43 protein-coding genes and 1 pseudogene (2 of these 44 cut by a window edge) are annotated in these 57,671 nt (G+C 68.3%); 18 read left to right on the top strand and 26 right to left on the bottom strand.

Features of this window, described 5'->3' with window-relative positions; genetic code table 11:
- The 3 genes in view from Amac_RS26325 to Amac_RS55315 are tightly spaced (each overlapping or abutting the next) and all read left to right on the top strand, a layout consistent with a single transcriptional unit that may run on beyond the window.
- A protein-coding gene (locus Amac_RS26325; RefSeq protein ID WP_155357085.1) for a carbohydrate ABC transporter permease crosses the window boundary here: on the top strand, positions 1-542 show its 3' portion. It extends 283 nt beyond the left edge of the window; the window shows 542 of its 825 coding nt (coding positions 284-825); its start codon lies beyond the left edge, outside the window; the stop codon is at positions 540-542.
- On the top strand, positions 539-3,109 hold the full coding sequence (locus Amac_RS26330) for a glycosyl hydrolase 2 galactose-binding domain-containing protein (protein WP_155357086.1): 2,571 nt from the start codon (positions 539-541) through the stop codon (positions 3,107-3,109). Before Amac_RS26325 ends, Amac_RS26330 begins: the two co-directional genes overlap by 4 nt.
- Positions 3,106-9,741, top strand: coding sequence for a discoidin domain-containing protein (locus Amac_RS55315; protein ID WP_218041288.1), 6,636 nt, complete (start codon positions 3,106-3,108; stop codon positions 9,739-9,741). Before Amac_RS26330 ends, Amac_RS55315 begins: the two co-directional genes overlap by 4 nt.
- 86 nt (positions 9,742-9,827) lie before the next feature.
- Here Amac_RS55315 and Amac_RS26350 read toward each other — a convergent pair whose 3' ends face one another.
- The gene (locus Amac_RS26350) at positions 9,828-10,784 is read right to left on the bottom strand and encodes a helix-turn-helix domain-containing protein (RefSeq protein ID WP_425544305.1); all 957 of its coding nucleotides are present in this window, start codon (positions 10,782-10,784) and stop codon (positions 9,828-9,830) included.
- A gap of 84 nt (positions 10,785-10,868) precedes the next feature.
- On the opposite strand from Amac_RS26350, the gene Amac_RS26355 reads away from it, so the two are divergent.
- Positions 10,869-11,774: a glycoside hydrolase family protein gene (locus Amac_RS26355; RefSeq protein WP_155357088.1), complete on the top strand. Its 906-nt coding sequence runs from the start codon at positions 10,869-10,871 to the stop codon at positions 11,772-11,774.
- A gap of 71 nt (positions 11,775-11,845) precedes the next feature.
- Here Amac_RS26355 and Amac_RS26360 read toward each other — a convergent pair whose 3' ends face one another.
- From Amac_RS26360 to Amac_RS26385, 6 genes are all read right to left on the bottom strand, one after another.
- Positions 11,846-12,712, bottom strand: a complete 867-nt coding sequence (locus Amac_RS26360) for a sugar phosphate isomerase/epimerase family protein (protein ID WP_155357089.1) — start codon at positions 12,710-12,712, stop codon at positions 11,846-11,848.
- Between the two features lie 105 nt (positions 12,713-12,817).
- Positions 12,818-13,630: an ATP-binding cassette domain-containing protein gene (locus Amac_RS26365; RefSeq protein WP_155357090.1), complete on the bottom strand. Its 813-nt coding sequence runs from the start codon at positions 13,628-13,630 to the stop codon at positions 12,818-12,820.
- Positions 13,627-14,607, bottom strand: coding sequence for an ABC transporter permease (locus Amac_RS26370; RefSeq protein ID WP_170322651.1), 981 nt, complete (start codon positions 14,605-14,607; stop codon positions 13,627-13,629). The genes Amac_RS26365 and Amac_RS26370 overlap by 4 nt, the downstream gene beginning before the upstream one ends.
- 177 nt (positions 14,608-14,784) lie before the next feature.
- Positions 14,785-15,873: a sugar ABC transporter substrate-binding protein gene (locus Amac_RS26375; protein ID WP_155357092.1), complete on the bottom strand. Its 1,089-nt coding sequence runs from the start codon at positions 15,871-15,873 to the stop codon at positions 14,785-14,787.
- Between the two features lie 179 nt (positions 15,874-16,052).
- Positions 16,053-17,045 (bottom strand): sugar phosphate isomerase/epimerase family protein, encoded by a 993-nt coding sequence (locus Amac_RS26380; protein ID WP_155357093.1) that lies wholly within the window; start codon positions 17,043-17,045, stop codon positions 16,053-16,055.
- Positions 17,045-18,277, bottom strand: coding sequence for a Gfo/Idh/MocA family protein (locus Amac_RS26385; protein ID WP_155357094.1), 1,233 nt, complete (start codon positions 18,275-18,277; stop codon positions 17,045-17,047). Before Amac_RS26385 ends, Amac_RS26380 begins: the two co-directional genes overlap by 1 nt.
- Before the next feature lie 167 nt (positions 18,278-18,444).
- Here Amac_RS26385 and Amac_RS26390 point away from each other — a divergent pair, with 167 nt between their 5' ends.
- Positions 18,445-19,470 (top strand): LacI family DNA-binding transcriptional regulator, encoded by a 1,026-nt coding sequence (locus Amac_RS26390; protein WP_155357095.1) that lies wholly within the window; start codon positions 18,445-18,447, stop codon positions 19,468-19,470.
- 90 nt (positions 19,471-19,560) lie between these two features.
- Here the strand turns inward: Amac_RS26390 and Amac_RS26395 are convergent, their stop codons facing one another.
- Positions 19,561-23,244, bottom strand: coding sequence for an nSTAND1 domain-containing NTPase (locus Amac_RS26395; protein ID WP_155357096.1), 3,684 nt, complete (start codon positions 23,242-23,244; stop codon positions 19,561-19,563).
- 222 nt (positions 23,245-23,466) lie between these two features.
- Between Amac_RS26395 and Amac_RS26400 the strand changes: the two genes are divergently transcribed.
- Positions 23,467-23,946, top strand: a complete 480-nt coding sequence (locus Amac_RS26400) for a peptidoglycan-binding domain-containing protein (protein WP_170322652.1) — start codon at positions 23,467-23,469, stop codon at positions 23,944-23,946.
- Positions 23,947-24,015: 69 nt separating this feature from the next.
- Positions 24,016-24,384 carry a hypothetical protein gene (locus Amac_RS26405; protein WP_155357098.1) on the top strand — a complete coding sequence of 123 codons (369 nt, stop codon included), beginning with the start codon at positions 24,016-24,018 and terminating at the stop codon, positions 24,382-24,384.
- Between the two features lie 598 nt (positions 24,385-24,982).
- On the opposite strand, the gene Amac_RS26410 is transcribed toward Amac_RS26405, so the two are convergent.
- On the bottom strand, positions 24,983-25,912 hold the full coding sequence (locus Amac_RS26410; RefSeq protein WP_155357099.1) for a hypothetical protein: 930 nt from the start codon (positions 25,910-25,912) through the stop codon (positions 24,983-24,985).
- A gap of 593 nt (positions 25,913-26,505) precedes the next feature.
- On the opposite strand from Amac_RS26410, the gene Amac_RS26415 reads away from it, so the two are divergent.
- A complete protein-coding gene (locus Amac_RS26415) occupies positions 26,506-27,759 on the top strand; it encodes an SGNH/GDSL hydrolase family protein (RefSeq protein ID WP_155357100.1) in 1,254 nt (417 codons plus the stop codon).
- Positions 27,760-27,799: 40 nt separating this feature from the next.
- On the opposite strand, the gene Amac_RS26420 is transcribed toward Amac_RS26415, so the two are convergent.
- The 3 genes from Amac_RS26420 to metX are packed head-to-tail and all read right to left on the bottom strand — an operon-like array spanning position 27,800 to position 30,835.
- A complete protein-coding gene (locus tag Amac_RS26420; RefSeq protein ID WP_155357101.1) occupies positions 27,800-28,282 on the bottom strand; it encodes a CoA-binding protein in 483 nt (160 codons plus the stop codon).
- Entirely contained in the window at positions 28,279-29,604 is a 1,326-nt protein-coding gene (locus Amac_RS26425; protein ID WP_155357102.1) for an O-acetylhomoserine aminocarboxypropyltransferase/cysteine synthase family protein, read from the bottom strand. Before Amac_RS26425 ends, Amac_RS26420 begins: the two co-directional genes overlap by 4 nt.
- 19 nt (positions 29,605-29,623) lie before the next feature.
- On the bottom strand, positions 29,624-30,835 hold the full coding sequence (metX, locus tag Amac_RS26430; RefSeq protein WP_155357103.1) for a homoserine O-acetyltransferase MetX: 1,212 nt from the start codon (positions 30,833-30,835) through the stop codon (positions 29,624-29,626).
- Positions 30,836-30,991: 156 nt separating this feature from the next.
- Here metX and Amac_RS26435 point away from each other — a divergent pair, with 156 nt between their 5' ends.
- The 3 genes from Amac_RS26435 (at position 30,992) to pstB (ending at position 33,963) form a co-directional block, all read left to right on the top strand.
- Complete coding sequence (locus tag Amac_RS26435) at positions 30,992-31,540, top strand: OsmC family protein (RefSeq protein WP_155357104.1); 549 nt, start codon at positions 30,992-30,994, stop codon at positions 31,538-31,540.
- Between the two features lie 37 nt (positions 31,541-31,577).
- Entirely contained in the window at positions 31,578-32,789 is a 1,212-nt protein-coding gene (locus tag Amac_RS26440; protein ID WP_218041293.1) for an NAD(P)-binding domain-containing protein, read from the top strand.
- Positions 32,790-33,195: 406 nt separating this feature from the next.
- Complete coding sequence (pstB, locus tag Amac_RS26445; protein ID WP_218041294.1) at positions 33,196-33,963, top strand: phosphate ABC transporter ATP-binding protein PstB; 768 nt, start codon at positions 33,196-33,198, stop codon at positions 33,961-33,963.
- 72 nt (positions 33,964-34,035) lie between these two features.
- Here the strand turns inward: pstB and Amac_RS26450 are convergent, their stop codons facing one another.
- On the bottom strand, positions 34,036-34,467 hold the full coding sequence (locus Amac_RS26450) for a hypothetical protein (RefSeq protein ID WP_155357106.1): 432 nt from the start codon (positions 34,465-34,467) through the stop codon (positions 34,036-34,038).
- A 155-nt stretch (positions 34,468-34,622) separates the two neighbouring features.
- Here Amac_RS26450 and Amac_RS26455 point away from each other — a divergent pair, with 155 nt between their 5' ends.
- The 4 genes from Amac_RS26455 (at position 34,623) to Amac_RS26470 (ending at position 40,957) form a co-directional block, all read left to right on the top strand.
- Positions 34,623-36,446, top strand: a complete 1,824-nt coding sequence (locus Amac_RS26455; RefSeq protein ID WP_155357107.1) for a multicopper oxidase family protein — start codon at positions 34,623-34,625, stop codon at positions 36,444-36,446.
- A gap of 25 nt (positions 36,447-36,471) precedes the next feature.
- The gene (locus Amac_RS26460) at positions 36,472-39,165 is read left to right on the top strand and encodes an ATP-binding protein (protein WP_155357108.1); all 2,694 of its coding nucleotides are present in this window, start codon (positions 36,472-36,474) and stop codon (positions 39,163-39,165) included.
- Positions 39,166-39,251: 86 nt separating this feature from the next.
- Positions 39,252-40,223 carry an SPFH domain-containing protein gene (locus tag Amac_RS26465; RefSeq protein WP_155357109.1) on the top strand — a complete coding sequence of 324 codons (972 nt, stop codon included), beginning with the start codon at positions 39,252-39,254 and terminating at the stop codon, positions 40,221-40,223.
- Positions 40,224-40,264: 41 nt separating this feature from the next.
- A complete protein-coding gene (locus tag Amac_RS26470; RefSeq protein ID WP_155357110.1) occupies positions 40,265-40,957 on the top strand; it encodes a GntR family transcriptional regulator in 693 nt (230 codons plus the stop codon).
- Here Amac_RS26470 and Amac_RS26475 read toward each other — a convergent pair.
- The 7 genes from Amac_RS26475 to Amac_RS26505 form a co-directional block, all read right to left on the bottom strand.
- Positions 40,919-41,896, bottom strand: coding sequence for an alpha/beta hydrolase (locus Amac_RS26475; protein ID WP_155357111.1), 978 nt, complete (start codon positions 41,894-41,896; stop codon positions 40,919-40,921). The two genes, Amac_RS26470 and Amac_RS26475, sit on opposite strands and share 39 nt — an antisense overlap.
- An 18-nt stretch (positions 41,897-41,914) precedes the next feature.
- Positions 41,915-43,150 carry an MFS transporter gene (locus Amac_RS26480; protein WP_170322653.1) on the bottom strand — a complete coding sequence of 412 codons (1,236 nt, stop codon included), beginning with the start codon at positions 43,148-43,150 and terminating at the stop codon, positions 41,915-41,917.
- Complete coding sequence (locus tag Amac_RS26485) at positions 43,147-44,694, bottom strand: sulfatase family protein (RefSeq protein ID WP_155357113.1); 1,548 nt, start codon at positions 44,692-44,694, stop codon at positions 43,147-43,149. Before Amac_RS26485 ends, Amac_RS26480 begins: the two co-directional genes overlap by 4 nt.
- Before the next feature lies 1 nt (position 44,695).
- Positions 44,696-45,280: a PadR family transcriptional regulator gene (locus Amac_RS26490; protein WP_155357114.1), complete on the bottom strand. Its 585-nt coding sequence runs from the start codon at positions 45,278-45,280 to the stop codon at positions 44,696-44,698.
- A gap of 75 nt (positions 45,281-45,355) precedes the next feature.
- The gene (locus tag Amac_RS26495; protein ID WP_155357115.1) at positions 45,356-46,315 is read right to left on the bottom strand and encodes a formylglycine-generating enzyme family protein; all 960 of its coding nucleotides are present in this window, start codon (positions 46,313-46,315) and stop codon (positions 45,356-45,358) included.
- Positions 46,312-47,505 carry a family 1 glycosylhydrolase gene (locus tag Amac_RS26500; protein ID WP_155357116.1) on the bottom strand — a complete coding sequence of 398 codons (1,194 nt, stop codon included), beginning with the start codon at positions 47,503-47,505 and terminating at the stop codon, positions 46,312-46,314. The genes Amac_RS26495 and Amac_RS26500 overlap by 4 nt, the downstream gene beginning before the upstream one ends.
- 512 nt (positions 47,506-48,017) lie before the next feature.
- Positions 48,018-48,920 (bottom strand): T3SS effector HopA1 family protein, encoded by a 903-nt coding sequence (locus Amac_RS26505; protein WP_155357117.1) that lies wholly within the window; start codon positions 48,918-48,920, stop codon positions 48,018-48,020.
- A gap of 184 nt (positions 48,921-49,104) precedes the next feature.
- Between Amac_RS26505 and Amac_RS26510 the strand changes: the two genes are divergently transcribed.
- Both Amac_RS26510 and Amac_RS26515 read left to right on the top strand, forming a co-directional pair.
- Positions 49,105-49,428 carry a hypothetical protein gene (locus Amac_RS26510; RefSeq protein ID WP_155357118.1) on the top strand — a complete coding sequence of 108 codons (324 nt, stop codon included), beginning with the start codon at positions 49,105-49,107 and terminating at the stop codon, positions 49,426-49,428.
- A gap of 395 nt (positions 49,429-49,823) precedes the next feature.
- Complete coding sequence (locus tag Amac_RS26515) at positions 49,824-51,017, top strand: low temperature requirement protein A (protein WP_170322654.1); 1,194 nt, start codon at positions 49,824-49,826, stop codon at positions 51,015-51,017.
- 12 nt (positions 51,018-51,029) lie between these two features.
- On the opposite strand, the gene Amac_RS26520 is transcribed toward Amac_RS26515, so the two are convergent.
- Positions 51,030-51,578 (bottom strand): GNAT family N-acetyltransferase, encoded by a 549-nt coding sequence (locus Amac_RS26520; protein ID WP_155357120.1) that lies wholly within the window; start codon positions 51,576-51,578, stop codon positions 51,030-51,032.
- Positions 51,579-51,805: 227 nt separating this feature from the next.
- On the opposite strand from Amac_RS26520, the pseudogene Amac_RS58030 reads away from it, so the two are divergent.
- A pseudogene (locus Amac_RS58030) lies at positions 51,806-52,153 on the top strand (DUF2637 domain-containing protein); the annotation flags it as partial.
- 123 nt (positions 52,154-52,276) lie between these two features.
- On the opposite strand, the gene Amac_RS26530 reads toward Amac_RS58030, so the two are convergent.
- The 5 genes from Amac_RS26530 to Amac_RS26550 form a co-directional block, all read right to left on the bottom strand.
- Positions 52,277-53,437 carry an NtaA/DmoA family FMN-dependent monooxygenase gene (locus tag Amac_RS26530; protein ID WP_155357121.1) on the bottom strand — a complete coding sequence of 387 codons (1,161 nt, stop codon included), beginning with the start codon at positions 53,435-53,437 and terminating at the stop codon, positions 52,277-52,279.
- The gene (locus Amac_RS26535) at positions 53,434-54,603 is read right to left on the bottom strand and encodes an NtaA/DmoA family FMN-dependent monooxygenase (RefSeq protein ID WP_155357122.1); all 1,170 of its coding nucleotides are present in this window, start codon (positions 54,601-54,603) and stop codon (positions 53,434-53,436) included. The genes Amac_RS26530 and Amac_RS26535 overlap by 4 nt, the downstream gene beginning before the upstream one ends.
- Before the next feature lie 79 nt (positions 54,604-54,682).
- Positions 54,683-56,446, bottom strand: coding sequence for a dipeptide ABC transporter ATP-binding protein (locus Amac_RS26540; protein ID WP_155357123.1), 1,764 nt, complete (start codon positions 56,444-56,446; stop codon positions 54,683-54,685).
- Positions 56,443-57,333 carry an ABC transporter permease gene (locus Amac_RS26545; RefSeq protein WP_155357124.1) on the bottom strand — a complete coding sequence of 297 codons (891 nt, stop codon included), beginning with the start codon at positions 57,331-57,333 and terminating at the stop codon, positions 56,443-56,445. Before Amac_RS26545 ends, Amac_RS26540 begins: the two co-directional genes overlap by 4 nt.
- Positions 57,330-57,671: the final stretch of an ABC transporter permease gene (locus Amac_RS26550; RefSeq protein WP_246268707.1), read on the bottom strand. 612 nt of this gene lie beyond the right edge of the window; only the last 342 of its 954 coding nucleotides appear in the window; its start codon lies beyond the right edge, outside the window; its stop codon occupies positions 57,330-57,332. Before Amac_RS26550 ends, Amac_RS26545 begins: the two co-directional genes overlap by 4 nt.

The following is a 57,671-nucleotide window of genomic DNA, read 5'->3' on the forward strand; positions in this document are numbered from 1 at the left end:
GGACGGACAACCGGCTCGCCCGCATGATCACGGGCACGTTCTCCGCGGGCTTCCTCATCCCGCCGTTCGCCGCGCTGATCCCCACGGTCGTGCTGGCGATCGAGCTGGGGCTCTTCGGCACGCGCGAGTTCCAGATGCTCTTCCTGCCCGCGAGCGCGCTGCCGCTGTCCGTGCTCCTCCTCACGCAGTTCATGCGGACCGTGCCGCCGGCCCTGGTGGAGTCGGCCGCGCTGGACGGCGCCGGGCACTGGCGGCTGCTGACCCGCGTCTTCGTGCCCATCGCGAGGCCGGGCGTGGTCAGCGTGACGATCCTCCAGCTGCTCACCTTCTGGAACGAATACCTCTTCTCGCTGACCATCACCGGGACCGCGCCGGACGTGCGGACGGTCCAGGTCGCGCTGCCGACGATCGTCGCCGACGCGACCAACCTCGGCGTTCTCGCCGCCGGCACCGTGCTCGCGGTCCTGCCGGTGTACGTCGCCTACTCGATCATGAACCGTCGTATGCAGGAAGCACTCACCGCAGGAGCAGTCAAGGGATGACGCAGATCACGCAGGTAAACGCCGCCGCCGCCACCCGGCTCGACCTCGGTGGCGAGTGGGAGCTGATCTGGTCGGCGGGTCCGGACGACGTCCCCGATGCCGTCCGTACGGCGGCCATCCCCGCCCAGGTGCCCGGCGAGGTGCACACGGCCTTGCTCGCGGCCGGTCTCCTCGCCGATCCCGACGTCGGGTGGGGCGAGCTGGCGCAGCGGTGGGTCGGCCACTCCCAGTGGGTCTACCGGCGCCACGTCCAGTGGTCGCCGGCGCCCGGGGCCCGCACCGACTTGGTGGCCGAAGGACTCGACACGATCGCCGACGTCTACGTCAACGGCCAGCTGGTCGGAGCCGCGCGGGACCAGCACTTGGCGTACCGGTGGCGGGTGGACGACGTCCTGCTGCCGGGCGACAATCTCGTCGAGGTGCGCTTCGCCTCGGCCTGGGACGCCGCCCGCGAGCACGAACGCGCGCACGGCCCGCTGCCGAGCCCGTACGACGAGCCCTACCCGCACGTGCGCAAGGCCGCGGCCAACTTCGGCTGGGACTGGGGACCGCACTACGTCACCGCCGGCATCTGGCGGGACATCCGGCTGGAGACCTATGCCGGCCGGATCGACCACGTGCGGCCGCTCGTCCAGCTCGAGCACGGCGTGGCCTATGTGACGGCGCACGTGCGCGTGGACGCGCCGGCGGGCTCGGACGTGCGCGTCGAGCTGACCGACCCGGCCGGTCGGCGGTCCAGGTCGGCCGTCGGCACGGTGGCCGGCGACGAGGTGGCCATCGTCCTGCGGGTCGACGACCCCGACCTGTGGTGGCCGGTCGGTCTCGGCGCGCAGCCGCTGTACCGCCTCCGGGTGGAGCTCGAGCATCTCGGCGTGGTGCTCGACTCCACCACCGTCCGGGTGGGCCTGCGCAGCGTCGCGGTCGACGAGACCCCGGACCGGCTCGGGACGCGCTGGACGCTCGTCGTCAACGGCCGGCCCGTACGGGTGCGTGGCTACAACTGGATCCCCGACGACACCTTCGCCAGCCGCGCCACGCCCGAACGGGTGGCGCACCGGATCGACCAGGCCGTCGCCGGGAACGCCAACCTCCTGCGGGTCTGGGGCGGCGGTCACTTTGTGACAGAAGAGTTCCTCGACGCCTGTGATGAGCGCGGTGTCATGGTATGGCACGATTTCCTCTTCGCATGTGCCGCTTACAGCGAGGACGACGAGATGGTCGAGCTGGTGACCGCCGAGGCGGAGCAGGCCGTCGCGCGGATGTCGGCCCACCCGAGCCTGGTGCTCTGGTGCGGCGGCAACGAGACCGTCCTCGGCTGGCACCACTGGGGGTGGGCCGACCAGGTCGGGGTCCGCGGGTGGGGCGCGCGCTACTACCTCGACGTGCTGCCCGGTGTCCTGGCCCGCCTCGATCCGACCCGGCCCTACGTGCCCAACTCGCCCTGGTCGGGCACCGTCGACCGCGATCCGGCGATCGACACCCACGGCCTGAGCCACCTGTGGGACGCCTGGAACGAGCGCGACTACGCCCACTACCGCTACCACGACCCGGCGTTCGTCGCGGAGATGGGCTGGTGCGGTCCCCCCGCGTGGACCACGCTCGGGCGCGTCGTCGAGGGCGAGACACCCGGACCCGACTCGCCGCAGACGCGCCACCACCTGCGCGCGATCGACGGCGTGCACAAGCTGACCCGCGGCCTCCAACCGCACGTGCCCATACCCCGCAGCGAGGCCGACTGGCACTTCGCGACCCAGGTGGTCCAGGCCCGCGCCGTCTCGGCCGGCGTCGAGTGGCTGCGCTCCCGCGAGCGCTGCGGCGGGGTCGTCGTCTGGCAGCTCAACGACTGCTGGCCGGTGATCAGCTGGTCGGCCGTCGACAGCACGGGCATCGAGAAGCCCCTCTGGCACGCCCTCCGCCACTCGTTCGCCCCCCGGCTGGTCACGGTCCAGCCGGTCAGCCCAGGGCCGACCCACGACCCCACCGGCGACGCGGGTCTGGAGCTCGTGCTCGTGAACGACTCCGACGCCCCCTGGCAGTCCGACGTCCTCATCCGGCGGGTCGGGCTGGACGGCCACGAGCACGCGCGAACCCGCGTGCGGGCCGACTGCCCGGCCGGTGGCCTCGTCCGGCTGCCCGTCGATCCCGAGGTCGGGCACCCCGCCGACCCGCGGGCGGAGATGCTCGTCGTCGACGCCGGGGGAGTGCGGACCACCTGGATCTACCGGCCGGAGCGGGAGCTGACCGCCCCGCGGCCCGACCGGGCCGTCGACGTCACCGTCGTCGACGGCGAGCTGCACGTCACGGTTACCGCCGTGACCCTGCTGCGCGATGTGTGCGTGGCCGCCGACCGGCTGGCCGCGTCGCTCGACCTGGAGCCGTCCCGGCTCGCCGTGGACGGCGCTCTCGTCACGCTCCTGCCGGGCGAGAGAGAGGTTTTTCGAATCACCCGTCGAGACGGCGGCGCGATCCGCGCCGTCGCTCTCCCCAGCACGCTGCTTGACATGTCGGTCCGGTCCTTCGGCGAGGTCACGGGCTCCACAGGGAATCGCAACGAAGGAACCCCATGAAACACCGCCTCAGGATCGCGCTCGGCGCGATATTAAGCGCCCTCATGGTCACCACGACGGCAGCGCCGTCGATGGCGGCGGCTCAGGCCGGGCGCCAGATCCACGTGGCCAAAACCGGAAAAGACACCAATGCCGGTACGGCGGCCGAGCCGTACCTGACGATCAACCACGCGGCGCAGGAAGCGCAGCCCGGCGACACGGTGGTCGTCCACGCCGGGCTGTATCGCGAGACCGTCAAGCCGGCGCGCGGCGGCGCCGACGAGACGCAGCGCATCACCTACACCAACGCCGGTGACGGCGAGGTGGTCATCAAGGGCTCGGAGGAGATCGACACCTGGGTCCAGCACAGCGGTGACGTATGGAAGGTCACGCTGCCGGCCAGCTTCTTCGGCACCTACAACCCGTACGCCACCGGCCAGCCGCAAGGCGGCGGAGACGGCGTCTTCCCTGGCTACACCGCAGGTGACGTCTACCTGAACGAGCAGGCCTACTACGAGAAGGCGTCGCTGGCCAACGTGCAGTCCGCGGCCGGCACCTGGTTCACCGAGGTGTCCGGCGGCACCACCACCATCTACGCCAACTTCGACGGCGCCGACCCGAACGCCAAGCTGGCGGAGATCAACGTGCGCCGCCAGGTGTTCGCGCCGGACGTGTGGGGTCTGGGCTACATCACCGTCCACGGTTTCACCGTCAAGCACGCGGCCGGCACCTACTCCGACTTCCCGAGCAGCCCCTCCCGGCGGCAGGCGGGCGCCATCAGCGTCAACGGCGGCCTGAAGTGGATCATCGAGAACAACACCGTCGTCAACGCGCGCACGATCGCCATCGACATCGGCCTCGGCTGTGACGAATGGGCCGGCAACCGGCCCGGCGAGACCCGGACGAACTTCCGCGACACCGACAAGTACGGATCCCACATCGTCCGCAACAACTACATCGCCAAGTCCGGCCAGTCCGGGATCGCGGGCGTCTTCTCCTGGAACTCCGACATTCTGTACAACCTCATCGAGGACACGAACTACCGCGGCGAGTTCAGCGGCGCGGAGACGGCCCCGATCAAGGTTCACTACATGAACGAGGGGCTCATTAAGGGTAATTACCTCAAGAACTCCAAGGGCGGCAACTCCGCTGGCATCTGGACGGACTGGGGCAACCAGAACGTCCGCGTCACCGGCAACATCGTCATGAACAGCCCGTGGGGCTACTACGCGGAGGCCATCCACGGCCCGATCCTCGTGGACAACAACGTCTTCATCGGCAACAGCGACATCCGCATGCTGGACGCCACCGGCGTCGTGTACGCCAACAACATGTTCATCGACAACGGCCGCTTCGCCGTGGACGGCGGCGGCCGGGACGCCTACTACTTCCAGCCGGGCACGATGAACGAGACCACCGCGCCCACCTCGGTCCAGAAGTTCTTCTGGTACAACAACCTGGTCCAGGGCTCGACCCTGCCGAACGACGCGACCGGCAAGACGCACGTCAAGGAGGGCAACTCCACCGGCGTGCTGTCCGGCGTCCAGGTCGCCGCGACCAACCGTGAGGTGAAGCTCGACTTCACCCTCGACGCCGCCGGCATCAGCGGCCTGACGCCGGTGACGAAGGCCAGGGTCGGGGTCATCCCCCTCGCCGACGAGAGCATCGCCGCCGACGTCACCACCGACTTCTTCGGCAAGCCGTTCAGCGGGATGGCCGGACCCTTCGCCGAGGCGAAGAACGGCGCCAACTCCGTCACGCTGTGGCCCCCGGCGGGCCAGACCGTGCCAGAGCCCCCGGCTCCGCCGACCGACGTGCCGGTCAACCTGTCGCTGAACCCCGCCGCGAAGGCCCTGGCCTCCTACGAGGACGGCAACCTGCTCGCCAAGAACGCGATCGACGGCAACGGCTCCTCGCGCTGGTCCAGCGACCACAGCAACGACCCGAACGCCTGGATCCACGTCGACCTCGGGGACGAGTACGACGTGTCCAAGGCCGTCCTGTCGTGGGAAGCGGCCTACGGCAAGGCGTACAAGATCCAGATCTCGGGCGACGGCCAGCAGTGGGAAGACGTCTTCTCCACCACGACGGGCGGTGGCGGCGTCGAGACGGTGCAGATCCGCAAGAAGGCACGCTATGTCCGCATGCAGGGCGTCCTTCCGCAGACGCAGTACGGGTACTCCCTGTACGAGTTCGAGATCTACGGCACCCCGGTGCAGCCAGAGGTGCCGGTCAATGTCGCGCTGAACCTGCCGCCGTCGGCGTACACGGCGTCGTCGCAGTCCAACGACGGCAGCGGCGAGACCAACAGCCAGCCGCAGAACGACCGCTCGGCGTTCCGCGCGTTCGACGGCAACACCGCCACGCGCTGGGGCTCGAACGGCGGCGACACCCAGTGGATCCAGGTCGACCTGGGCAAGGCCCACGTCCTGGACAAGGTCGTGCTCAACTGGGAGGCCGCGTACTCCTCGACGTACAAGATCCAGACGTCGGCGGACGGCAGCGCCTGGACCGACGTCCACTCCCACAATGACCCCACGCCGACCGGCGACCACATCGACGAAATCGTGCTCGATCCGCCGGTGGAAGGACGTTACGTCCGCATGCAGGGCACCAAGGCGGCGACCCAGTGGGGCCTGTCGCTCTGGGAGTTCGAGGTGTACGGCAAGGTCAAGCCGGCCGACACCGCCCCGACCTGGCCGGCGACGGCGCAGATCCAGGTGAGCGAGGTGACGGCCACGGGGGCGAAGGTCACCTGGCCCGCCGCGACCGACAACCAGGCGGTCACCGGTTACAAGGTCTACCTCGGCCAGGCGCTGAAGGACACGCTGGCAGCGGACGCGCGCACCTACGCCGTGACGGGACTGGCCACCGGCCGGACCTACACCGTGAAGGTGACGGCGCTCGACGCCAACGGCAACGAGAGCCAGGGCCTGACGAAGACCTTCACGACGCCCGGCAACCCGGCGACGAAGGCGCTGTCCACCACCTACCCGACCACCTACAACGACTGGGAGGAGGGCCTGCTCGCCGGTGACGGAAAGCAGGGCGTCATCGTCTTCGGCAACCCGCGGGACGAGACGGTCGTCTTCAACGACCGGGACTTCTTCATGGCGCGGTCGGAGAACCGCCCCCACCGGACGTTCAACACCGTCAGCCAGGAGAACATCAAGAGGATCCGGGACCTGCTGATCGCCGGCAAGTACCAGGAGGCCAACCAGCTCGCCGCCGACGTGCAGGGATACCAGGGCGGCGGCGAGGGCAGCAAGCACCCGGGCTTCAAGATGACCCTCCAGCTGCCGGCCAGCGGCGAGGTCACCAACTACGTCCGGTCCACCGACTACTCGGCCGGCGTCGTCTCGGTGAACTGGACCGACGACAAGGGCGACTGGAAGCGCGACGCCTTCGTGTCGCAGACCGACGGCGTCACCGTCCAGCACCTGCCGGCCCCGGCCGGGCAGAAGCTCGACGTCAAGCTAGGCCTGTCCATCGACCCCGGCATGAACCTGCTCAACAAGGGCATGACGGCCGTCAACAACTCCACCACCGACTACCTCAACCTGCGGGTGAAGTACCCGAACGGCAGCTACAACGCCGGGTACGAGGGCGTCACGCGGATCGTCACGGACGGCGTCAAGACCATGTCCGGCACCGACGTGCAGGTCACCGGCGCGACCTACGTGACGCTGCTGTCGCTGACCCAGCGCTACGACGGCACCTACGCGGGGGGAGTGCCCGCCGAGCAGGACTGGAACAAGCAGCTCCTGCAGGCGAAGCTGGCGGCGCTCTCCGGCGACTACCCGACGCTCCTGAACCGGCACGTGACCAAGCACAGCGAGATGTTCAACCGGGTCTCCGTCGACTTCGGGGCCAGCCCCGAGGACCGCTCGAAGTCCAACGAGGAACTGCTCGCCCAGCAGAAGACCGCGACCACGCCGAATCTGGCGCTGTTCGAGCGCATGTTCAACTCGGGCCGCTACCACCTGATCGGTTCGAGCAGCCCGACGGCCCCGCCCGACCTGCTCGGTAACTGGACCGGCGACAGCAACGTCGGCTGGGACGGCTACTACCACCTGGACGCCAACCTCAACCTGCAGATCTCCGGCGGCAACATCGGCAACCTGCCCGAGGTCATGGCCGGCTACTGGTGGATCAACAAGGCGTGGCAGCAGGACTTCCGGACCAACGCCCAGAAGCTGCTCGGCACGCGCGGCATGCTGACGGGCGGCAACACGCCCAACGGCGAAGGCCTCATCTCCAACATCAACTTCGACTACCCGTACCAGTACGTCACGGGCGGCGAGTCGTGGCTGCTCTACCCGTTCTGGGAGCACTACCAGATCACGGGCGACAAGACGTTCCTGGAGCAGCAGTACTACCCGCTGATCCGCGACATGGGAGACTTCTACGAAGACTTCCTCGTCGAGAAGGACGCCAACGGCAAGTACGTCTTCGCCGGGTCCATCTCGCCGGAGAACCGTCCGGCCGGCGGCGTGCCGCTGTCCGTCAACTCGGTGTACGACATCGCCGGCGCCCGGTTCGCGCTGTCGACGCTGATCGAGACGAGCAAGGCGCTCGGCAAGGACCAGGACAAGATCGCGCTCTGGCAGGAGAAGCTCGACAACCTGCCGCCGTACCTGATCAACAACGACGGCGCGCTGGCCGAGTGGGCCTGGCCCGACCTGGCGAACAAGAACGCCTACCAGCACCGGCACTCCAGCGGGCTGATGCCCGTCTGGCCGTACGGCGAGGTCACGCCGGAGAAGAACAAGCCGCTGTACGACGCGGCCAAGGTGTTCCTGCAGAAGAAGGACGGCGGCAGCTACGAGAACGCCGGCCACGGCCTGCTGCACGGAGCGCTGATCGCCGCCAACCTGAACAACGCCGACTCCGTCAACGCGAAGCTGATGCGCTTCGCCAGGGACGACTACTACTACAGCAGCCTGTCGACGTCGCACTACAACAACAAGGGCGTGTTCGCCACCGACGTCGTCAACTCCGTGCCGACGATCATGATGGAGATGCTGGCCACGACCGACCCCGGCACGCTGGAACTGCTTCCCGCGCTGCCCAAGGGCCTGAAGAAGGGCTCCATCTCCGGCATGCTGGGCAAGAGCCGGTTCACCATCGACGACCTCGACTGGGACATGGACACCCACAAGGTGAAGGTCACCTTGACGTCCGACATCGACCAGAACCTCACGCTGATCCAGCGCGACGGCATCGAGCAGATCACCGGCAGCGGCATCCAGATCGGAAACTCGCCGCTCGGCACCATCGCCCGCGTCCTTCCCCTGAAGAAGGACCAGACGGTCACGCTCGACCTGACCCTTCGCGACACGAGCCGCGTCAACCTGGCTCTGAACAAGCCGGCGACCGCCTCCTCGCAGTCCAACGCCGACCAGGCCGCCGCCAAGGCGTTCGACGGCGACCCGGCCTCCCGCTGGAGCGCCAGTGAGAGCGCCGACAACTGGCTCCAGGTCGACCTGGGCGGCATCTACGCCCTCACCGAGGTCGACCTGCGGTGGGAGGCCTCCTACGCCAAGCGCTACAAGCTCCAGGTGTCGATCGACGGCACCACCTGGAAGGACGCTTTCACCCAGGCCAACTCCAGCGGCGGCACCGAGAAGATCCCGATGAACGCGCTGGGCCGCCACGTGCGGATGCAGGGCGTGGAGAAGTCCGGCCAATGGGGCTACTCGCTCTACGAGATGGAGGTCTACGGCCAGCCCGCGCCGAACATCGCCCTCGGCAAGACGGCCACCGCGTCGTCGGCGTCCAACGCCCAGCAGACGGCCGCCGCCGCCTTCGACGGCGACAACACCACCCGCTGGAGCGCGAGCGAGTCGGCCACCAACTGGCTCCAGGTGGACCTGGGCGACACGTACACCGTCTACCAGGTCGCCATCGACTGGGAGGACTCTTACGCCAAGGGATACAAGGTGCAGACCTCTCCCGACGGCCAGACCTGGACCGACAAGTTCACCGAAACCGCCAGCAACGGCGGCACGGACCTCATCGACCTGAACGCCGACACCCGGTACATCCGGATGCAAGGCGTGGAGAAGTCCGGCCAGTGGGGCTACTCGATCTACGAGATGAAGGTCTACGGCGCCCTCCCTGACACCGCGACCACCATCCTGGTCTCCGGCGTCACGGACGGCACCGAGTACGGCGACAGCCAGGACCTCACCATCAGCTGGGAGGTCGTGGGCACCGGCGTCAAGACGGTGACCGGCACCCTGGACGGCCAGCCGTTCACGTCCGGTTCGGTCCAGCCGCTCTACCTGCTGCCCCTGGGCGAGCACACGCTCAACGTCACCATCGAGACCCAGTCCGGCGGCCGGCTCGAGCAGCCGGTGAAGTTCACGACGGTCACCTCGACCGACGAGATCTCCGTCCTGATCGAACGCTTCAAGACCGCCGGCGAGCTCAGCGCCACCGGCGCCGCGAAGCTCGAGGACAAGATCTCCAAGGTCATGGTGTCGGAGGACAAGGAGCGCGAGCGAGACAAGAAGAAGATCGTCAAGAAGCTGACGCGCTTCATCGAAGCGGTCAACGACCCGAAGATCGTCTTGAACCCGGTCGTCAAGGCGACGTTCCTGCGTGACGCCAACGCACTGATCGTGCAGAACGGCGGCACGCCCATCTAAATCCGACCAGACACAAACAAGGGGGCACCTTCCTTGCGGGAGGTGCCCCTTTTGGCGGTCAACTGCGCGGTAGCGGCCGTCTGGGGCTAGTTCTGTTCGGATCGGAAGGTGCGTCGATGTGTCCCAGGGGTCACGCCGCGGCGCGCGGTGAAGTGGTGGCGCAGGGCGTCGGCGCTGCCGAAGCCGGCTCGCGCGGCCACCGCGTCCATGGGTAGGTCCGTACTTTCCAGGAGTTCCTCGGCACGTTGCAGCCGCTGGTCGAGGAGCCAGCGGAGCGGCGTGGTGCCGGTGGCCGCCTTGAACCGCCTGGCGAACGTGCGCGGTGATGTGAGCGCCCGGGCGGCCAGCGTCTCCACGGTCAACGGCCGGTCCAGGTGCGCCCGCATCCAGTCGATCAGGCCGGACAACTCGTAGCCGGTGGCGGCCGCGGGGACGGGCAGTTCGATGAACTGTGCCTGCCCGCCGGACCGGTGAGCTGGAACAACCATGCGGCGGGCCAGTGCGTTGGCTGTGGCGGCGCCGTGCTCGCGGCGCACCACATGGAGGCAGGCGTCGATTCCGGCCGCGGCTCCGGCGCTGGTGAGGATCGGACCGTCCTCGACGTACAGGACGTCGCGGTCGACCCGGATCTCGGGATACCGCTCGGCCAGCCGGTCGGCGAACTGCCAGTGGGTCGCGGCTCGCCGACCATCCAGCAGGCCAGCCACGGCCAGGGGGAACGCGCCGGTGCACACGGAGAGCACCTGGGCGCCGCGAGCGACGGCGCTTCGCAGCGCCTCGACGATCGCTGACGGCACTGACCGGTCCAGGTCCGGCCAGGCCGGAATGGTCACCAGGTCGGCGGACGCCATCCGATCCAGCCCGTGGTCGACCTGGATCGCGAAGCCCGCCGTGGTCTCCACGGCTCCCGGCCTTGGCGCGCACACCGCGAAGTCGTAGACCGGCAGCCGGTCGTCGGACCGATCGAGCCCGAACACCTGACACACCACACCCAGCTCGAATGGTGCGGCGCTGTCGCCGACCAGGGCGACCACGTCGCGTATCACACCGCGATTGTGGCAGAAACTTCCCGCACCCTGTCAGTCCTGCCACTACTGGTCGATGCCCCGACCCGCCAAGCTCAGATCGTGGCAGCGGACAAATACGATTTCCCCCTCCCTGGAACCGGCCGCGCGGCAGTCGTCGTCCCGGCACCCGGTCCGGGGCCCCACCAGTGGGCGGGCGCACCGAGCGCTGCCCTCGACGTGGACGGGTCCATCGTCCTGGCGTACCGCGTCCGCAGCAGTATCGACGGGGACTACAACGTCATCGCGCGCTCCGCCGACGGGGAGCGACTTGCCACGATCGGCGTGGTGACCAGGGACCGCCTCGGCGCCGCGATGGTCGAGCGTCCTGCTCTGGTACGCACCGACTCCGGCCATTGGCGGCTCTATGTCAGCTGCGCGACCCCCAACAGCCTGCACTGGTGGATCGGCGTTCTCGAGGCGTCCGAGCCAGAAGGACTGGCCGACGCGGAGATGCGCCGGGTGTTCGAGGGCGACGAGCGTACAACCGCAGTCAAAGATCCGGTGATCCGGTACGACGGCCGACGCTGGCAGGCGTGGATCTGCTGCCACCCGCTGGACAAGCCAGGCGAGGAAGACCGTATGAGCACGGCATACGCCACGAGCGACGACGGGCTGACATGGAAGTGGCACGGCACCGTGCTGACCGGTCGCCCCGGCACCTGGGACGCACGCGGCGCACGCCTGTCCAGCATCCTGCCTGACGGCCGCGCCTGCTACGACGGACGAGCCTCCCAGGAGGAGAACTGGTTCGAGCGAACCGGCCTGGCCACTCCAGCCTCTGGCAACAGCACCACACCACTGCTGGTCCAGCTCGACGACTCCCCGGTCGTGGACGTCCGCTACCTCGACATCCTCCCCCTGCCCGCCGACGGCTACCGGATCTACTACGAGGCACGCCTACCCGACGAAAGCCACGAACTACGAACCGAACTGATCCCACCCGGGCACGCCCTCGACTCCCCGTGACTCTCGCTGTGACTGGCACATCTGTGGCACGGCGGCGATGCTGAGATAGCCCTCGCGTCCCTGCTCGTGCATCACGGTCGTGGCGCCCAGGTGTTGACGTAGCGCTCCATCTCCTTGCGCATGAACCGGCAGGAGTCGGCGGCGCGGTCCTCCCAGGCGAACACGCAGGCGGTCATGATCCCGTCGAACCCGAGCCGGTCCAGCGTGCCGAAGAACGTGGGCCAGTCCACCTCACCCTGACCGATGTCCAGGTGCTGGTGGATACGGGCGGGCGAGCCGGGCGGGTTGATGATGTACCGCAGGCCCGACGAGGCCCGGTGATCGAAGGAGTCGGCGACGTGCAGGTGGGTCAGCAGCGGCCCGGCGTACTCCATGATCTCGGCCATGTTGCCGCCCTGGTGGAATGTGTGCGGGGCGCAGTAGAGAAACGACACCAACGAGCTGTTGATGCCGCGGACCATGTCGACCGCGGTGATCCCGTCCTCGATGAAGTCGTCTGGGTGCGGCTCCAGGCGCAGCCGCACGCCTTCACGCTCGAACACCGGCAGCAGCTCCTCCATCGACCGCCAGAACATGCCCTCGCTCCGGCTGGCCTGTTCGGGCCGACCGTTGAACTCGGAGTTCATCGCGTCGCACCCGAGGTCGACGGTTATTTCGATGGCCCGCTTCCAGTACCGCACCGCGGCGGCGCGCTCGTCCTCGTCCGGCCCGGACCAGCGGTATAACGGCAACACCGACGAGATCGAGACCCCGGCCGCCTGCAGCGCCTGCTTGAACGACGCCACGGTGTGCCGGTCAGCGCGCGGATGGGTGAAGAACGGTAAAAAATCCTCGCGGGGAGACAGCTCGATGTGCTCGTACCCCAGTTCGGCGACCCGCGCAGGCAACTCGGTCAGCGGCGTACGGCGGAGCATGTACGGATCCAGCGCGATCTTCATCGACGACTCCCTAGTGCGAGATGGGACAGTGGCCAGGATGTGTTGGGCACGCGGAGCAGGCTGAGCACGACCACGCCGAAGCGGCCGACGCTCGCCGCCCCTGGACTAGGTGGTGTCATGGTGAGCCTGCGCCTGCATCTCGGCGAGCTCGGCTTCAAGCGCTGCCATGGCTTCGCCACCGGCCATGAGGTCGGTGACCTGCTCTCGGGTCCGTTCGCCCTTGCGGAAGTCATCGGCCTTCTCGCCGCGGATCAGGACCGCGAAGTGGTCGCCGACGGAGATCGCGTGCAGGACGTTGTGGGTGACGAAGACCACCGCGATGCCCTTCTGCCGAGCTTGCATGATGATCCGTAGAACATGGGTGGCCTCCTTGACGCCGAGTGCGGCGGTCGGCTCGTCGAGGATGAGAACGCTGGCGCCGAAGTACACCCCTCGTGCGATGGCCAGGGCTTGGCGCTCGCCGCCGGAGAGGCTGCCTACCAGTCGCCGGCCGTCGGTGACGCCGGTGATGCCCAGTGACTGCATTTCACGAATGGCGATTTCACTGGCGAGCTTCTTGTCGAAGCGGCGCAGGGGCCCCCATCGTTTCGTCGGTTCGGCGCCGACGAAGAACGACCGGCCGACACTCATGAGCGGAAAAGTGCCGCCGAACTGGTGCACGGTCGCGATGCCGTAGGCGGATGCGTCACGGGGGCTGCTGAACCTGACGGGCTCGCCGTTGACTTCAATGGTCCCCGCGGTGGGGGCATGGACGCCGGAGAGGATCTTGATGAGGGTGGACTTTCCGGCACCGTTGTCGCCGAGCAGGCAGAGCACCTTCCCGGCCTCGACGTCGAGTGAGATGTTGAGCAGCGCATTGGTGCCCACGTAGGTCTTGGAGACGTTGGTGAGCCTCAGCAAGGGTGCGCCCACGGTCATGCCTTCCTCTGTGACCGAGGCCCGGAGGACAGCGCGAGCCTGCGGAAGGTGTTGTTCATCAGGACGGCGACCAGGAGCAGGATGCCCAGGATCAGGCTGGCCCAGTCGGAGTTCCAGCCGGTGTAGTAGATGCCCTGGTTGACGATTGCGAAGGTCAGGGTGCCCAGGATGACCCCGATCACAGATCCGTAGCCGCCGGTGAGCAGGACGCCGCCGATGACCACGGCGATGATGGAGTTGAAGACAAAGGACTGGCCGTTGGCGACCTGGGCGCCGTTGTACAGGATCGTCTGGATGACCCCTACCAGCGCCGCGCCGAAGCCGCTGCCCACGTACAGGGCGATCTTGACCTTGTTGGTCGGAATTCCGGTGGCCCTCGCGCTCTCCTTGTCACCGCCCACGGCGAAGATCCAGTTTCCGTAGCGCGTTTCCTGCAGCATCCAGGCGACGCAGCCGGCCACGGCGATCCACCAGAGGATCGCTACCTCGAACTGGCCGCTGATCAGCGTGCCGAACAGCGCCTTCGACGTCGGATCGGGCTTGAGGCCCACGCTGGTGGTACCGGTGATGACGCGTGACAGCCCCAGGGTCAGACCCGCCAGCGCGGCCAGGGTAGCCAGAGTGACCACGAATGACGGAACGTTGGTCCGCGTCACGATCAGTCCGTTGACCAGCCCGGTGGCCACGCCGATGGTCAAGGCCAGGAGGATGCCGAGGATCATCGGGCCGCCCCAGTGCCCGGACACGATGGCCAGCGTCATGGAGCTGGCCGCCAGCACCGAGCCGACGGACAGATCGAGCTCACCGGCGATCATGAGAAGGCCGACGGGGACCGCGATGATGCCCAGTTCCGCGGCCACGTTCAGCCAGCTGGCGGCACCGGCGGAGGAGAGGAACTCAGCGCCGCCGAAGATGGCGAAGAAGACGAAGACCCCCAGGGTCCCGATGAGGGCTCCCACCTCCGGGCGGCGGGTCATGTCGCGCAGCGAGCGCTCTGATGACGAGCCGGGCGTTGACGCGGCTGCGACAGGTGCGGTGTCAGGACTCTGGACAGTCATCACTCCTACCACTTTCACTGAGGTCGATGGCCGAGCCGATCCGGCGCGCGGCGGGTGGCAGGCCTGGAGTTCGCGGGCCCGCCACCCTCATGGCGTTCAGCGGACTCCGGCCTTCGCGCCCGCGAGGGCCTGGTCGACGTTGCCGGCGTTGATCACAGCCGGACCGGTGAGAAGCGGGCTCTGCGGCAGCAAGAGCCCGTAGGCGTTGTATGCGAACGCCTGTGACACCGCCAGGTAGCCCTGCATGTACGGCTGCTGGTCGATGCAGAACAGCTGCGTGCCCGCCTTGATCCGCTCGAGTTGGGTGTCGTCCATGTCGAAGGTGCCCAGCTTGACCCGGCTTGCGGCGTCGGCCTGCTCGATCGCGGCAGATGCGCTGTCAGCGTCCTGGGTACTGATGGTGACGATCCCGTCGATGCTGCTGTCCTTGAGCAGGGTGGCCTTGATCGCCTGGGTGATGGCGGTCGGGTTGCCGAAGCTGGAGGAGGGCAGCGGAAGCTGCGTGGACTTGCCGCTCACGGAGATGCCCTGGGAGATGCCCTCGCAGCGGGCTTCGGTGTTCACGGCGCCGGGCAGCGTGTTGACGCACAAGACGTTCTTGACCCCCTTCTGGGCGAAGAACTGCCCGCCGACCTTGCCGGCCAGGAGCTCGTCCGAGCCGGTATAGGTGAGCGCCCCGACCGTCTTCGCGGCGTCGGCGCCGCCCGAGTTGTACAGGAAGACAGGCACGCCGCTGTCGCTCACCGACTTGAAGGCCTCGTCCTGCGCGTCCGGCACCCAGTCGGCTCCGATCACCGCCGTGGCACCCTGGCTCTTCGCGGTGAGGATCAGTTTCGCGGCGTCTGGGCCGAGGTTGTCGTAGTTCTGCGGGCCGAGCCAGGTCACCTTGCCGCCGTTGGCCTGGACCACCTTGGCGGCGTCGTCCACGCCGCGCTTGACCTTCGACCAGAACGGGTCATCGGACTTGCCGCCGATCACGAAGATCGAGATCGTACCGCCGGCCGTGCTGGCCCCGGGGGCCGACGGCGCGGCCCCGGTCGTGCCACTCGAGCCACCGTTCGACGTCGCGCCGCTGGTGCAGGCGCTGAGGGCCAGCCCTGCCGAGGCGAGAAGGGCCAGAGCGGGCAACGTGACACTGCTCAGGCGGCGCCGTGCCAGGCGCCGCCGAATCTGCTTGCGTTCCATAGGGGGTGCTCCTTCTGAGGGCGGGTATCTGAGCCGCTGCGCCGCGGGCCGCTCTGGGCGATGGTGTTTCGCCTGTGTGGCGAGGAAGGGGAATCGGCCTCACTCGGGTGTCGAGACCTTTTCGCTGTGGCCGGATATCGAGTCTTGGACCGCGACCGGCCGCGTCAGGCTCCCGCGCCTTAGCGCCCGGCAGCCTCGAGTAGGGTCTTGGCGGCCGAACCCAAGCCTTCCAGCTGCCCGAGCTCCTGATCCTCGTGCTCGATGTTCACCGCCATGCCGGGGTCCACCTGCTCTAGGACCTGCAGGAAGCCTCGCCACCAGGTGACGTCGTGACCACGACCCACGGCGACGAAATCCCAGGAGGAGTCGGTGGGCCAGCGGCTGAGGATGTAGGGGCCGCCCAGGCTGACCGCTCCAGGCGCGTCGGGCCGGACGCGGTCGAACCGGTCGTCCAGCACACCATTGATGCGGGCGGCGGCATTGATCCTGGTGTCCTTGGCCGCGGCGTTGTAGATCAGACCGCCCAGGTGGCCGACAGCCTCGATCGGGTCGATCCCCTGCCAGAACAGATGGGACGGATCGAGTTCGGCGCCCACGTGGGTGGCGTTGATCGACTCGACCAGCCGCAGCAACGTGGCCGGGTTGTACACGACATTGTGCGGGTGCATCTCGATGGCGATCTTGACGTCGAAGTGGGCCGCGCGCTCCTGGACGTTTCTCCAGAACGGAATCGCCACCTCGTTCCACTGGTAGTCCCGTACGTCGAGATACGCGCTGTCCCACGGCAACACGTTCCACGCGGGGTTGGTGCCCGTGGCGCTGGCGGCGGGGGTGCCGGACATGGCCACCACACGCGTGACACCCAGCAGCGCCGCCACCTCGATCGAGCGGATGAGATCGGCCGAGTGCTTGTCTCGCACGATCGCATTGGGGTGCAACGGGTTTCCGTTGCAGTTCAGCGCGGTGAGAGTGATCCCGTGGTCGGCGAAGATTCCCAGGTAGTCCTGCCTCGCCTGCTCACTGGCGAGGATGTCGCGTATCGGCAGATGCGGCTCGGGAATGAACCCACCGGAGTTGATCTCCGCGCTCTCCAGTCCGAACGCGGCGAGGATGGACAGGGCCTCAGGCAATGGTTTGTCGTGAAGGCACGCGGTGTACGCACCGATCTTCATCAGGATCTCCTCACCACAGATGCAGCCGCAGGGTTTGGTGGATGTGGTTGGCCGCCGACGTTGACTTCGGCGCCACCGGACCTCGCGGACTCCGCGCTCGCCGCCAGAATTCGGAGATTGCGCAGGCCGTGCTCGAACGAAGGAACCCGAGGCAGCCGGTCAAGGCCTGCCACTTGCTCCAGGAATGCCCGCGCCTGGAAGACGAACAGGTCGTTCTGTCCGTAACCGACTCCGGGAAAGTCCATCGGGAACCCACCGGTCACGTAAGGGTGCCTCGGTCCGACCGGCACCGTGCGGTACCCAGCGGTCTCATCGGTCACCGCCCGGTCGAAGTAGGAGAACTCACCCGCCCGATCAAGGTCGAAGGTTGCGGCGGCGTGCTCGGCGAACAGTTCGAGCCCTAGGGCGTTGGCCATGCCGACCGCAACCCGGGAGGCCGAGATCGTGGCGGTGGCCCCGGAGGCAAAACAGGCCGAGAAGGTCACGAGGTCCTCGTTCTCCACTGGCTCCATGACGTCACTCAGTTCGGCAGCCCCGTGGCCCACGGCAGCGCCGACCGGGCGTGCCCGCTCCGTGATGAAGGTGGACAGAACCGCGCCGCGCACGGATTCGATCGGGCCGCCCAAGAACTCAGCCAGATCCACAAGGTGGCTTCCGATGTCAGCCAGAGCACCGGATCCGGGGCCACCCTTGTAGCGCCAGCTCATCGGCCCGTTTGGATCACAGGCGTAGTCGCACCAATAATGGCCGTTGAAGTGCAGGATTCTGCCCATTTCCCCACGGTCGACGCGCTGCTTGATCGCGGCGAGCGCCGGTGAGCGCCGGTACGTGAAACCGACCCCCGTGTGCAGGTGCGGCGCGGCCGCAGCCGCGGCCACCATGGCCTTGGCGTCGGTGATCGTGGGTGCCAACGGTTTCTCGCACAGGACGTGTTTCCCGGCGGACAGCAGTCCCAGGACCACCTCCCGGTGAAGTTGGTTGGCTACGACGACGCTGACCACGTCTACGTCCGGGGCCTCCGCGATAGCCTCCCAGGAGGATTCGGTCCGCGCGTAGCCGAACCTTCGCGCCGTCTGCTCGGCGAAGGTCTGGTTCACGTCCGCGATCGCGACGAGGTCGATCTGGGGTAGTCCGGCGTCGTAACAGGTCGTGGCGGAGCGGTACCCGGCCGCGTGGGACCGACCCGCCATGCCGGCGCCGATCACGGCGACCCCCAGGCGACCACTGTTCATCCAGCACTCCTTCAGCGACGTCAAAGAGAACGGAGAAACCGCTAAAACCGGACAATTCATCTCAGAATCAACCGAGTTAAACCGGTTTAATAATGGGATGTAGCATGCGTCACGACGCCGTTGGTGTCAACGGCGTGTTTCGCATCTGTTACTGAGCTGGAGCGGGGTTGACTAGCAAGGAGCAGCCACCGGAGCGCGGCACGCGCCGGCGCCCCACGATCCGTGACATAGCCGCCGAAGCGGGTGTCTCCAAAGGGCTGGTGTCGTTGATCCTAAACGGCAATCCCGGCCCGAGCGCGGAGACCACCGCCCGGGTGCTGGCCATCGCCGACCGGCTCGGCTACCGAACCGATCGCACCGCCAGCCTTCTGGCCCGTCGCCGCTCCCGCATGCTGGGCATCACCGTGACGCCGAGCAACCCCTTCCACGCGGAGCTGGTCGAAGAGATCCAGCGAATCGCCGACCAGCGTGGCTACGAACTCGGACTTGGTGCTGTGACGCCGTCGCACGACGAACGGCAAGCGATCGAGACCCTGCTCGACTTCCGCTGCGAGGCCCTGTTCCTCCTTGGATCGGTGTTGCCGGCCAAGGAACTGGCTGAGCTAACCGCTGGAGTCCCCGTCGTCTCTATCGGCCGCTCCATCGATATGCCCGGATTCGATGTCGTCCGGACCGCCGAAGACGTGGGCATGGCCCTCCTCGTGGATCATCTCGTTGAGCTTGGCCATCGACGCATCACGCATGTCGATGGGGGAGACGGCTTCGTATCCGCCGAGCGGCGACACGCCTACGTGTCGGCTATACGCCGCCACGGGCTTTCTCCGGCGATCCTGCCCGGCGGGGAAACCGAACGCGACGGCATCCTCGCCGCCGAAACACTCGACCTGTCGGGCGGCGTGACGGCCGTTGTCGCCTACAACGACCGTTGCGCCGTCGGTGTGCTCGACCACTTCGACCGTGCCCGGATCAACGTACCGAAACGGGTATCCGTCACAGGCTATGACAACAGCCTCTTGGCCCAACTGCACCGCATGAACCTCACCACCGTCAGCCAGGCACCGAAGGAACAGGCCCGGCTCGCTGTCGCCGCAGCAATCGAACGCCTGGACGGGGACCGGACTCAGGATCAGGAATTCGTGCTCGAACCACACCTCGTCGTACGCAGGAGCACGGCCAAGGTGCCGTCGCCATGATCAGGGCAGGGCTACACCGGCCGACGAGGCGCGCCGACACCGGCGTCATCGAGACCGTCACCCTGAACGGTCCACCGCCAGCACCGCTGATCACGCACGCCCTGATCCGCAGGGCGGCCGGAATGGGACGCCGCGGACATGTTGCCGCCACTCGGCCTCCGTGATCAGATCGCCTGTTTCGGTGCAGATACGTGATGAGACGCGTGCCGGATCCACGTCCCACAGGCGCACGTCCCGGCCCGCGCTGGCGAGGACGGTCCCGTCGAAGCTGAAGGCCAATTCCGTGTAGCTCTCCCCGGCGCTGTTGATGATGACGTCGGTCTCCGGGCTCTCGGGATCGGCGACGTTCCACAGCCAGAGCTGTCCGGCTCCGGTTCCCACCGCGAGGGTCGTGTCCGTGGGATCGAAGGCGAGGGCGAAGATTCTCCCGCCGGGTCCGGTCAAGGGCTCGCCCAGGAGACGCGGTTCGCGGGGTTCGGTCATGTCCCACAGCCGGACCGTCCCGGACGCGTTTCCCGTGGCGAGGACGGTTCCCCGCTGGTTGAAGGCCAGGGAGCGCACATCGTCTCCCGGCGACGTGACGAGCTTGCCGAGCGACGCTGGGCGAAGCGGGTCCGCGATGTCCCAGAACGCCACGGTGCCGCCTTGCGTGGCGGCGGCGAGGGTGCGGCCATCGGGGCTGAACGCCACGACGAAGACGTTGCCCGCTTCGGGGCTCACTTTGCCGATCGGCTGTGTCGTACGGGCATCCCAGATATGTACGGAGCCATCCCGGCTTCCGGCCGCCAAGAGCCTCCCGTCGGGGCTGAACGTGACGCTCTCGACGAGGGCCGCGGGGCCGGTCAGGGAACCGCGGCGGACGGGATGGCGCGGGTCGCCGATGTCCCACAGCACCACGGCGTTGCCCAGCCGCGTCCCGCCTGCCAGCGTGCGCCCGTCGGGGCTCACGGCCACCGTGCCGCCGATGCGGTCGTACGGCGCGGGGGCGGTGAGGACCGGGCTGACCGGAGTGGGACGGCGGTCGCGGACGTTCCACAGCCGGATGTCCCCGCCTGCGGCGGCCAGGACGTGCTCTCCTCGGCGGAAGACGACGTTGTCGATCGGATGATCCGTACGGGCGATCACCGGCTCGGGGACGTGCCACAGCCGGGCGACGCCGTCCGCGCCGTTGGTCGCCACGAAGCGGTCGCGGAACGCGACGGCCGTGACGGGCTCCGGATGCGGCAGCGAGGTCACCACCTGGGCCGTGGCCACGTCCCAGATCCGGGCCGTGTTGTCCGCGCTGCCCACGCCGAGCAGACGGCCGTCGGAGCTGAAGCCGAGCACGTTGATCCACACGCTGACCGTGGCGACCAGCGGCTTGCCGACGGGCTGGGGCTCGGCCGGGTCCGTGGTGTCCCACAGCCGGACGGCGCCGTCGTTGCCACCCACGGCGACCAGTTTGGAGTGGTAGGCGACGGCGTTGACCCGGCTCGGGAGGGCCAGGGCGGGCCCGGCGGGGCGGGCCCGAGCCGGATCGCCGACGTCCCACAGTTGCAGCGATCCGGCGGTCTCCGTGCCGTTGCCCGCCGCGAGCACCTGCCCGTCCGGGCGGAACGCGAGCGCGTTCACCGCTCCGTCCGGGCCGGTGAACGGGCCCCGCATCGTGGTGGAGCGCAGGTCCCACAGGTGGAGCGCGCCCTCCCCGCTGCCGATGGCGAGCATCCGCCCGTCGGGGCTGAAGTCCAGCGCGTACACGGTCTCGGCGGGGCCGGTCAGCGGCGCGCCCAGCGGTACGGGGTGGGCGGGGTCGGAAAGATCCCAGAGGCGTACGGATCGGTCCTCGCCGCCGGTGGCGAGGACGCGCCCGTCGGGGCTGAAGGCCACGGCGTAGACGGCACTCGAATGCCCGATCATCGGCGCGCCGATCCTGACCGGACGCCGCGGATTCGTCAGGTCCCACAGCAGGATGGTGCTGTCGGCTTCGGCGGCGCCGGCGGCGGCCAGCAGCCGCCCGGACGGGGACACCGTCACGGCCTGCAGCACGCGCGTGGGACGGACCACCCGGGTGACCTCGATCGAGCTGGTGAGCTCCATGATCCCGGAACGGGCCTCGATGGTCGGCGAGATCCGATAGGCGGCCAGGGCGAGCTGGGCCGCCAGCGCGGGATCGGTGTCGCGCAGCCGGCTGGCCGTCATCGCGACGTTCTGGGAGATCGCGACATCGCGCGCCCGGTCGGCCTCCGCCCGCTGCAGTTGCGAGTAGGCGGCCAGCCCTCCGGCGAGGACCGTCAGCGCCGCGAACGCCGCCAGCAGCCGGTAGAGGCGGCGGGTACGCTGACGGTGCTGCTGCTCGCTCGTGTCCAGGAACTCCAGTTCCAGCGGGTTGAGCTCGGCCTGGTGAGCCGGTTCCCTGGCCCATTCACGCGCCGCCTCCAGCCGCCCCCCTCGATAGAGGCCACCCGGGTCGCGCTCGCCCGCCTGCCACGACTGCGCCGCCTGAGTGAGCTGCCGGTGAACGCGCAGCCCGACCCGGTCCGCGTCGATCCAGGAGCGCAGCCGGGGCCAGGCGAGCAGGAGCGCCTCGTGGCTGATCTGGACCGTCGTGGCGTCCACGGTGAGCAGCCGTCGCTCGACGAACCGGTCGAGCACGGGCCCGAACTCGTCGGCCAGTTCGCTGCGCTCGACCCTGCGGCGGGTGTCGGCGATGTCTGTCCCGATGTGAGTCAGCCGCAGGAAGAGCCGCCTGGCCAGGTCCCGCTGGGCCTCGGTGAGTTCGGAGTAGACCGACTCGGCGGTGTGCGCCACCGCTCCCTGCAGGCCTCCGCTGGCCCGGTAGTGATCGACGGTCATCGTCCGGCCGTGGGAGTTCTCCCACGTACACAGGAGGGTGTGGGAGAGCAGTGGAAGCGCGCCCGCCTCGTGCGGAGAGATCTCCCGGATGATCAGTTCGACCAGGCCGCCGTCCACGTCGAGCCGTGCGCGGCGGGCCGGCCCCTCGATGGCCTGCCGCAGCTCGGCCTCGCCCATGGGTCCGACGACGATCTGGTTGTGCTGCAAGGCCTCCGCGAGCTTCGGATACCGCAGGGCATGCGCGTAAAAATCCGCCCGCATCCCCACCACCACCGGCATCGTCTCCGCGAGCCCGCACAGCGCGTCGACGAACTCATGGGCGTCCTCCGTCGTGCCGGTGAAGATCTCCTCGAACTGATCGACGATCACCGTCAGCCCTGGTTCGCCCATCAGGCCGGATAACGCCTGAAGCGGGTACGCCCCGGGAGTCACCAGCACCCATTCCGGCAGCGCCGCGATCAACCCCGCGCGCAGCACCGACGACTTCCCGGATCCCGACGGGCCCACCACCATGGTCAGTCCGGCGTCCACCCGGTCCAGCAGGCGCCGGGTGAGATCATCCCGCCCGAAGAACCACTCGGCATGCTCCGGCTGGAAGGATTCCAGTCCGCGATAGGGCGCCATCTGATCGGCCGGTCGGCGACCCGGCAGCCGCCGTACCCGCAGCAGCGCCTGCACCCAGCGGTCGAGGCCCTCTGCATCCGTCACCCCACAGGTGACAAGGACCTTCTCGAACTGGGACGCCTGCGAAGCGAGCGGCAGATTGGCCCCCCGGAACCACCCCCCGAGCGTCCCGTACGGCACGCCGACGGCCTTCCCGAGCTCCCGGATTGTTTTCCTGGCCGAGTTGCGCAGCAATGTCAGTTCACGAGCCAGATCCTCCCGGGTGACGACCCGATCGGGATCCGGACGTTGCCTGTCCTGGTCCAACGCGTCCGCCACCGCTGCCCCCAGTGTTCTCCGCCTCGAAAGGCAGCGTGAACGACCTGTGCGACCTTGTGCGGACATTTTCGACAACCCTGGTCAGCCACGCAACAGGTCTCCTTGACTGGCCCTTATCGCGGGGGCGATCCAACGGGGGACCGGGGTGATTGCCGCGCGGGGTCAGGTATTCGCGGCCAACGGAAGGTAACAATGCGAAAATCGAGAAAACGGGGCATCAGCGTGCTGGTCACGCTGTTGTTGGCGCTGGCAGGGGCATTAGCGATCAGCTCGCCCGCCGCCGCCTGGGTTTACTGCAATTCGGTCAGCCTGGTGCAGGGCGGCTACGACGCCGAAACGGTCATTGTCTATCCGACCTACAACGACAACTCGACCAACTGCGACATGCGGATCAACGAGCACGGCACCACCGGCCAGCGCGAGGCGATCAGCCAGCTCCAACACAACATCAACGTCTGCTACGGCCCGAACCGCTGGGACCAGGGAACCCCGCGCGTGACGAACCACCTCACCGTGGACGGCGAGTACGGCCCGCAGACCTACGCCGCCATAAAGGCCGTGCAGCGGCATCTGAATGACCCGGCCGTCCAGGTGGACGGCTACGCCGGCCCGCAGACCCGCTCCCGAATGCACCACCCCAGCGTCGAGGGCTACTGCATCATGCCGGCCACCGTCCCCTATCCCTCCATCGTTTCCCCCTGATCAGCCTTCCCGGAAACCGGCGGGCTCATTAAGAAAGCAAATCCCACATCACCAGGAGCTTCCATGCGAATGGCCAGAACGCTATTCAAGTCAGCAATCGCCGTAGCAGCCCTCACCCTTCTCCTGCCAGGGCACGCACACGCCGAAGCGTACGACGAGGACACCTGCTACCTCGGCGCCGGCTCCACCACATGCACTACCCCCGCCGACGGCGTAGAGGCCCACAACTCCCAGCACTGGGTCCAGGTATACGGTGCCGCCGGCCACATCCTCGTCGTCCGAGACAAGGATCCCGGCCACAACAACGCAATCGTCTACAGCGGCAACGGCCAAGGCAGCTGGGTCACCATCTACGGCCTCTACGGCGAAACCTACGTCCTATCCGCCGCCAACTACAGCGGCGTCCCCGGTTACGTCCGCATCCGCAATTACACCTGACACCAACGCGCCCGTTTGAGATAGCCGGGGCTTGAGTACGTCCTCCGGCCCTCCAACGCAGGTGCCCCACACCGCACAAAGCCGGCCCTGGCCGCCATCGAAACCGATCGGCGCCAGGGCCGGATCGGGTACGGCGCCACACAAGATGGCGCACTTGTTGACGATCGCGCTCGGCGCGTGGACTCGATCCGCCGACAGTACCGACCTTGTCGTAATCACCTGCCGATGCTTAAGTGTTCGGGTGAGTCGCGAATCGGATATCGAACATGCTCAGGCGAAGACGGGCCCGGCAGGCGGCAGGAATTACATCAGGCTGGCTCTTGTCCTGGGCGCCGTCCCCCTTCTACTCGCCAACTGGTTCATTGTTGGCATGATCCTAGGACACGACTGCGTCTCCCTATATGAGGGTGGCAATATAACGGAATGTGGTGGCGGGCTTTCGGAGGAAGAAGTGCTCGCAACATCGGGACTGGTCGCACTGGTGATACTCGTCATCCAGATAGGACTGATCGTCCGGGTGATCCGATCCGGCCCGCGGTGAGAGGTTGCATGGCCGACGACGGCGCACCTTGGCCGGGCAATCGCTAAACGGCCGGATTCACTGTCGATAAGTATTGCGGGTGTAGTCGAGGCTGAAGGTGCCCAGGTTGCCGAAGTACATCGCGGTCAGGTAGGCGGGATCCGTGGCGATGACGCCGGGCTGCAGGTCGCTGCCGTCGTTGAAGTCGTCCCAGGCCCACGGTGCGTGTGCGGCGTTGTCCGTGCCGTTGTCGCCGGCGAAGGTCCCCCAGGAGGCGTACGGCTGCGGGTCGTTGCGGCGCTCCCATAGGCCGCCGGGGCCGAAGATGTCGACCAGTTGGTAGGCGACTGACCGGTCGTTGCCGCCGGAGGGCACCTCACCGCCGCCGCGGCTGGGGAAGTAGACGATGCCGTCGCCTCCGGGGAAGCTGCCGCCGTTCCATGCCTTGCAGCCGTGTCCCTTGGTCTCCTGGAAGCTCGTCGGGTGCTGCTCGCCGTCCCAGGGCTGCGTGATCAGCGTGGCGTCGATGTTCTCGCGTCCGTTGGTGAACGGGCTGCCCGCCGGCGTGTAGGAGTAGAAGTTGTCGTGGGACAGGGTGACCATGGCCTGGAGCGTGCCGTATGCGCTGCCATCCTTGTACACCGTGAGCAGTAGGCCTTCCATGTCGTTCTCGTGCGAACCGAGCAGCTTCCAGTCCCGGGCATGGAAGTAGCCGTAGATGATGAACCAGTGCGTGCCGGTCTCCACCACCGAGTAGTAGACCGTGCCCACCAGGCGTGCGGCGTTCGCGTCAAGGTTGTCCCAGTTGTTGCGCGTGTTCCAGTCACCGTCGTAATCGACGGACGCCAGATAATCGGCGATGTACTTGGAAGACGCACTGTCCTGATAGTGGATCGGCGCCCACCGATAGGCGAGGTCCGCATCACTCGCCGCAGCATGTGCGGGCATCGGCGTCGCCGATAACAATAACGCCGTTGTGACCAGTCCCGCGATCCAGCGTCGTGCCATGTCTTCCTCCTGTGGCTGGGGGGGGTTCCGGCGGAACGCTAATCGCGACTCCTGACCTCGGGAAGGTGCTGCCATCAGGCTTCATCTGGTAATAACCGGCTTGTCATCTGAATGTGGTGAAGATTGTCAAGGCCGGGCGCGAAATTCCGTGAACGAACTAGGCGAGTAAGTCCTGAGTTTGCTTTGAAGCGGACTTCGTGACGACAGACGACCGAGATTGCCGACAAGCCGTGGACGGCCACCCAGTCACTCGCGGTCGGCAACGCATCTGGACGGCGCCGGTGCTGTTAGTTCATCCGTGCAGGTCGCAGGCATGATCGGGTGTCCGCATGCGCCGAGCCAGGGATCACAGGCAGCTTCCGCGGGACGGTGATGCGTCGGCATGCCGTGCGAGGCGCGACCAAGACGTAGTCCCAGACATGGTTCGCCGAATGCTCGGTCTGGGCGAGCAAACGCATGCTTGACGATCAGGGCGATACGCGATCTCTTAGGTGAAGCGGCTGGGCCTTGTGGAGATCTTGACGCCATCGGCGCGGCATGTTGTGATCCAGGCATTCGTTATTTCATACTTGTTTAGTAGGAAATGAGGAGTTGTGAGGGTTCTCCGCCGTGCGGCCGCGATGGCCGCGCTTCTGCTGGGCGCGGTCGGCATCCAAGTCGTCCAGGGCGGAGCGGCCCAAGCGGCCCTGCCTACTGCGGCCGTCGCGCTCGGCGACAGCTTCATCAGCGGGGAGGGCGCGGGGGACTACCAGCCTGTCGTTGACGCCTCCGGGACGGCACAGGCCTTCCCCGGCTGGTCGGCGGCCAACAGTAACGCCTATTTCTGCCACCGGTCGGCGAACGCCTCGTTATTCAAGGCGTCACTCCCGGGCATCCAGGACCGCTTCAACCTCGCGTGCTCCGGCGGCCAGCCCGCCGACATCGCCAACCCCTCCAGCGCCCGCGCCAATGGTCGCTCCGTCGCCTCGCAACTCGACCAGCTACGCGCCGTCGCCCAGACCCACGACATCGACGTCGTCCTCATCGGCCTCGGCTCCAACAACACCCAGTTCACCTTCGGCGACGTGGCCACGCTGTGCGCCAACCGCTTCATCGCCGACGCCTGGACGGGCTGGTGGGAGTTCTGGGCCTACCTGAACGGCGAGGTGCCGCAGGAGCCCTGCACCGTCTCGGACCTGGCCACCGACGCCGAGGTCGCCGCCGCCACCACCGAGACCACCGCCGCGCTGCGCCAGATCCTCGACACCCTCGCCCAGATCGACGCCGACGGCGCCCACCTTGTAGTCCTGCAGACCTACACCAACCCGCTGCCGCTCGACGTCGCCCCGCAGTACCGGGACGAGGACGGCCGTACCGACACCCGAGACAAGTTCCGCGCTCTCGGCGCCGAGCGGTACGCCGCCGGCTGCCCGATCCACCGCGCGAGCCTCGCCCCCGGGCACATGTTCTCCCAGAACCTCGGCTCCCTGGTCGAGAACGCCTACACCACGCTGGCGGCCGAGCGTCCGGCGGCCGACCTGCGCGTGCTGGACGTCCAGAAGGCCTTCGACGGGGCCCGGCTCTGCGAGAACCCCGGCAGCCCGACAGGCGTACTCGCCACGCCGGTCCGGGTGCAGGACGGGCCGTCCGGCACGTTCATCACCAGCCTGTCCGGCTGGGAAAAGATCGGCATCCAGCGGCTGGCGAACACCTGCGTCACCTACTTCCAGACCTGCCAGGAGTCGTGGCACCCCAACGCCGCGGGCCACACCGTCCTCGGCCAGTGCCTGACCGGCGCCCTCACCGCCGCGCCCCGCACGATCGTCACGTGCGCCCGTAACGCGAACGGCACGCTCACCTTCTCCTGACGCCCAGGCGGCGTCGGGTCATCGAGGTCGAGCGTGTCAGCTACTGGAGTCCGGCGCGGACGGACGTGATGCGCTGGGTGTTGAAGCCGAGCCAGTGCATCCGGCCCACGTAGCGCGCGTGTTCGACCTTGAGGCAGCGGTCCATGATGACCGTCGCGCCGCCGTCCGCCGCGATCCGCGCGCCCTCCTCGTTGATCACGCCGAACTGGCACCAGAGGGCACCGGCGTGGATCGCCACGGTCTCCCGCGCGATCCCCGGCAGCGCGTCCGGCGCGCGGAAGACGTTCACGAGGTCCACTGGCACGGGTACGTCCAGCAGGCTCGCGTAGCACGTCTCTCCGAGGATCTGCTTCTCGCGGGGATTCACGGGGATCACGCGGTAGCCGTGCCGCTTGAGGTAGTAGCCGACGAAGTAGCTGGCTCGCAACTCGTTGTTCGACAGGCCCACGATCGCGATAGTCCTCGCGCTGTGGAGCACGCGTTGGATCGTCAACGGGTCCTGGTAGTGCCCGAGATCGGTCATCCGCTCGCCACCTCTTTCCCCACGTGGGCGAAACCCTGCTCCAGGTCCCAGATCAGATCATCGACGGACTCGGTGCCCACCGACAGCCGTACTGTCCCCGGCGCGATGCCGGCGGCCCGGAGTTCGTCGTCGTTCAGCTGGCGGTGCGTCGTGCTGGCGGGGTGGATGATCAGGCTCTTCGCGTCGCCGACGTTCGCCAGGTGGGACCAGAGCGTCACGCCGCGGATGAGGTCCTGCCCGCCGGCTCGGCCACCGGCGCAGTCGAACGAGAACACCGCGCCGGCACCAAGCGGCAGATACTTCTCCACGAGTGGCCGGTATCCGCTCGACGGCAGGCCGGGGTAGGTGACATTCGCCGCCAGCTCGTGCGACTCGACGAACGCCGCGACCGCCCGGGCGTTCTCGACGTGGCGTTCCATCCGCAGCGACAGCGTCTCGAGCCCTTGCAGGAACAAGAACGCGTTGAGCGGCGCGAGCGCCGCGCCGAGATCGCGCAGGGTCTCGGCGCGCAGCTTCATCAGATAGCCGTAGGTCCCGAACGTCTCGTGGAACTGCAGCCCGTGGTAGGCCGGCGACGGATCCGCGACCACGGGGAACCGCCCGTTGGACCAGTTGAACGTGCCGGCCTCGACGACGACCCCGCCGATGCTCGTGCCGTGGCCGCCGATGAACTTGGTCGCCGAGTGGATCACGATGTCGGCGCCCCATTCGATCGGGCGGCACAGGTACGGCGTCGCGAACGTGTTGTCCACGATCAGCGGCAGCTCGTGCTCGTGCGCGATGGCCGCCACGGTCTCGATGTCCAGCACGTTCCCGGCAGGGTTGCCGATCGTCTCACCGAAGAAGGCCTTCGTGTTCGGGCGGACGGCTTTCCGCCATGCGTCCGGATCGTCGGGATCGACCCACGTCAGTTCGACGCTCATCTTGCGCAGCAGGTGCTTGAGCTGGTTCACCGTCCCGCCGTACAGCGCCGAGGACGAGACGACGTGGTCGCCCGGCTGCAGCAGCGTGAAGAGCGCGGCCGCCTGCGCGGCGATCCCGCTGGCGAACGCCACCGCGCCGCAGCCGCCCTCGAGGTTCGCCACGCGCTCCTCGAACACCGCGACGGTCGGGTTCATGATGCGCGAGTACGTGTTCCCGTACTCCTGCAGGTTGAAGTACGCCGCCGCCGATTCCGGGTCTTCGAACACGTAGCTGGTCGTCTGGAAGATCGGCACCGCACGTGCGCCCGTGTTCGGGTCGGGCCGTTGCCCGGCATGCAGCTGCCGTGTCTCGAATCCGAACGCGCGGGCTTCTTCGGCGCGGGGGAACTTGTCGGTCACCAAAACCTCTTCCTCGACGTCACTCGCCGGCCCTGCCCTCGGCCAGAAAGCGGCGGATAATGGGCGTCTGACGCGCTTCCTCGAGCAGGAAGCAGTCGTGCCCGTACGGCGCCTCGATCAGCTGGAACTCGACCGGCTTGCCGAGAGCGCGAAGTGCGTCTTCGATCTCCCTCGACGCGGACGGCGGGTACAGCCAGTCGGAGCTGAACGCGATCAGCAGCGTCCGCGCCGAGACGTGTTCGAGGGCCCGCGCGAGTGATCCGCCGCCGTGCTGCCGCGCGAGATCGAAATAGGTCAGCGCCCGTGACGTGAAGAGATAGGTGTTGGCGTCGAAGCGCTTGACGAACGAGTCGGCCTGGTGGCGCAGGTAGCTTTCGACCTCGAACTCCGGTTCGGTGATCGTGTGGCGGATGTCGTCGGCGAACTGCAGCCGCCGGCCGAACCTGTCGCTCAGCGCCGGTGCGGACAGGTACGTGACGTGGCCCACCATCCGCGCCACGCCCATGCCGGCGTCGGGTGCGCGGCCGGTGCCGTAGTAGTGGCCGCCCTGCCAGGCGGGATCGCCCATGATGGCGTTACGCGCGATCGCGTTCCAGGCCACGCCCTGCGGGTGCAGGGCGTGCGTGCTGGCGATCGCCACGATGGCATCGACCTGATCAGGGAACAGGATCGCCCACTGCAACGCCTGCATCCCGCCGAGCGAGCCACCGGCCACCGCCGCGAGCCGCTCGATACCCAGGACGTCCAGGAACGCCCGCTCGGTGCGTACCATGTCCGCGACCGTGATGACGGGGAAGTCGGATCCGTACGGCCTGCCGGTCGCCGGGTCGATCGACGACGGCCCCGTCGTCCCGCTACAGCCGCCGAGCAGGTTCGTGGAGACGACGAAGTAGCGGTCGGTGTCGAACGCCTTGCCGGGGCCGATCATCCCGTCCCACCAGCCGAGCCCGCTGCCGGCTGCGCCGTCGCGGTCCGCCGCCCCGAACCCGTCGCGAGTGCTGGCCTGAGGCGGCGTCTTCGCGAAGCCGGCCGCGTGGGCGTCGCCGCTGAGCGCATGGCACACCAGGATGACGTTGTCACGCGCGGGGGAGAGGGTGCCGTAGGTCTCGTACGCCACCCGGATCGGGTGCAGTGCCTGCCCGCAGTCCAGCCGCACTGGTTCCGGCAGGTCGAGGTACCGCGTTTCAACGCTGCCGACCGAGCCGGCGGGGAACGTCGAAGCCGGCACCATGGGGGGAAGCATACCTAGCCATAGCCCTCATGGCGACGATATTGTCAAGTATTCCGATGGGGAATGCAGAGAAGCCCTGACCCCGGATGGAACGGGATGGAACGCCCCTACTTGCGAAGGCCGATCCACCACCCCGCATGACGAAAGGGACATTACATGACCACGATCGACAACGGAGTCAACGTTCAGGCCCTGCTTGACGCACGTGAGGTGTTGAAGGGCGCACCTGAGGCGGCTCAGTTCACCTGGCGGGCCTCCGCCAAGTGGGAGAACGGCGTCCACAGCACCACGAGGATCCAGAACTTCTTCGGCCTCGGGCAGGAGCACAGCCACAAGAGCGAAGCGGTGTTCACCGCCGACCACCCCGAGGTCTTCGCGGCGGAGGACAACGGCATCACGCCGATCGAGTACCTCCTCGTCGGCCTGGCGAGCTGCCTGACGGCAGGCGTGGCGTCCGTCGCGCAGAACCGCGGCATCCAGCTGCGCTCGGTCGAGTCGACGGTCGAAGGCAACCACGACATTCGCGGGATCCTCGGCGCCGACAGCGACGTACGCAACGGCTTCAACGACATCAAGGTGACGTTCACGATCGACGCGGACGCCTCGAAGGAGGACATCGAAGCGCTGGTGGCCCAGTCCCAGAAGCGCTCCGCCGTCTTCGACGCACTCACGAACCCCACGAACGTCAGCGTGGAAGTCGCCTGAGGGAGACCGGACCATCGAACGCACCACCACGGTCGTCATCGGCGCGGGGCACGCGGGCCTCGCCGCGAGCCACTTCCTCCACGACCGGTCGATCGACCACGTCGTGCTCGAGCGCGGCGAGGTGGCGAACTCCTGGCGCCGCGAACGCTGGGACTCCCTGCGGCTGCTCACTCCCAATTGGCAAAGCCGCCTCCCGGGCCATCGCTACGAAGGCCCGGACCCCGACGGCTACATGACGATGGGCGAAGTGATCGAGTTCATCGAGCGCTTCGCCACCGTCACGCGCGCTCCCGTCCGGACCAGCACGAACGTCACATCGGTACGGCGCACCGACGACGGATACCGCGTGACGACGAGCTGCGGCGAAATTCGCTGCCGGGCCGTGGTCATCGCGAGCGGCGCCTGCAACCGGCCGGCGGTGCCGCAGTTCACCGCCGCGGTGCCGGCGTCCGTCGTGCAACTGACGCCGTTCGACTACCGCGGCCCCAGCTGGCTCCCCGACGGCGGCGTACTCGTCGTGGGAGCGTCGGCGACCGGCGTGCAGCTGGCAGCCGAGCTGAAGCGGTCGGGACGGCCGGTGATCCTCTCGGTAGGCGAGCATGTACGGCTGCCGCGCCTGTACCGCGGCCGCGATGTGCTGTGGTGGATGGACGCGTCGGGCGTATGGGACCAGCGCCACGACGAGGTCGATGATCTGACGCGGGCCCGGCGGCTACCCTCGCCGCAGCTGGTCGGAACCCCCGAGCGCAGGACCCTCGATCTCAACGCGCTCGCCACGATGGGTGTCGAACTGGTGGGCCGCTGGGCGGCGGTGCGTGACGGCAGTGCGCTGTTCTCCGGCGGCCTGCGTAACGTGTTCTCGCTCGCGGACCTCAAGATGCGGCGCCTGCTGGACACGTTCGACGAGTGGGCCCGGGCGCACGGCCGCGACGCCGAGGTCGATCCTCCCGAGCGCTTCGCGCCGACACAGGTACCCGAGTCGGCGCGATGGCAACTCGATCTGCGAAGCGGCGAGATCCGCACGATCGTGTGGGCGACGGGATACCGGCCCGACTACGGGTGGCTCGACGTGCCCGTGGTCGACACGAAGGGCCAACTGCGCCACGAGGGCGGTGTGGTCGACAGCCCGGGCCTGTACGCGCTGGGGCTGCCCGTGCTGCGGCGGCGCAAGTCCACATTCATCCACGGCATCGAGGACGACGCGCGCGAGGTGATCGATCACCTCACGCGCTACCTGGCCTTGTCATGAGGCCGGCCTTCAGGATCTGCGGCAGGCATAAAGATTGGTTTCACGGCTGTTGGTGAGCCGTGAACTGCGCGGAATCGTCCCCGCCTGATATGGCGGTAACGAGAACGACGAGATTCGGTGCTTCTGCTGTTCACGCAGGGTCCACGCGTTTACCGTTCGGCGCATGGGACTGATCGAGGCCGGAGCCTGGGGTCTGGGTCGTGTGGCCGCGGCGGCGCGTCCGGGCCGTCCGTGGCTGCGGGTGAAAGCATCACCATGGTGGGCGCGGGTCCTGGTCGCCGCTGGCGCGCGGCGGGCGTCCACCTCCGACAGTATGGCCGTCACATACCCCGCCAATGCACCGTCGGCGCTCACATCCGCAGCCGAAACGCCAGGCGAGTCCGATCCACCGGGGTCGTCGGCGGCGATGTTCGAGCTGCATGACGTCTGTATCTTCTACGGTGATGCCCAGGTCCTGCGTCGCGTGACAATGTCCATCAGCCGCAAGCAGATCACCGCGCTGATCGGGCTGTCGGGTTCCGGAAAATCCTCGCTCCTGCGTTCCCTGAACCGCATGAATGATGATGTTCCAGGTTTCCGGATCGAGGGTCGGATCGCCTACGAGCGTCAGGATCTCTACGCTGCCGAGGTCGACCCGCAGGAAGTCCGTCGCCGCATCGGAATGGTCTTCCAGCGGCCTAACCCGTTCCCGAAGTCGATTTACGACAATGTCGCCTTCGGGCCCCGCGTCAACGGCATGACGGGCGGGATGGACGACATCGTCGAGAAGGCGCTGATCAAGGCGGCCCTCTGGGACGAGGTCAAGGACAGGCTCAAGGCCAGCGCACTTCTCTTGTCCGATGGGCAGCAGCAGAGGTTGTGCATCGCCAGGGCCATCGCGATCGAACCCGAGGTGCTCCTCATGGACGAGCCATGTTCCGCCCTGGACCCGATCGCGACGGCCAAGATCGAGGATTTGATGCAGGAGCTCGCGCGCGACTACACCATCGTGATCGTCACCCACAACATGCAGCAGGCGGCCCGTGTTTCCGACTACACGGGGTTTCTTACCGTGGAAGTCGACCACGAGGGTCAACGGTATGGCCGTCTAGTGGAGTTGGATCGGACCACCCGTATTTTCACAAAGCCGAACGACAAGCGGACCGAGGACTACATCACCGGCCGTTTTGGCTGATCGTCTGGCGACAGCCAAGTATCCGTCTTGGGCGACACCCGCGCTTTGGCCAAAAACAACGAGATGGTGCCGTTACTCGGGTCCACCTAGCACTGCTGCCCTTGTCCGCCAGGCGTACCAGCCGCGACACAACACGTAGGACGCCACGAGGATGAGCACGAGGCCGAGGTCGACGAAAAGGGCCCTGCGCGCCTCAAGCACGTCGCCGACCACCACAGCGAAGACGACGAGTGCGGCCTTTTGGCCGAAGAGCAGCTCCCACACCCCCCAGTGCGTCCGCGGCGACAGGGCGAGCAGAGCGAACAGTCCCGCGACGACCAGGTAGGCGGACGTACGCCAGAACTCCACCCAGATCCGGTCGTCGGACGCGGCGGCCACTTTCCAGCAGCCTTCGACGAACGCGCCGATGGAACCGACCGCCGCGAAGGCGAGCAGCCCCCGCCCGATCAGGTCCAGCCGTCTCGCGCTGCCACCGCCGGTGAGCGCGGCATCTTCAACTTTCATAACAACCTCCCGCGTGCGATGAGGGCCAGGCTGCCAAGCTCGCACCGGCGCACGCACGCTCGCGTCGGCGAAAATCGCCTACGCGGCGACGACTGGTGTCACATAGGCGATTTCTACCGACGCGATCACATGCGGTTCGGGATCACCCTGGTCTGGTGTTCGAGCCGCTCTTCCTCACAGACATGGTGTTCGCCGTGCTGGCGATGGTTGCCGCACTCGTCGTCGGCGGGCTCGCGTCCGGTGCCGTACGGCGGCTTCGCCGGTGGCTGTACATCACCGCGGCTCTGGTAGCAGCACGATTGCTCGTCGCCTGCCTGATCCTCACCGGTGGTATGGCGCTGGCCGACTCACGGCTGATCGTGCAAGTCCCGTTGACGGTTCTGCCGGTCGCCTGGGCGGTGTGGAAGCCTGGCCGGACGGCCGCTCATGTCAGTGCGGCCGGTGTGCTGTTGTCGGTCTTGTGGCTGTTGCTGCCGTTCGGTCCCCAAGACGCAGTGTTCGTGCTCGCCGGTTCCGTGGCGGCGTTGGCGGTGATCGCCGGGCTCTCCACAGCACTAGGCCGTTGGCGTCGATCGGGCTCGCGCGTCGCACGCATGCCTTGGCTGGCGGCGGCCTTCCTGCTGGTGCCCGCGGTCGTGCTGGTTCTGGGCAGCCAGGCGAACGCCACTTCGGACGGGCACCACCACTCCGCGGCCGGTGACATCAGCGTCGATCAGCTCACCGGGCCGCGCGACCGGGCGCCCGACGTCCGGCTGACGCTGACCGCGGCCCGGGGCGCCGTACGACTGGCCTCTGGCCACTCCGTTGACGCGCTCACGTTCAACGGCATATCCCCTGGCCCGGAGATCCGGGCGAAACAAGGTCAGCTCGTCGAGGTGACGCTCGTCAACACCGACGTCGAGGAAGGCGTGACCATTCACTGGCACGGCGTCGACGTGCCCAACGCGGAGGACGGTGTGCCTGGCGTGACGCAGAACGCGGTCCGGCCAGGCGAGCGGCACGTCTACCGGTTCGTACCGAACCGGCCGGGCACCTTCTGGTACCACACGCATCGCGACGCGTCGCGCACCGTGCAGCGAGGCCTGTTCGGGGCGCTGGTCATCGAGGACACGGACGCGTTCGACGGGGTCGAGCGCACGTTCTTCGCTCATCGGTGGCCCGGCGCCGACGGCCCGATCGCCGCCTTCGACCGGGGCGACCAACCCGTACGGCACGCCGTCAGCGCAGGCCGGAAGGTCCTGCTGAGGTTGATCAACAGTTCCGGGGAGCCGTACCGGATCCACGTCGGCGGCACCCGGTTCACCGTCGCGGCCATTGACGGCAACCCGATCCAGGGCGCCACACCGGTCAGTCCGGGAACCGACCTCCTGCTGGCCGCGGGCGGGCGGTACGACATCACCTTCACGATGCCGGACGGCCCGGTGACCCTGGCCGTCGACTCCGCCGCACTCGCCTTCAGCCCCAGCGGCGCAGCGGATCCCGCCGGCCTGACCAGCGGCCCGCTGTTCGATCCGCTCACCTACGGCTCGGGCGCGGCGCCTGCCCCGGATGGCTACGACCGCACTTTCGACCTCCGGCTGGACGACGGGCTGGGCTTCAGCCAGGGCCGGTTCAGCTACGTCAGCAGCCTGATCAACGGCCGCCTGTACCCGGCGGTGCCCACCCTCGTGGTCGGCCAAGGGGACCGGGTGAAGGTACGCATCGCCAACCGCAGCCTCATCGATCACCCCATGCACCTGCACGGCCATCGCGTTCGCGTGCTTTCCCGCAACGGCGTGCCGGCCACCGGTGGCACCTGGTGGACCGACACCCTCAACGTGGCCCCGGGCGAGGTGTTCGAGATCGCGTTCACCGCGGACAACCCCGGGATCTGGATGGATCACTGCCACAACTTCAAGCACGCCGCCGACGGCATGATCATGCACCTCGCCTACGTCGGCGTCGGTACGCCGTACTCGGCGGTTGATATGCCCGAATGATGGCGGCCCGCCTAACATACGCGGTATGCGGACGTTGGCGCGCTTTCCCGGTCCACTCGTCGGCAGGCAGGACGAGATCCGGCGCATCGACGAGCTGATCGGCGCCGCGCGTGCGGGCCAGGGCGGGGTGCTGGTCCTGCGAGGTGAGGCGGGTATCGGCAAGAGCGCGCTGCTGGACCACGCCCGGCAGGCGGCGTCCGGGTTCCGGGTCATCCACGCGTCCGGGTCGGAGTTCGAGACGGAGTTGCCGTTCGCCGCCCTGCACCAGCTTTGTGTGCCGATGCTGGGGCATCTCGCCGAACTGCCCGCCCAGCGCCGCGAGGCCCTCCGAGTCGCATTTGGACTGGTCACGGGCACGCCGGATGTGTTCCGCATCGGTCTGGCGACCTTGGAGCTGCTGGCGTCCGCAGCCCGGAAACGACCGCTGTTGTGCGTGGTGGATGACGCCCAATGGCTGGATGCGGCTTCGTCGAAGGCGTTGACCTTCCTCGCCCGGCGCGTCACCTCGGAACCTGTCGCCATGGTGTTCGCGGTCCGGCTGCCCGGTGCGGCCAGCGAACTGGACGAGCTGCCGGGCCTGGTCGTCGAGGGGTTGAGCGACGCCGACGCACGGGCGTTGCTGGCGGCGAAGAGCCATGTGACGCTCGACGAGCAGGTGCGTGACCGGATCATGGCCGAGGCACGCGGAAACCCGTTGGCGCTGCTCGAACTGCCCAGAGCCGGCGGTTTCGCCCCGCCGGACACCTCTTCGGTGCCGACCCGGATCGAGCGCGGTTTCCAGGCTAGGCTGGCCGACCTGCCCGCCGGGGCGCGGCTGCTGCTGACCATCGCGAGCGCCGACCCGACCGGCGACCCCGCTCTGCTGTGGCCCGCCGCGCAACGACTGGACATCGACGTGACGACGACCAGCGCGGCCGCGACCGCCACCGGGCTGGTCGAGTTCTCCACCCGCGTCCGCTTCTGCCACCCTCTGGCCCGGTCAGCGGTCTACCGGGCCGCGGCAGCGGGCCAGCGCCGTACGGCTCATCGAGTGCTGGCCGAGGTCACCGACCCGGTCGTGGACCCGGACCGGCGAGCCTGGCATCGCGCCCAGGCCAGCACCGGTCCCGATGACGACGTCGCCGCCGAACTTGAGCGTTCCGCGTCCCGTGCCCAGTCGCGCGGGGGTGTGGTGGCCGCGGCGGCCTTCATCGAACGCGCGGCGGCGTTGTCGCTGGACGCCGCCAAGCGGATCGAGCGGACACTCGCGGCAGCGCAGGCCAAGCTCGACGCGGGCGCCACCGACACGGCGGCGGAACTTCTCACGACCGTCGAGAACGCGGCACTGGACGATCTCCAGCACGCCAGGGTCGATCTGCTGCGGGGTCGGATCGCCTTCGTACGACACAACGACGGCACCGGCCCGATGTTCATGCTGCGTGCCGCGCAGCGGCTTTCGGGACTGGACCCGGACTGGTCACGCGGCTGTTTCCTGGACGCGCTCGAGATGGGCCTGGTCGTCGGCCGGGCCAGCGGTGTGCTGGACATGGTCGTGGCCGCGGCACAGTCCGCGGCGCCGGCACCGCGCTCCCCGGACATCCTGGACGCGCTGATTCTGCTGGCCACAGACGGACACCGGGCTGCGGTTCCCTTGATACGGAACGTTCTCGACGGCGACGGCAGCCCGATGTGGACTCGATGGCCCGCACTTGCCACGGTGCTCGCATCCGAATTGTGGGACCCGCACACCCACGCGGTGATCGTCGAGTGGCTGATGAAGACCGGTCGCGAGCTGGGCTCGCCGCTCGTGCTGCGCCTTGGCCTCGCCCAGGCGGCGTCCGGCGCCGCGCTGATCGGCGACTTCGGGCAGGCCATGGCGGCGATCGCCGAGGAGGAGGCGATCGCCGACGCGGTCGGCGGCCCCCCGCTGATGTATCACCGGCTGCACCTGGCCGCGATGCGTGGCCGCCGCCAGGAGGCGTTCGAGCTGTTCGAGACGGCCACGACAGCGGCGACAGCGCGCGGCGCGGGGCAACTGATCGCCAACGTCCACTGGGCGGCAGCCGTGCTGAACAACGGCCTGGCCGACTACCCGGCCGCACTGACCGCGGCCCGGCAGGCCACCGCCCACGGTGACCTCTTCCTCGCCGGAGCCTCCCTGCCCGAACTCGTGGAGGCGGCCGTCCGATGTGGCGAGCCCGCCGCCGCCGCCACCGCCCTGGAATCGTTGACCGAACGCACCGAAGCCAGCGGAACCGCCTCGGGCCTGGGCATCGCGGCGTACGCACGAGGGCTCGTGACCGGAGCCGAGGACCACTACCGGGAAGCCATCGAACACCTCGAGGAAAGCCCCCTGCTGCCCTATCGGGCCAGAGCCCATCTCCTGTACGGGGAATGGCTGCGGCGCGAAGGCCGCAGGCGGGATTGCCGCCGGCACCTGCGGACCGCCCACGAACTGCTGTCCGAGGCCGGGCTCGAGGCGTTCGCCCGGCGAGCCGCCGACGAACTGCGGGCCACCGGCGAAAAGGCCCGCAGCCGGTCGGGGCACACCTACGACCAGCTCACCATGCAGGAGGTGTCCATCGCCCGGCTGGTCGCCACCGGCGCGACGTCCAACGAGGTGGCCGCCCGGCTGTTCCTCAGCCCACGCACCGTCGACGCCCATCTGCGCAACATCTTCCGCAAGCTCGGCATCACCTCCCGCAGGCAGCTCAGAGACCAGCCCGACCTAGGCGTCTGACAGCTGGACGCGGGTCTCCCTGGGCGCCGCGCCGGTCTTCAAAATCTCCTCTTATCAGATTGTTCAACAATACTTATATTGAACATATGTCCAGATTATCGATCGGTGTAATACTTGCCGCCCTGACCGGGCTCATCGCGCTGATCACGTACACGACCGGGTTCACCAGCACGGACGCGGGAGTCGTCGCCGTCATCCGCGACGGCGGCCCCCTGGATGAGAGCGGCATCCGCCAGGTCCTCAACCCGGCCACCGGACCCACCTGGACCGGGTTCTGGTCCACCGCGCACACCTACCCGGCCCAGCAGCGCATCTACACGATCACCTCAGACGCCAAACGGGCCACCACGCTCGGTGTGGACGAGGTCATCGTGCCCAGTGGCGACGGTGTCAACGTAGGCGTGGAGGGCACGTTCTACTTCACGCTCAACCTCGATCACGAGACCCTCAAAGCCTTCGACGACCGGTACGGAACCCGCACCTACATCGCCGGCGACGACATGCTCTACGCCTGGGACGGCGACGAAGGCTGGAGCGCCTTCTTCGGCCAGGCGGTCCGCCCGGTCATCTACAACGCGCTGCGCGTGCAGATCGGGGCCCTGCGCTGCGAGGAACTGGTGCCCACCTGCGCCTTCCTCAACGGCGCCGACACCCCCGAGCCGAGCACCGGCCTGGCGAACCTGGCCCGGGTGCAGTCCGGGGTCAACGCCAGCCTGGAGCGGGAGATCCAGGCCATGCTGGGCGGGCCGTACCTGACCGGATTCCGGTTCAACCTGGTTCGGATCACCCTGCCCGCCGAGGTCCAGCAGAGCATCACCACCGCGCAGGGCGCGCAGGCGGGCATCCGCGAGGCCGAGGCCAGGGCCGAGCGGTCCGAGATCGACGGCCGGGCCCTGGTGACCAGCGCCGAGGCCGAGGCGGACGCCAACCGGGCCCGCCAGAAGGGCTACGAGGCCTGCCCCGCCTGCGTCGAGATCGACAAGATCAGGGCGCTGCCGGACGGCATCACGGTCTACGCCCCCGGCAATCCCGAGGGCGTGAACGCCACCGGCAAGTAGGGATTCGACAATGAGGACGAACTAGTGATTTTCTGCTGACTGTGAGTGAACCAAGCTCCTCGGACGCGTACGAGGAGACCCGCCCGTTCCGGGTCCGCAGCAGTACGGCCGAGTGGGCCGCGGCGATCCTGCGGCAGCGGGTCACCCAGGGTGGCCTGCTGCCCGGCAGCCGTCTGGTCGAGGACGAGCTGACCGCCGAGCTGGAGGTCTCCCGCAACACCCTGCGGGAGGCGTTCCGCCTGCTCGGCCACGAGCGGCTACTGGAACACAAGCTCAACCGGGGCGTCTACGTGCGCGTCCTGTCCCCGGCCGACGTCGCCGACATCTACCGGGTCCGGCGCATGATCGAGGGCTCCGCCGTCCGCCGGCCGGACCAGGACCCCATCGCCCTGACCGCCCTGCGGGACGCGGTCGCCGACGCCGAGCGGGCCGCCGCCGCGAGTCGCTGGCTCGACGTCGGCACCGCCGACCTGCGCTACCACCAGATCATCGCCTCCCTCAACGGCAGCCAGCGGGTGAACGCGATGATGGCCCAGCTCCTGGCCGAACTCCGCCTGGTCTTCCACACCATGGACCCGCGCGCGCTGCACGCGCCCTTCCTGCCGCGCAACCGCGAACTGCTGACCCTGCTGGAGTCCGGCCGGACCGCCGAGGCCGAAGACCTGCTCGCGACCTACCTGGACGAGGCCGAACGCCTACTGCTCGCCGCGTACGCCCAGGCCAGAACCAGCTGAGCGGAGTGACGCGGAGAGCGCGCGGGCCGCCTCCGCGCGGAAGCGCCGGCCGACCGGCAGGATCCTGGTGAAGGCCTGCATTCCGTGTGCGAGTCCCGGGTAGACGGTCAGCGTGACCGGTACGGCCGCCTCCCGGAGCCGGTCCGCGTAGCGGACGGCGTGGTCGACCACCACGTCCAGCTCGTTGGCGAGGATGACGGTGGGAGGGAGGCCTTGCAGGCTCTCGGCCAGGAGCGGCGACACGAGAGGATCGTCCGGTCGTGCTCCCGAGCCGGCGTACCGGTCGAAGGTTTGCCGCGCCTGGTCGACCATGACGTGATACCAGGAAGGTGCGTCCGCCGGCGCTTGTGGTGGTGCGGTGATGTCCAGGACGGGGATCTCCAGCAGCTGCAGCGCGATCGCCGGGCCGTCCTCGTCGCGGGCGCGCAGGGCCACGGCGGCCGCGAGGTTGGCACCTGAGCTGGTGCCGCCGACGGCGATCAGGGACGGATCGACACCGAGGTGGCCGGCGTGCTCCACCGTCCACGTGAACGCGGTGTAGCAGTCGCGCAGGTTGGCGGGGAACGGGTGCTCGGGGATCAGGCGGTAGGCCACGCTGATGACGACGGCGTCGGCGAGCTTGGCCAGGTGGGCGCAGTGCGAGTGGGATGTCTCGAGCGAACCTTGCCACCAGCCTCCGCCGTGGAAGTACACGAGCGCCGCCCGTGCCTTGTCCGGGCCGCCGGGCCGGTACACGCGAGCTTCGATATCGCCGCCTTCGCCGGTGCGGGGAATGCGGAGGGTGGTGACGGTCACATCGACCGGTGGTTTCTGAACCAGGCGGCCGTATGCGGCTTCCGCGGATTTGGCCGGTCGCTCGGTGGCGGACGGACGCGACAGTCTGGTCAGGCGTCTGGTGACGGCCGGGATGACAAGGCGGAGGACTGGGTGAAGTCTCATCGTTGACACGTCCTTGCGCTAGTCGATGGTCTTCATGGCCTGGACGGCTATGGCCGAGAGAACGGCCGCGACGGACGCCGCGACGAAGATGCCGGCGTAGCCGGTGGCGGTGACGATGAGCCCCGCGATGCCGGGGGCCAGCACATGCGGGAGGCTGTTGGCGACGTTGAGCACGGCCAGATCCCTGGCGGTGTTGGCGCGTTCGGGCAGGATATCGGCCATCAGCGCCTGGTCGACGGCAAGGTAGGTGCCGAACGCCAGGCCGGCGAGACCGAAGAACGCATAGAACGAGGGCAGCTGGTCGCTCCACGCGGGCGGCAGGACGGCGGCGGCGAGCAGGACAGACGAGCCGACGACGAGGGGTTTGCGGCGGCCCATGCGGTCGGACCAGCCACCGGAAAGCGCCACGCATACGGCGGCTCCCACGGCGAAGACCAGGGTGAGCGATGCGAAGACGCGTCCGGTGTGTTCAGCCGCGACGTGGAAGTAATCGGTGAGCACGTACAGGTGGTACGAAAGGATCAGGTAGAAGGCGAGCAGGAAGAGGAATCGGCCGGCGAAGGCACGCCAGAAGTCGGCGTCTGTCGGCAATTTGAAGGCCGCCCGGATCGAGGGAGGCGCGTGCGGCCGAACGCCGGGACGGCTGGAGGGCAATGTGCTGACCGTGAGGATGGCGACGAGCGCGGTGAGCCACGGAAGGACGACCAGTCCCCGGGCGGGCAGGGTGAGGAACGACGCGGCGGCGAAGCCTCCGAGTGTCTGCCCGAGCAGCAGTCCGAGGCCGGCCAGACCTGAGGCGCGACCGTAGCGGGCCCGGTCCACGAGGTCGGGTACGAGGGCGAACAGCGCCCCGTGCATGGCGCTTTGCCCGAGGTGATAGAGGGCGTACAGCATCAGGATGGCCGGCGTGTAGGTGACGAGACCGACCGCGCTCAGCGACGCGGCGGCGAGCAGCCCGCCACCGAGGATCCAGGGCTTGCGCTGGCCGAACCTGCTGCGGGTGCGGTCGGACAGGATGCCGGAGACGACCATGCCGAGGCTCGCGCATGCGGCGCCGACAGTGGACAGCAGGCCGTAGAAGGCGATCTTCCGTGCTGGGTCGATCTCGGCGACCAGCGCCTGCAGCAGGGTCGCCCCGGCCACCGAGGGCACGGCCCAGCCGAGGTTCGCGATCAGGAGGAGGGCCCCGACGTTGCCCGCCGACGAGGCCGGTGCGGTGGCAATCCTGTCGTCAGGGTCTTCGACGTGTCTCACCGGCGGCGGTCCATGACGTGCCGCAGGACGAGTTCCTCGGTCCGCGGTGCGATCTGAGCGTGCCAGGAGACGGGGACCGTCGAGGCGGGTCTCCGCAGTCGCTGCTCGAGATGGTCGGCCAGATGGGCGCGGCCGGTGTCGCGCAGGTGGGCGATGTACCGCGTGGGGTCGTTGTAGTGGATGGGCCCGACCTGCAATGTCGTTTGCATGGGGTCGGGCAGGCTGCCGGGAGCGCCCGCGTAGGTGTGCCACCATTCCTGCAGGTGATTGCGCATCGCGGCGGCGAGGTCCGGCTCGTCGGCCAGGACGTCTTGGGTGAGGTGCGGGTCCTTGGCGACATGGAAGAGTTGTTCCGGCTCGGCGCGGAAACAGCCGGGGTGGTAGGTGCGGATGTAGAGGTGGTCTCGCGTGCGGACCGCGCGCTGATAGGTATGCGCGCCGTGGCCGAGGACGAGGTACGGGCGTGAGGGGTGTTCCGCACCGCGTACCGCGTCCGCGAAGGACGTGCCCTGCCAGCCGGTGGGCGTCGGGAGTGAGAGCAGCTCGCACAGCGTCGGGGCCAGGTCGATGTTGTACAGCAGGGCATCGCAGCGGCGGCGCTCCGCCGGGAGGTCGTCGGTCACGCCCGGCCAATAGATCACCAGCGGCAGGCGTTGGGTCGGTTCGTTGGCCAGTCCGTGCTCGGCGTAGGAGCCGTTCTCGCCGAGCGATTCGCCGTGATCGGCGCTGACGATGACGGCCGTCTCCTCGGCGATGCCGAGCTCGTCGAGCAGCGCCAGCAGCTGGCCGAAGTGATGGTCCCAATACATGATCGAGCCGTCGAAGCCGTTGACGAGGTGCTCGAAGTCGGCGCGGTCGCGGATCGCCTCCGGCATGTTGGCATTGGGGCTGCCCTGCGGGAAGACGCTGTAGTGCAGGTCGAGGGCGCTGCGCGGGCCGTAGATCTCGGCGTGGCCGGTGATGGTCTCCGCGTCCGGCCAGTGCGGGGCAGGACCGGAATCGGCGGCCTTCTGGGTCCATTCCGCTGGTTGCAGGTAGGGGGTGTGCGGTTCCCAGTACGTCACGTGCAGGTACCAGTTGTCCTCGTGCGCGTGGCGCCGGATCCAGTCCATGGCGGTGGCGTTGACGTCGTGCGCCTGCTCGTCGTTGAGTTCTCCGGTGGCCCGGATGGACTCGCGGAAGTTGCCCAGGAAGTGATAGGCGCGGTGCCGCTCCGCGAACATGGAGACGGCCGCCGTGTACACACCATGCCGCTGCAGGTGCTGCCCCAGCAGCGGACGGTCGGGCTCGGTGCCGTGGCCCGGATCGAGCCGGAAACGGGCGGCCTCCCCGAAGTGGCCGATGACTCCGTTGGTGATGCCGAACTGACCCGAGGTGAGCGCGGTGCGTGAGGGCAGGCACGGCGAGTCGGAGCAGTAGTAGCGGTCGAAGACGACGCCGCGTTCGGCCAGCTGCTGCAGGCGCGGGGTGGTGGGCCGGTGATATCCGTAGGGTTGGGTGTGATCGGCACGTAGAGTATCGACATCCACGTAGATGATTCGCATGTCAGCGGGGTCCTCGCGTTGGGGTGATGCCGTCAGCGATCTCGAGGCGCGCCAGCGTGAGCTCGAGCCAGGCGATGTAGGCGGCCGTCGAGGCGTAACCGCGCTCGTGCGCGGTCCAGTGCAGTTCCCGGGCCCATGCCTCGTCCACCCCGGACACGGGCTCGAACGGGGTCTGGGCGAAGTCCAGCCAGTCCTGGTTGGACGCCTGCGCTCGGCGGTAGTCGAGCTCGGTTCGCAGCAGCGCGATGGCGATGTCGCGGCCTAGAGCTCCACCGATGACGAACCGCACCATGAAGTCGGGATCCATGGGCCGGGGCGACGGCTCGTACGGAGAACGCGCCCAGGCCACGAGCTCCTGCTGGCCGATATCGGTCAGTCGGTAGAGCTTGGCATCCGGCTTCCCCTCGCGGGGATCGACCTGGAACTCGACCCAGCCTCGGTCGACGAGTTTCGCGAGGGTCCGGTAGATCTGCGGCAGTTGTACGCCGTACCCCACGTACTGACCTTTGCCCTCCATCCATTTCCGCATGTCGTAGCCGGAGAATGGACGGAGTCCGAGCAAACCGAGAATGACGTATTCGAGCAACTTTGTTGTTCCCTTGCATGTACTGGAGATGGCCGGTCGCTAGGTCGTGCGTTGGCCAGCCTCGAAGCGAGCGGGTCACGTGGCGGGTAGCGGCGATGCCCGCACGACGCGGAACCCGCAATTGCCTGAGGAGGATTCGGGAGTGTTCCGTGAGCGCGCCGCCACCCGATACCGGTGGCAGTACGAGCGGTGACACAGGTAGGAGCCACCTCTGGTGACCCGCGCGCTGCCGGAGAGCGGGCCACGGGGGTCATGGAGTGGAGAGCGTTGGTAATAGGAGGCGGAGAACCAGTCCGCGCACCACTCCCAGACGTTGCCGGTCATTTCGTATAGGCCGAAGTCGTTGGGCGGAAACGACCGAACCGGCGCGGTGGTGAGAAATCCATCGCTCAAGGTGTTGTGTGTGGGGAACTCGCCGTGCCAGATGTTGCAGAGGTCCGTTCCCTCGGGCGTGAGTTCCTGCCCCCACGGGAACCGGCGTCCCTGATGGCCGCCACGCGCCGCGTATTCCCACTCGGCCTCCGTAGGCAGGCGCGCGCCGGCCCACTCGCAGTAGGCCACCGCATCCCGCCAGGAGACGTGCACGACTGGGTGGTCGGGCACGTCGGTCCAGTGCGAGTTCCGGCCGGCGGGGTGACGCCAGTCGGCGCGCCGTACATTGAGCCACCAGGCGGCGCCCGCGGCCGCGCCCAGGACGTCGCGTGCCGGCGCACGAAGCGCGGAGTGGAAGACGGCGGACGAGCCGTACCGCTCGGCTTCGGTTCGATACCCGGTCGCCCCGGCGAAGACGGCGAATTCCTGATTGGTCACCGTGGTCGAGCCGATCGTGAAGCCGCTGACCGTGACGCGGTGCACTGGCCGCTCCCCGTCGGACGGGTAGCCTTCCGCGAAGGCGTCGCCCATGGCGAAGTCTCCGCCTGGTAGATCGACGTAACCGTGCCTCGACCCGCTGCGTTGCTCAGACAATGTGGCCATACGCGGTGCCGGCGAGGACAGCGTTTCGCTTTCCCGCTCTGGATTGCAGCAGCTGCTCATCGTTGGCTCGGCTCCAGGGATGGGATGAGCCCCGACGTGCCGACCCTGCCCAGCCACGCCAACGACGGTTTCGGTGATCTCACAAAGGTGCCGCGGTCGACAGAGACAAGGCCGAACGTCGGACCCCAGCTACCCCACTCGTAGTTGTCGAGCAGGCTCCAATGGAAGTAGCCCCGAACGTCGATCCCGTCATCCAGCGCCGCCGCCAGCGCGGTCAACGCTCCATGGGTGTAAGCGATGCGTTGACCGTCGTCGCCGGTCGCCACGCCGTTCTCGGTGACGATGACAGGAACAGCTCCCACGACGCGGGCCGCCTCCCGCACCGCTCCGCCCAAGGCCGCGGGATAGTACTCCCAGCCGGTTTGCGTGCGCTGTGCCGACGAACCGGGTGCGGCCGGTCGCACGACATCTCCGTCCAGTACGAGACGGATCCGGGTGTACGCCTGCACTCCGACCCAGTCGTCATCGCGCGACTCCTGGAGAAAGCGAGTCTGGCGCGGATACAGGTACGCGGCGGCTGCCGCGACTGCCGGGAGATCCGGCTGATAGTCCTGAACTGAAACGGACCAGCCGACTCGGACCTCGGGGAGTGCCGCCCGCAGCACGTGCCGGGCCTGGCGATGCGCGGAGGCGAGCCCTTGCGCGAGGGCCTCCTCCGGCTCGGGAAGGCCCTCGGCAAGCCCACCTTGGGCGAGGAGCCGGGGGAAGGCTGCCACCACGTTCGGTTCGTTGATCGTTCCCACGTGCTCGACGCCTTCGAGGATCCCGGCCACCTGAGCCACGTAGCGGGCGAAGAGATCCGGTGCCGCCGGATCGGCCCAGCCGGTGAACCACGCGGGACAGGTGAAGTGGTGGAGGGTCACCAATGGACGCAGACCACGGTGGAGTGCTCCCTCGATCATGTGCCGGTAATGCTCCAGAGCCTCCCCCGAGAACACGCCCGGTTCTGGTTCGATGCGCGCCCACTCGATGCTGAAGCGGTAGTCGCGCAGGCCCACGTCGGCTGCCAGATCCATGTCCTCGCCCCACCGATGGAAGCTGTCCACGGCTTGCCCGCTGGGTTCTTCGCAGAAGGAACCCGGCATGTTTTCCAGGGCCCACCAGTCGCTGTTCTCGTTAGCCCCCTCCGTCTGATGCGCCGACGTGGCGGCGCCCCACAGGAAGCCAGGCGGCAGCGGGATCCGATGCATCGTCACTCCTCGGTGTCACGTCCACGCGATCGCCGGCCGACGTGGGTCCCTGAAGCTCAGGACCTGATCGGGGCAAGACCACGCCACGGTCCAATGCCGTTGCGCAGTTCGGTGATCGCGCTACCTCACGCCGCGCGGTGTCGGATTGCTCCCGCGCAGGGTTAATATGTGTGTAACACCATATGCATGTCAACGTCAATATGTGGAGTGCTGCGCAACACCGCTGTTAAGAACGCATGATCCGGGCTCGCGCTCCACAGGCATATATATGCGTAGGAATCTATGGTCCTGGACTTGAGGGGGTGCCGGTTGGTCTGCTTGCAGGGCTGCGGCGACACATGGGACTGGGACCTCCCGCCGCTCGAGGGCGTCGGCGGCTGGCCGCATCTCGTCTTCCACGACAGCAGAGACCCAGCCAGCCGTGACCAAGCCGCTATGTGCCGGCACGATGGAATCGGCCGTTGGGCATCGAATCAGCCGCGACCGTTACCGGCTTTCGGTGAGGTGGGACGTCACGAGGTGGTCGAGGGCTTGTGGCGGTGTGGCATGGTCGGGTGGATGCCGTGCACCATGAAGGCCATCTGGATGAGCGTCATCAATTCTTCCGCGCTTTTGACCGTCTGGTCCGTCTTGTCCCACCTGTCGTCCGCGAATCGCAACGCCGTGGCGATGGCCATGGCGCGGGACTGGGTGAAGCTGAGCCCGGCGAACTCGGGTGCGAAGTCCAGCGCGTCCTCGGCCCAGGAGACGGCGGGCATCAGCTCGGAGTAGAACGGTGTGATCGTCTCGTCGACGTCCCCAGGCTCGATCATGGTGTAGATCATGGTCGCGAGCTGGTCGCCGACGTAGTCGCTCGTGTCCTCCTGGACCGGGCCGACGTCGTAGTAGACGACGAGCTTGTCGTTCTTCACATCCTCCAGAGGCAGGGCCACGGTGGAGAGGAACACCTTGACCTCCTTGAAGTACCTTTCGACGCTCTTGTCGTTGAACAGCGGCAGGAGCCCTTGCACGATCTTGATGCCCGCCCGCTGATTGGCGACGTTCACGATGAGACGCCGTTGCCGTTGCTCCTGGGTAGCGCGGAAGCCCGGATACCGGGCATTCGAGAAGGAGACATAGTCCCCGGTCTTCAACGCCTCCCGAATATCGGTGCCATTCAGCGCCATGAGCTGGTTGACGACGTTGTACGTCCCAGGACCAGCGCCCGCGATGAGCTGGAAGATCTCCGCTTCCGTGATCGCCTTGTCCAGGTAGCCGAGTGCGCTGAAGCCCAGCCTGCGGTAGATGTCCTGTTGCAGTGTCCTCGTGTCGGTGGCGAGTATGCCCTCGACGAACAGGTCGTTGTAGAGAGCCTGGACGAACGCCATGTCGCGGGCCGCGTTCAAGCGATAGCGGGTCTCGTCCTGCCGGTCCATGTCCTCCGGCCGGTTTCCGCGTCTCTTCGTTAAGGCCAGCCTCTGTGATCTCCCACTGGGGGATCTCGTCCGCTGCGACGGGCCGCCCTCATCACGGGTCGTCAGCCTGCTCGGCCGCTCCGGCCCGCTGACGTCGGACTCCTCGAAGCGCTGGACCTTCTCCCGCCGCAGCTTGCGCTCTCGGATGGCAGGGGACGATTCGGCCGGCCTGATTCCTAGCCTGCTGGGATTGTCCGAGGCGCTCGGAATCTGCGGCGCCGGCTTCTTCGACACCATCGGGGTGTTCGGCAGTTGGACCGGCAGTTTCTTCGATGGCGTCGTATTCAGCACCGGTTGCCGCGACGGCTTCAGGGTGAGCAGCGGCTCTTCGTCAGACGACGTGGTGGTGCTTTCCTCCGGATTCAGGAGTATCGGCGCGTACCGCATCGGGAACTCGACAGGGCCGTCGGGGGTTTGCCGGAGCATTATGCGCGCCGGCCTCACCTTGCGCTCTCGACGGACGAGCTGAAGAGGTTGCGGACTCGTACGCTGCGAATCGGGCTCCTGGATCTGCAGGGCAGGGCGAGCGAAGGTGGGGGCCGTCCACTTCACCGGAGGCTTCGCCGTCGTGTTGACGATGATGGGCGACACGGTCGGCGTGGGGATGTCCTGACCTGGCGTACGGGTCGTGGAACCGCTCTCCTCCTCCGACCCGGATGTCGAGCCGGGCTTCTTCTTGGGTTTGAGTCGCCGATGGTGCATGGCCGCCTCCTAGCGGGCGCGGTGCGAGTGCCGGGACCCCCGAAGCGGCCGAATCATGATCGCCGATCGGGTGAAGGCGGGCCACCCACCGGAAGGGTGACATTGGCATCTCCCCATAAGAACGAATTGGCGCGAGCCGCCCATACCAGTACCTTGCGGGTCATGCCTGAGCAGGAGGTTCCGGAGCGGCATGCCAGCTGGCTTGAGCTGTTCTTCGATCTGATCATCGTGGTCGCGGTCGCCCAGCTGGCGCACGTGCTCCACCCCAGCCCCGGCCACCCGATCGGGCTCTCCGACGCGGGCCTGTTCATCGTGCTCTACTACGCGGTGTGGAGCGTTTGGACCAGCTTCACCCTCTACGCCAACGTGGCCGGGGAGCGCACCCGCCGCCAGTCCATGCTGATCGCCATGTTCGGCATCGCGGTGATGGCCGCCGCCATCCCGGAAGCCGCCGGGGACCGGGCGCGCGTGTTCGCCATCGCGTACGTGGCCTGCCGGGTGCTCGCCACCCGCACCTGGAGCCGGACCGGCACCTTCCTCGGCGCCTGGCCCGCCGCCCAGTACGGCGCGGGCCTCACCCCCTGGCTGATCTCGATCTGGGTGCCGGCGCCCGGCCGGTACTGGCTCTGGGGCTTCGGCGTGGCGGCCGACATCGTCATCTCGTGCCTGCAGAGCCGTGACCCCGAGCAGAAGCTGGCCGAACTGCGCGACGAGGCCCACCGCCAGCGGGTGCGCGCCTCCATGCGCGGCCGGGTGCCCCGGCGGATCGTGCTCCCGGCCGGGGCCCGGCTCAACATCCCGCACCTGGGGGAGCGGCTGGGGCTGTTCGTGATCATCGTGCTCGGCGAGGCCGTCATGCAGGTCGTGGTGGCGGCCGGGGAGATCGGCTGGACGCCCGCCTTCAGCGTCGCCGCGCTGGCCGGGTTCGGCCTGCTGGTCTGCCTGTGGTGGCTCACCCTGGAGTACGGCGCCGCCGCGGTGCCCGGGTTCGGCGGCTTGCAGGCCCGGATCACGCTGCCCGCCCACTTCGCGATGACCGCCGGAGTCGCGGCCACCGCCGCCGGGCTGGGCGCCCTGGCCGAGCACGCCGACGGCCACCTCGCCACCGCCGTACGGTGGACCCTCTGCGGCGGGATGACCGCCTACTTCCTGACCTCCGCCGTGCTGGGCGCCGCCGCCCGGGCCCCGCTGCGCTGGCTGCTCGGCTGGGCCCTGCCCGCCGTCCTGGTTCCCGTGCTGCTGGCGGTCTTCGGGGGCGGGCTGGCGGCCTGGTGGATCGTGGTGGGCCTGCTCGCTGTGGCGTACTGGCAGGTGAACTACCCCACGGTGATGCGCAGGCTCGGCCGGCCAGAGTAATGCCGTACCTCGTCAGGCGTCGAGGTCGCGGAGCCCGACGGCGTCGTGCCGCCAGAACGGCTCGGAGTAGACCAGCGTCCCGGTCATCCACGGCTCGTACGCCGGAAACCTGATCACCTGGAAAGCGGCGTCGGGGATGCGCAGGGACGGCTTGCGGAAGCCCAACTCGGCCCCCGGGGCGAATCCAAAACGGGAGTAGTAGCTCGGGTCGCCTTCCAAGAAGAGGAGCGGGATCTCCCCTCGGCCGAGAGCCGCGAGCCCAGCGCGGACCAGGGCCGAGCCGATGCCCAGCCGCTGGCGCTCGGGCAGCACGCCCAGCGGGCTGAGCACCCGCACATCAACCAGCCGCCGCGGGGCGTCAAGCAGGCTCCGAGTGAACGCGACATGCCCCACGACCTGTCCGGCGTCCTCGGCCACAAGGGCGAACCCCCCGCCGGAGCGGATCCCATCGCGCAGGGTCTCGACCAGATCGGCCACGACTCCACCATGGTCACCGAACGCACGCAGATGAACATCACGCACAGCGTCCACGTCGCCCAACCGCTCTTCTCGAACCTCCACACCCGGAGGCTAATCGGTCTGTTCCACCACCGGCATCTGCTTTTACTGGTGTCGACACCGAGACGTGGAACTCGCGGATGCCGTGCAGCAGCCTCGGGGCCAACACCCTGACCTGGTCCTTCATCATGAGCGGGTGACGGGAATCGAACCGGACCGGTAATAGGGTTCTCACCTGCGGGTTTGTCTTTTCGGCTGGTCGTGGCAACCAGGTTGAGCTGGGCTTTGCGGTGGCTGTCCTGCTGGGGGTCGCGGGCGCGGCTGCCTACGTCTCCTACCACCACTTCTATGGTCTTGCGATCGCTCTGGGTGAGCGGCACGACATGGCCATCCTGTATCCGGCGATGTCTGACGGCGTGATCGTCATGGCTTCGCTGGTGATGGTCTATTGCTCGCGTCGTCGGCTTCGCGTGCCGGTGCTGGCGTGGGTGGCGCTCGCTCTGGGCGGCGCGGTGACGCTGGCGGCGAATGTGGCGCACGGCTGGTCCGGCGGGCTCGGATCGCGGCTGGTCAGTGCCCTGGCACCGCTGGCTTTCGCGGGAGCGTACGAGCTACTGATGTGGATCGTTCGCAACAATCGGCGACCATCGGACGAGGTCGAGGCGCAGGAGCAGCCAGGGTTGTCCGGACGCCCCGCGCACCCGGCCTCCCTGCGCGCCCACGCAGGGAGGCCGTTGCCGCTTGCCAGTAGTGGAGCAGGATCACTCTGGCACGCGACGGGCGGGTCGTGGCAGGCCGAGGTTCTCGCGCAGAGTGGCGCCCGCATACGCGGTGCGGAAACGGCCACGCCGCTGCAGTTCAGGGACCACGAGGCGGGTGAACGCCGCCACCGGCCCCTGCAGGTAGGGGAACCCCACGGCGAACCCGTCGGCGGCGTCGCCGTCGAGCCAGTCCTCGATGATGTCGGCGATGTCGGCGGCCGTGCCGGCGAGGATGCCGTGCTGTTGGCGTTCTGCTGGATGCAGCAGAGCCGTGAACTCGCGAAGCTGCGCCTCGGCCTCGGCGCGTGTGTCTGCCACGAGCACCGAGGGGAACACAGCGAGCACGACGAGCGTGTCGGGATCGCGCCCGTGCGCCGCGGCGCGACGGCGGACGTCCTCGCGGGCCTCCCGCGCGTGCCAGCCACCACCGGACGCGAGCGCCAGGTCGGCCTCGCGCGCCGTGAGCTCCCGACCCGCCTCGCTCATCCCGGCTTGCAGGATAATCGGGTGCCCCTGCGGCGGACGGGCGATGTCGAGCGAGCCGGACACCCGGAAGCGCCTGCCTCGGTGGTCGAGCGGCTGGACCCGCACGGGGTCGAACACCTGCCCCTTTTCGCGGTCGTGGACGAACGCGTCGTCGTCGAAGCTGTCCCACAGGCCCTTGACGACGTCGACGAACTCCGCGGCGACGTCGTAGCGCTCAGGGGCGCGCAGCAGTTGGGCGTCCAGCCCGAAATTCCGCGCCTCTGTCTCGAAGCGCGAGGTGACGACGTTCCAGCCGGCCCGGCCGCCGGAGAGATGATCGAGGGATGCCAGGAGCCGTGCGAGCGAGTAGGGCTGGGTGAGGCTCGTCGAAGCGGTGGTGATGAGACCGATGTGTCTGGTCGCCGATGCGATCGCCGAGAGGAGTAGCGTCGGGTCGAGCGACTCGTTCACCATCGAGTCGTGCTGGTGCGCTTCGGCGGGGCCGGGCATGGTCCCGGTGGTTTCGGAGAGGAACAGTGCGTCGAAGAGGCCGCGCTCCAACTCCTGTACGACCTCGATGAACGCCTTCACGTCGGTGGCCGGCCGGGCCGGGGTGTTCGGATGCCGCCATCCGCGCAGGTGCGAGCCGGTCGAGTGGGTGATCGCGACAAGGCGCGCTTGCTTCTTCGCGCTCACGCGACACTCCTCTCCGGTCGGGAAAGGCCAAGGAAGTCGCGGAGTGTCGCGCCCTCCGGCGGGGCGAAGAGGCCGCGCCGAGCGAGGATCGGCAGGACCTCGTCGAGGAAGGGGTCGGCGTCGGCGGGGATCAGCGGGAACCGCACGGTGAACCCGTCGGCGGCGCCCGCCTCGTGCCACTCGGCGATCCGGTCGGCGACCTGCTCGGGCGTGCCGACAACGAACAGCCCACCGGTGCCGTCCGGTACGACCGGGCGCGGCGTGGCGTCGCGGAGCAGGTCCCGCAGTTCGTCGCGTCGCGTCGTCGCCTCGCCCTCGGTCGAGGCGACGATGGGGCTGAGCCCCGGCCACACCTGGACGCTTCCCGATGCCCGGCCGACGGCTACGAGCGCGTCGTCGAGCCGTGCCCGGTAGGCGTGCGCGTCGTCGATCGACCGGGCGGCGGTTAGCACGACGTCGGCCTGACGGCCGGCGAACGCAATCTCGGTTGGAGTTGCGGCGGCGTGGAAGACGACGGGATGCCCCTGCGTCGGCCGCGACACGTTCAGGGGGCCAGCGACCCGGAAGTGCTTGCCCACGTGGTTGAGAGGGCGACGCCCTCGGGGGGTGAAGTACAGCCCGGTCCGCTTGTCGGCCACGATCGCATCGTCGGCGTAGCTGTCCCACAGCTCCCGCACGATCTGCAGGAACTCCTCGGCGCGCTCGTAGCGCTCCTCGTGCACGTCGTGCTCGTCTCGAACGAAGCCGCCGGCCTCCCGCGGCACGACGCTCGTGTCAACGTTCCACCCTGCCCGGCCGCCGGAGATGTGGTCAAGGCTCGCGAGGCGGCGGGCGACGTGGAACGGCTCGTTGAAGCTCGTCGTCGCCGTGGCCACGAGTCCGATCCGGTCGGTGCGCGTGGCGAGGGCTGACAGGAGCGTCAGCGGCTCGAACGAGTTCGCCTGTGTCGTACGGCTGAGCGAGTCGAGGTGCTCGTCCCGAACCGCCGCATCGTCGGCGACGAACAGGGCGGAGAACCCGGCCTCCTCGATTCGTCGAGCGTACGCGGCGACGGCGGCCAGGTTGAGTTCCGCGTCCGGTTGCGCCGAGGGATGCCGCCACGCGGCGAGGTGCCCGCCGGGCGGGAGGGCGAGCGACGAGAACCGCAGCTTGCGCGGGGCGGTCATGCGAAATCCTCCATATCGCGCTTGTAGCCGGATGCGGACGCGCTCCGCCTCGCCAGTGGTGCGGCGTCTGTGGCGGGTGTCATAGCTGGTTTCCTCCCGTGTAGGTGAGCGCTGGGTCGTGCTGGTCAGTGTTTGCGGAGGCGGGCGACGGTGACCGGTCCGGGGCGATGCTGTCCAGGAGCGAGCGGGTGTACGGGTGCCGGGGAGCGGTGAGCACCTCGGTCACGGTCCCGTGCTCGACGACGGTGCCGTCCTTCATGACGAGCACGCGGTCGCAGACCTCATGGATCACGCCGAGGTCGTGGGAGATGAACAGCAGTGCCACCCCCAGCTCGTGGCGCAGCTGCGCGAGCAGGGCGAGGATCCGGGCCTGCACGGACACGTCCAGAGCGGACACCGGCTCGTCGCAGACAAGCACCTCCGGTCGCGGGGCGATCGCCCGGGCAATCGCGACACGCTGGCGCTGGCCGCCGGAGAGCTCACGACCACGCCGGTGCAGCACATCATCGTCGAGCCCGACGCGGCGAAGCAGCGCGGTGACCTCGGCCCGGGCCTTGATCGCGCCGCGACGGCCGGGTTGTCCGAGGGCTTCGGCGATGATGCGCTCGACGGTGAACCGTGGATCGAACGCGCTCAGCGGATCCTGGGAGATCAGCTGGATCCGGTGACGCTCGGATTGGCGTTCACGCTCTCGCAGCCCGCTCCACGCGGCCCCGTCGAGGCGCACCTCGCCGTGATCGGGGGCGAGCATGGCCATCGCGATCTGCGCGGTCGTGCTCTTGCCCGAGCCGGATTCGCCGACGATTCCGAGGGCCTCTCCGGCATGCAGACCGAAGGTGACGCCGTCGACGGCCTGCCGCCATGTGCCGTCCGGCGACCGGAAGCGCTTGGAGACGGCATCGAGCTCAAGAATGGTCCGTCCGATCGGGTGGGAACGTCCCGGTCTGCTCGGGTCCGCGCGTGACGGCGCGACCGGACGTGTCGGCGAGTCCCGGGGAGACGTGTCCACGTCCGCTGCGGCGCGGAAGATTCGTCCCGGTGCGCCGAACGTGGGCACCGCGGCGAGCAACTCGCGCGTGTAGGGGTGTGCTGGCCGCAGCAGGATGTCGTCCGGGGTGCCCTGCTCGACGATCACGCCCGCGGCCATCACCGCGATTCGATCGGCCAGGCGCGCCACCACGGACAGGTCGTGGCTGATCAACAGTATGGCCGTGCCTGCGTCGCGCATGTCCGAGAGCAGATCGAGGACCTGCCGCTGGACGGTCGCGTCCAGGGCCGTGGTCGGCTCATCGGCGATCACCAGCGACGGGGATGCCGCGATGGCCGAGGCGATCAGCGCTCGTTGCCGCAGCCCTCCGGACAGTTCGTGTGGATACTGCCGGGCGCGCACCCGCGGATCGGGGATCCCGACGCCCTGCAGCAGCGAGATCACCCGCTCGTCGCGATCTCGGCGGCTGCCCAGCTCATGCACGACCAAGGGCTCTGCGACCTCGTCGCCCACCAGGCGGAGGGGGTCCAGTGAGGTCAGCGCGTCTTGCAGGACGAAGCCGACGCGGGCGCCGCGCAACCTCCGCCAGTCGCGCTCGGCGAACCCCAGGAGCTGCTCGCCGGCGAAGGTCAACTCCTCGGCATCGACGGTCGCACGACTGCCTGTCAGGCCCAGCACGGCGCGGGCCGTGGCGCTCTTTCCCGAGCCCGACTCGCCGACCAGGGCGAGGCACTCGCCCGCTCCGAGGGCCAAGTCGATGCCACGCACCGCGGCCACCACCCCGTGCCGCGGCGTGGTGAAGCTGACGGTGAGATTCTTCGCGGTCAACAGCGGTGCCGATCCATTCTCGCTCACCGGGCATCCCTTCCTTCGAATCGGAGCTGCAGTGCCCGACCGACGGTGGCGATGCTGAGCACGGTGAGCGTGATCGCCAGTCCCGGGTAGACCCCGAGCAAGGGGGCCCGCTGCAAGTAGCCGCGCGCCTCGGCGAGCATGAGCCCCCACTCCGGTGCCGGCGGCTGCGGCCCGAGCCCGAGGAAACTCAGCGAGGCGCCTACGATGATCGTCTGGCCGAGGGTCATGGTCGCGTACACGAACAGCGGCGGCAGCACGTTGGGCACGATGTGGCGGAGGATCACCGCGCGTGCCGGCAGTCCGAGGGAGACCGCGGCGGCGACATAGCCGGTGTTCTTGACCACCAGCGTCTGCCCCCGCACCAGTCGCGCGAACCCCGGGGCGATCCCCACGGCGACGGCCAGGGCGGCGTTCCGCTCGCCGGCGCCGAAGATGGCGATGACCAGGAGAACCATCAGCATGCTCGGGACCGACATGAACACGTCCGCCGATCGCATCGCGACCTCGTCGACCACCCGCCCGGACAAGCCCGCGGTCAACCCCCACACCAGTCCCGCGAGGAATCCGAGCCCGGTGGCGGTCAGCCCGAGCAGGAGCGAGATGCGGGCACCGTAAATCAGGCGGGAGAGCGTGTCGCGTCCCAGCCGGTCGGTGCCCAGCAGGTGCTCGGGGCTGGCGCCCTGCAGTGTGGCCGACAGATCGGTGACATCGGGGACGTGAACGCTGAGCAGGCCCGGCCAGGCCGCGGCCACGCCCACCAACAGCAGGAATACGCTCGCGCACAGCAGCCCGCCCCGGCGCGCCCACTGTCCGGGCGCCGATCGCGGCGCGGCGGGGGTCGGTGGACACTCCGTACGGGAGGCTGTGGCCGGAAGCCGCGCGGTCATGGCGTCGTCTCCCGCAGCCGAGGGTCCACGACCCGGTACAACGCGTCCACGATCACGTTGACGACCACGAACACCACGGCGGAGAGGATCACGACACCGGCGACGACAGGGAAGTCGCGGCTGGTGACAGCGGTGACCAGCAACTGGCCGATGCCCGCCCGGGCGAATACGGTCTCCACGATCACAACGCCGCCCAGCAGCTCCGCCAGCGACCATCCCGACAGGGTGAGCACGGGGATCAGCGAGTGCCGCGCGACGTGACGCCACCGCAGTCGGCCGTGCGTGGCACCCCGGCTGAGCACCGTCGTCGCGAACGGCTGTTCCAAGGCACGCTCCAG

This window comes from Acrocarpospora macrocephala (genome assembly GCF_009687865.1).
Classification (GTDB): domain Bacteria; phylum Actinomycetota; class Actinomycetes; order Streptosporangiales; family Streptosporangiaceae; genus Acrocarpospora; species Acrocarpospora macrocephala.

What these genes read in the sequence shown, in the direction of transcription:
- Amac_RS26330 (WP_155357086.1), top strand. Translation starts at nt 539, where the DNA reads ATGACGCAGATCACGCAGGTAAACGCCGCCGCCGCCACCCGGCTCGAC.
- Amac_RS55315 (WP_218041288.1), top strand. Translation starts at nt 3,106, where the DNA reads ATGAAACACCGCCTCAGGATCGCGCTCGGCGCGATATTAAGCGCCCTC.
- Amac_RS26360 (WP_155357089.1), bottom strand. Translation starts at nt 12,712, where the DNA reads ATGAAGATCGCGCTGGATCCGTACATGCTCCGCCGTACGCCGCTGACC.
- Amac_RS26365 (WP_155357090.1), bottom strand. Translation starts at nt 13,630, where the DNA reads ATGACCGTGGGCGCACCCTTGCTGAGGCTCACCAACGTCTCCAAGACC.
- Amac_RS26370 (WP_170322651.1), bottom strand. Translation starts at nt 14,607, where the DNA reads ATGACCCGCCGCCCGGAGGTGGGAGCCCTCATCGGGACCCTGGGGGTC.
- Amac_RS26375 (WP_155357092.1), bottom strand. Translation starts at nt 15,873, where the DNA reads ATGGAACGCAAGCAGATTCGGCGGCGCCTGGCACGGCGCCGCCTGAGC.
- Amac_RS26380 (WP_155357093.1), bottom strand. Translation starts at nt 17,045, where the DNA reads ATGAAGATCGGTGCGTACACCGCGTGCCTTCACGACAAACCATTGCCT.
- Amac_RS26385 (WP_155357094.1), bottom strand. Translation starts at nt 18,277, where the DNA reads ATGAACAGTGGTCGCCTGGGGGTCGCCGTGATCGGCGCCGGCATGGCG.
- Amac_RS26405 (WP_155357098.1), top strand. Translation starts at nt 24,016, where the DNA reads ATGGCCAGAACGCTATTCAAGTCAGCAATCGCCGTAGCAGCCCTCACC.
- Amac_RS26410 (WP_155357099.1), bottom strand. Translation starts at nt 25,912, where the DNA reads ATGGCACGACGCTGGATCGCGGGACTGGTCACAACGGCGTTATTGTTA.
- Amac_RS26420 (WP_155357101.1), bottom strand. Translation starts at nt 28,282, where the DNA reads ATGACCGATCTCGGGCACTACCAGGACCCGTTGACGATCCAACGCGTG.
- metX (WP_155357103.1), bottom strand. Translation starts at nt 30,835, where the DNA reads ATGGTGCCGGCTTCGACGTTCCCCGCCGGCTCGGTCGGCAGCGTTGAA.
- Amac_RS26435 (WP_155357104.1), top strand. Translation starts at nt 30,992, where the DNA reads ATGACCACGATCGACAACGGAGTCAACGTTCAGGCCCTGCTTGACGCA.
- pstB (WP_218041294.1), top strand. Translation starts at nt 33,196, where the DNA reads ATGTTCGAGCTGCATGACGTCTGTATCTTCTACGGTGATGCCCAGGTC.
- Amac_RS26450 (WP_155357106.1), bottom strand. Translation starts at nt 34,467, where the DNA reads ATGAAAGTTGAAGATGCCGCGCTCACCGGCGGTGGCAGCGCGAGACGG.
- Amac_RS26460 (WP_155357108.1), top strand. Translation starts at nt 36,472, where the DNA reads ATGCGGACGTTGGCGCGCTTTCCCGGTCCACTCGTCGGCAGGCAGGAC.
- Amac_RS26465 (WP_155357109.1), top strand. Translation starts at nt 39,252, where the DNA reads ATGTCCAGATTATCGATCGGTGTAATACTTGCCGCCCTGACCGGGCTC.
- Amac_RS26475 (WP_155357111.1), bottom strand. Translation starts at nt 41,896, where the DNA reads ATGAGACTTCACCCAGTCCTCCGCCTTGTCATCCCGGCCGTCACCAGA.
- Amac_RS26485 (WP_155357113.1), bottom strand. Translation starts at nt 44,694, where the DNA reads ATGCGAATCATCTACGTGGATGTCGATACTCTACGTGCCGATCACACC.
- Amac_RS26495 (WP_155357115.1), bottom strand. Translation starts at nt 46,315, where the DNA reads ATGAGCAGCTGCTGCAATCCAGAGCGGGAAAGCGAAACGCTGTCCTCG.
- Amac_RS26500 (WP_155357116.1), bottom strand. Translation starts at nt 47,505, where the DNA reads ATGCATCGGATCCCGCTGCCGCCTGGCTTCCTGTGGGGCGCCGCCACG.
- Amac_RS26505 (WP_155357117.1), bottom strand. Translation starts at nt 48,920, where the DNA reads ATGGACCGGCAGGACGAGACCCGCTATCGCTTGAACGCGGCCCGCGAC.
- Amac_RS26510 (WP_155357118.1), top strand. Translation starts at nt 49,105, where the DNA reads ATGGCAGGGGACGATTCGGCCGGCCTGATTCCTAGCCTGCTGGGATTG.
- Amac_RS26515 (WP_170322654.1), top strand. Translation starts at nt 49,824, where the DNA reads ATGCCTGAGCAGGAGGTTCCGGAGCGGCATGCCAGCTGGCTTGAGCTG.
- Amac_RS26535 (WP_155357122.1), bottom strand. Translation starts at nt 54,603, where the DNA reads ATGACCGCCCCGCGCAAGCTGCGGTTCTCGTCGCTCGCCCTCCCGCCC.
- Amac_RS26545 (WP_155357124.1), bottom strand. Translation starts at nt 57,333, where the DNA reads ATGACCGCGCGGCTTCCGGCCACAGCCTCCCGTACGGAGTGTCCACCG.